Here is a 57,671-nt window from a genome sequence, read left to right as displayed (position 1 = left end):
TGGAGGCGGTCAACAGCGGCCGGCAAAAACGCGTGGTGGTATCGATGCAAAACCGCGACTCGCTCGATTTTCTGCACCCGGAAGACGTGATCGAAATCAGCTGCGAATTGAGCAGCGCCGGCATTCAGCCGGTAAAAATGCGCGATATTCCCGACACCCAGAAAAACCTGATTTCGCAGGTGAAAGAGTACGAACGGCTGGCGGTGGCGGCGATCCTGACCGGCAACCGCCAACTGGCCATCAAGGCGCTGATGGTGCACCCGCTGGTCAACTCCTACTCGCTGGCGAAAACGCTGGTGGAGGAGTACCTGCTGGCCCACCGTCAGTATGCCAGGCACTGGTGCTAAACGGTGCGATGCGGCCGTCAGCGGCCGCGTCGTTCAAACCAGGCGGTGATCACATTCTCGAATCCCAACAGACAGTGGCCGAAAAATGGGTTGGGATAGTAGATATCGTGATCGTATTTTTGCCGATCCTCAAACAGAAAGGTCATATCGGCCTGCTGCGCCAGCGGGCTGTCGCCGTCGCCGCAGAAGGCCGCCAGCAGAATGTGATTACGCTTCACCGCCTCGCTCCAGCTCAGCGCCGAGCCGCTGTTGCCCGACTTTGAAATCACGATCACCATGTCGAAGCGAAAGCGCGTCTCGCGGTCAAGAATGTCGAAATCCGGCCACAGCGACAGGTAACTGTCTACGCCCAGCGTCATAAACTTGTTGTACATATACTGCGCCACCAGCTGTGAAAAACCGCTGCCGTGGATCAGGATCTTGCCGCTGTCGAGCAGATCGAGAAACTGCGCCTGCTGGGCCGGCGGTGCCGCCGACGTAGGGCGTTCCACCTGGTAGGCCGGCGCCATCGTCAGGTTGAACTTGATGAAATAGACCAGTTCGAGATAGCCGCGAAAGCCCAGCTTTTTAGCCAGCCGCACCAGCGTCGAGGGGGAACTGTAGCAGCGTGCGGACACCGCGCGGATGCCGTCGTCGATGCAGGCGTCCGGGTTGTCGAGAATGCAGTGCAAAATCGTCAGATCCGTCTTGCTGAGCTCCGCCTGGCTGAAGACCTGTTTGAAATTCATCGCCGCCCTCGTTTATTCGCCAAAATTATTGTTTCGCACGCGCTTCACCGCCTGTCCAGCGCGAGACACACAAATTGTGATGCGCTTTAAGCCGCCGAACCCCTTGATTTGCCAACGGGATAACCGCCTTTACCCACCCCGCCCCGGCCCCTATAATGGCCCCTTTCTGGGGTATGGCGCGGCCGAAAACGGCAGCCCATACGGGTTCGGCTCACTACTGCTGAAGGATACGCTGCATGAAAAAGTGGTCACATCTGCTCGCAGCCGGGATGATGGCGCTGAGTTTCTGCTCTGCAAACGCCTCTGACGGCAAGACACTGTACTTCTATAACTGGACTGAATACGTCCCGCCGGGGCTGCTGGAGCAGTTCACCAAGGAAACCGGCATCAAGGTGATCTATTCCACCTATGAATCCAACGAAAGCATGTACGCCAAGCTGAAAACCTACAAAGACGGCGCGTACGATCTGGTGGTGCCTTCCACTTACTTCATCGCCAAGATGAGCAAGGAAGGCATGCTGCAAAAAATCGACAAGAGCAAGCTCAGCCACTTCAAGGATCTCGATCCCACCCTGCTGAACAAGCCGTTCGATCCCAACAACGACTATTCCATTCCTTACATCTGGGGCGCTACTGCCATCGGCGTTAACAGCGACGCGCAAGATCCCTCTACCGTTACCGCCTGGGCCGATCTGTGGCAACCGCAGTACAAGGGCCGCCTGCTGTTGACTGACGACGCACGCGAAGTGTTCCAAATGGCGCTGCTCAAGCTGGGCTATTCCGGTAACACCACCGATCCGAAGGAGATCGAAGCTGCCTACCACGAACTGCAAAAATTGATGCCAAACGTGCTGGCCTTCAACTCCGACAACCCGGGCAACCCGTTTATGGAAGGGGAAGTCAACGTCGGCATGGTGTGGAACGGTTCGGCCTTTGTGGCGCGCCAGGCCGGCACGCCGCTGGAGATCGTCTGGCCGAAGGAAGGCGGGATCTTCTGGATGGACAGCCTGGCCATTCCGGCCAACGCGCGCAACGTCGAAGGGGCGCTGAAGCTGATCGACTTCCTGCTGCGGCCGGAAATCGCGGTGCAGGTGGCGGAGACCATCGGTTACCCGACGCCGAACCTGGCGGCGAAGAAGCTGCTGTCGCCGGAGATCGCCAACGACCCGTCACTCTATCCGGATAAGGCGGTGATTGAGCACGGCGAGTGGCAAAACGACGTCGGCGACGCCAGCACGCTGTACGAAAGCTACTTCCAAAAGTTGAAAGCCGGGCGCTAATACGCCCCGCCATCCCATCAGGGCGCGCAGTGCGCCCTGATGCCTTTCTCAGGGCCTGTCGGCCCGCGCCACCTTGCCCACCAGAAACTTGTGCACAAAACGCGGCACCACTTCACTGGCCAGACCGTAGTGTTTCTCGTCAAACTGGCTTTCCACCTGACTCGGCTCCAGGTTCAGCTCCATCGCATAGGCGCCGCCCAGCCGCGCCTCATGCACGAACCCGGCCGCCGGATAGACGTGGCCGGAAGTGCCGATGGCGACGAAGAAATCGGCCTTGCTCAGCGCCTGGTAGATGTCGTCCATGCCCAGCGGCATCTCGCCGAACCACACCACGTGCGGCCGCAGCGGCGCCGGGAACTGGCAGCAATGGCAACGATCGTCGACGCTGAGATCGCCGGGCCATTCGAACACCTGCCCCGACTGGGTGCAGCGCACCTTCAGCAATTCGCCGTGCATATGCAACACCCGCTTGCTGCCGGCGCGCTCATGCAGGTTATCGATGTTTTGCGTGACCAGCAGGAAGTTGTCTCCCAGCCACTCTTCCAGATCCGCCAGCGCGCGGTGCGCGGCGTTCGGGACGATCTCCTCCGTCTGCAGCTGACGGCGGCGTTCGTTGTAAAACGCCTGCACCAGCGCCGGATCGCGCTGGAAACCTTCCGGCGTGGCGACGTCCTCCACCCGGTGCTCTTCCCACAGCCCATCCGCGGCGCGGAAGGTGCGAATGCCCGACTCGGCCGAAATGCCGGCCCCGGTCAACACCACCACAAACGGCTTTTTCAGCTCTGCCGCCGCCATGGTGTCACGGTGAAAAATACGTGAACGAAAGCGCTGATGCAGCACATGCTTACTCTTGCGAAACTGACACAGCCGATGGCGAGTGTGCATTAACTCTCTCCTTACTTTTCCCTGTTTACCCTTCTTACTGGACGTTGCGGCGTTGTTGGCTGCATATATTCACGCCTGGCCGCAACGCCCATTACGTTGGGCGAGCCAAATTGAGAAACGCTGCGCCGCGCACGCCGCCGGCGTCGCCATAGCGCGCTTTCTCGATGCGCGGTAGCCGGGCCACCCGCAGCAGGTGAGCCGGCAGCCGCTGCGGCAACGCCTGATAAATGGCGTCGAAGTTCGACAACCCGCCACCGATCACCACCAGATGCGGATCCAGCACCGTCAGCAGGTTGCCCAGGCAGATCGCCAGCACGTCCATAAAGCGGTCGACGTGGGCCATCGCCTGCGGCTCACCCGCCTGATAATGCGCAATGATCTCGGTGGCAGGCAAGCGCCGGCCATAGAAATGGGCGTACATCCATTCGAAACCGCGGCCCGATATGTAATTTTCGATGCAACCCTGATGGCCGCACCCGCAGGCAACGCGAGGCACATCACGCCCCAGCACCTCGAGCGCGTCCACCGGCAGGCGCAAATGGCCGAACTCGCCGGCGATATAGTTGCGCCCAGGCACCGTCTTGCCGTCGACGATCAGGCCGCCGCCTACGCCGGTGCCGAGGATGATGCCCAGCACCGTCGGGTAGCGGCGAAACTCGTCGTCCCAGGCTTCCGACAGCGTAAAGCAGTTGGCGTCGTTATCGACCCGCACCTCGCGCCCGATCAGCGCCGCCAGATCGCGCGGCAGCGGACGCCCCATCGCCGCCGGCACGTTGGCGGTAAACAGCGTGCCGTCATCGTCGTTGGGCAGGCCCGGAATACCGATGCCGACGCTGCCGCGCCGGCCGCAAAACGCATCCGCCTCCAGGGTCAGATCGCACAGCGTGGCCAGCAGTTGCCGATAATCGTCGCGCGGCGTCGGCACCCGCTTTTGCCAAATGCGCCGCAGGTTGTCGTCGAACACCCCCAGCTCAATCTTGGTGCCGCCCATATCGAAACCGTAGTACATAACCCATCCCCAGGCTAAAAAAACGGGGCGGCATCGCTGCCTCCCCGTGGGTTTTATTGTCCGCTCAGCACCCGCGCCGGATCGATGCGGCTGGCGCGCCTCGCCGGATACCAACTGGCCAGCAGGCTCAGCACGATGGCGGTCGCCAGCACGATCAGCACATCCAGCCAGTGCAGCTCGGAAGGCAGGAAGTCGATGAAGTAGATATCGCCCGACAGGAAGGAATGGCCGACCAGTTTCTCGATGCCCCGGATGATGTTGGTCAGCTGCAGCGAGGCGATCACCCCGATCACCACGCCGCTCAGGCTGCCCAGCAGCCCGGCCAGCAGCCCGTACCAGATGAAGATGGCGCGGATAAAACCGTCTTTGGCGCCCAGGGTGCGCAGCACCGCGATATCGGCGCTTTTGTCTTTCACCGCCATCACCAGCGTGGAGACAATGTTGAAGCAGGCTACGCCGATCACCAGCACCATCGCCAGGTACATGATGGCGCGGATCATCTGGATGTCGCGATACATATAGCCGTACTTGCCGATCCAGCTTTTGATGTAGATATAAGAATTGGTCACTTCGCCGGCGTCGCGCACCAATTTGTTGGCGGCGAACACGTCGTTCATCTTGAGCGCGATACCCGTGACGCTGTCACCCATGTCGAGATACTGCTGCGCATCGGCCAGCGGCACCAGCGCCAGGCTGTGATCGAGCTGGCCGCTGAGCTGCAAAATGCCGGTCACATGCAGGCGAATGCGCTTCGGCTGCAGCAGCTTCATTTCCGGGTCGCTGTTGGGGATCATCACCGTGACATAGGCGCCCTGCTTGACGCCCAGCGCGTCGGCCACGCCCTTGCCGAGGATCACCTGCTGCTCGCCGGGCTTGAAGTTGGCCCAGGCGTCGCCCTGCACATACTGCGGCAGCGCGCTCAGCCGGCTCTCCTGCTGCGGATCAACGCCTTTGACTTCCACCGCGCGCAGCTGCGCGCCGTTTTCCATCAGGCCGGTAAAGTTGATGTACGGTGCGGCGGCCACAATGCCCGGCACCTTTTCCACCCGTTGCAGAATCGACGGCCAGCCGCTGAACGGCTGATTGACCGGTTCGAGTTCGCCATGCGGCACCACCGCCAGAATGCGGTTCTTCAGCTCGCGCTCAAAGCCGTTCATCGCGCTCAGGCCGACGATCAGCACCGCCACCCCCAACGCAATGCCGATGGTGGAGATAACCGAGATCAGCGACACCATGCCGCCGCGTTTACGGCCGCGGCTGAAACGCAGGGCCGTCAGGAAGGACAGTGAGGCTCCCGCCATTACTCGGCCCCCATCAGGGTCAGCTGCGCCTGCAGGTGGCCGTCGGCCATTTCCAGCTGGCGGCTCAGACGCTTGGCCAGTTGCAGATCGTGCGTCACCACCAGGAACGCGGTGCCCTGACGCACATTCAGCTCGCCCAGCAGATCGAAGATGCTGTCCGCGGTGCGTTTATCCAGGTTACCGGTCGGTTCGTCCGCCAGCACCAGCGCCGGGTTGTTGACCAGCGCACGGGCGATCGCTACGCGCTGACGCTCGCCGCCGGAAAGCTCGGACGGACGGTGTTTGCTGCGCTTTTCCAGCCCGACCGCCGCCAGCATCTCCCGCGCTTTCTCCTGCGCCTGCGCCGGTTTGGCACCGCCGATCAGCAGCGGCATGGCGGCGTTTTCCAGCGCGGTGAAGTCCGGCAACAGGTGGTGGAACTGATAGATGAAGCCCAACTGGCGGTTGCGCAGCTCAGCCTTGGCCGCCGAAGACATGGCGTTCAGCGATTCGCCCTTGAAAATCACCTCGCCGGAGGTCGGTGAGTCCAACCCGCCCAGCAGGTGCAACAGGGTGCTCTTGCCGGAACCCGAGCTGCCGACGATCGCCATCATCTCGCCCTGCTGCATAGCAAAGCTGACGTTGCGCAGCACGTCGGTGTGCAGGTTGCCTTCCTGATAGGTCTTGCACAGGTTGTCACACTGCAACAAAAGATGGTTACTCATAACGTAAAGCCTCAGCGGGTTGTACGGCGGCAGCGCGCCATGAAGGATAAAGCGTGGACAACAGGGAAACCGCCATCGCCACCACGGCGATGATCGTCACCTGCAGCGGATCGACCGCCACCGGCAGCGAAGCGCCGTCGATCAAGGCGCCGAGGATCGGCATCAGGTTATTCAGGTTGGTGGCCAGCAGCACGCCGAGCAGCGTGCCGAGCAGCGAACCGATGATGCCGGCGCTGGCGCCCTGCACCATGAATACCGACATGATCTGGCGGCGGGTCAGCCCCTGGGTCTGCAGAATGGCAACCTCGCCCTGCTTCTCCATCACCAGCAGGCCGAGCGACGTAATGATGTTAAACGCCGCCACCGCCACGATCAGGCTGAGCAGCAGCCCCATCATGTTCTTCTCCATGCGCACCGCCTGGAACAGCTCGCCCTTGCGATCGCGCCAGTCTTTCCAGACGGTGCCCGCCGGCAGCGCCTGTTGGCTGAGGGTATCGACCGTCAGCGGCTGTTGCAGGAACAGGCGCCAGCCGGTGATGTTGCCGGCCGGGTAACGCATCAGGCGCGAGGCATCCTGTTGGTTGACCAACAGCTGATAGCCGTCCACCTCGCTATTGGCATGGAAGGTGCCGATGAGGGTGAACAGGCGCTGGCTGGGGATGCGGCCCATCGGTGTGAACTGGCTGGCGCTCGGCACCATCACGCGCAGCGAATCGCCGCGCTTGACGCCCAGTTGCCCCGCCAGCTGTTCGCCGATGATGATGTTGTATTGGCCCGGCTGCAGCTGTTGCTGCTTGACGTTGACCAGATAGGGGGTTAGCGGATCGGCCTCGTCGGGATTGACGCCAAGCATCACCCCAACCGCCACGCTGCGGGCGCTTTGCAGCACCACGTCACCGGTGGTCAGCGGCGCAACGCGCGTGACGCCCTGCAGCTTCTGCACCTCGGAGGCCGGCAGCTGCTGCGGGTTGACCGATCCCTGTGGACTGGTGACCAACGCCTGCGGCATCAGGCCGAGGATGTTGTTCTCCAGATCCTTTTCGAAACCGTTCATCACCGACAGCACGGTGACCAACGCCATCACCCCCAGCGTAATGCCGATGGTGGAAAGCCAGGAAACAAACCGCCCGAAGCGGTCTGAGGCTCGCCCGCGCATGTAGCGCAGGCCAATGAATAACGCGACAGGTTGATACATGAAATCCGTTTGATAGCCGTGGCTTAAGCAAAGTGATCATGGATAATAAAGGCTCTCCCTCGTTTAGGGAACACCCGACGGCCTTTTATTGCGTGGCGGCGAAGAGGGAGACGGCGGCAGCTTCGCGCGTTATTTATCCTCAGCCGCAAAAAACAGACGGCATTAACCGGTTAAATAACCGGCAGAAAATTGATGAGCAGCGCTTTTTGCTGTGTCAGTTTGCCGGCCGCTGGGCTACTATAAACAGCATAAAGGCGCTGGGTTATCCGTGCCGGGACGCCATCCAACACATTGATTAAAGATACCTGAATGAGCACTTCCGATAGCCGTAACCGTTCTTCATCCCCTCGTTATTCTCTGCCCGATCGCGCGGGCGATCTGCGCCAACTGGGGCAACTGACCGGCGCGGCCTGTGCCGTGGAATGCGCCGAGATCGTCGAACGCCACCCTGGCCCGGTGATGCTGATCGCGCCGGATATGCAAAACGCCCTGCGGCTGCGCGACGAGATCCAGCAGTTCACTGACCAGATGGTGACCACGCTGTCCGACTGGGAAACCCTGCCGTACGACAGCTTCTCGCCGCACCAGGAAATCATCTCAGATCGTTTGTCGAGCCTGTATCACCTGCCGACCATGGCGCGCGGCGTGATCATTCTGCCGGTCAACACCCTGATGCAGCGCGTCTGCCCGCACGAATTCCTGCACGGCCACGCGCTGGTGATGAAGAAAGGCCAGCGCCTGTCGCGCGACAAGCTGCGCGCGCAGTTGGAACAGGCCGGCTACCGCAGCGTCGATCAGGTGATGGAGCACGGCGAATTCGCCACCCGCGGCGCGCTGCTCGATCTTTACCCGATGGGCAGCGATGAGCCTTACCGCATCGACTTTTTCGATGACGAAATCGACAGTCTGCGTATCTTCGACGTCGATACCCAGCGCACGCTGAGCGAAGTCGAGGCCATCAATCTGTTGCCGGCCCACGAGTTCCCCACCGACAAGAACGCCATCGAGCTGTTCCGCAGCCAGTGGCGCGAGCAGTTTGAGGTGCGTCGCGACGCCGAACACATCTATCAGCAGGTCAGCAAAAGCGCCTGGCCCGCCGGTATCGAATACTGGCAGCCGCTGTTCTTCAGCCAGCCGCTGCCGTCGCTGTTCAGCTACCTGCCAGGCAATACGCTGATCGTCAACACCGGCGATCTGGAGGGCGCCGCCGAGCGCTTCTGGCAGGACGTCAACCAGCGTTACGAAAGCCGCCGCGTCGATCCGATGCGCCCGCTGCTGGCGCCGGATACGCTGTGGCTGCGCGTCGACGCACTGTTCGGCGAGCTGAAGGCCTGGCCGCGCATCGCGCTGAAAACCGATGAGCTGCCGGCCAAGGCCGGCAATACCAATCTGGACTACCATACCCTGCCCGATCTGGCGGTGCAGGCGCAGCATAAATCCCCGCTGGATAATCTGCGGCGCTTTACCGAAGGCTTCGACGGCAGCGTGATTTTCTCCGTCGAGAGCGAGGGGCGGCGTGAAACGCTGCAGGATCTGCTCGGCCGCATCAAGCTGGCGCCGGCGCTGATTCAGCGCCTCGATCAGGCGGAAACGGCGGGCCGTTACATGATGGTCGGCGCCGCCGAACACGGCTTCCTCGACGGCCTGCGCCGGCGGGCGCTGATCTGCGAAAGCGATCTGCTCGGTGAGCGCGTCAGCCGCCGCCGGCAGGACAACCGGCGCACCATCAACACCGATACCCTGATCCGCAACCTGGCGGAGCTGCATCCCGGCCAGCCGGTGGTGCACCTGGAACACGGCGTCGGCCGCTACGTCGGCCTGACCACGCTGGAGGCCGGCGGCATCAAGGCCGAGTACCTGATCCTCTCCTACGCCGGTGAGGACAAGCTGTACGTGCCGGTGTCATCGCTGCATCTGATCAGCCGCTACGCCGGCGGCGCGGACGAAAACGCCCCGCTGCACAAACTGGGCGGCGACGCCTGGACGCGCGCGCGGCAGAAAGCCGCCGAGCGGGTGCGCGACGTGGCGGCCGAGCTGCTGGATATTTACGCCCAGCGCGCCGCCAAGGCCGGTTTCGCCTTCAAACACAACCGCGAGCAGTACCAGCTGTTCTGCCAGAGCTTCCCGTTCGAAACCACGCCGGATCAGGAACAGGCGATCAACGCGGTGCTGAGCGACATGTGCCAGCCGCTGGCGATGGACCGCCTGGTGTGCGGCGACGTCGGCTTCGGCAAAACCGAAGTGGCGATGCGCGCCGCCTTCCTGGCGGTGGAAAACGGCAAGCAGGTGGCGGTGCTGGTGCCGACGACGCTGCTGGCGCAGCAGCACTTCGACAACTTCCGCGATCGCTTCGCCACCTGGCCGATCCGCATCGAGATGATGTCGCGCTTCCGCAGCGCCAAAGAGCAGCAACAGGTGCTGGACGACGCGGCCGAAGGCAAAGTGGACATCATCATCGGCACCCACAAACTGCTGCAGAGCGATCTGCGCTGGAAGGATTTGGGGCTGCTGATCGTCGATGAAGAGCACCGCTTTGGCGTGCGCCACAAGGAGCGCATCAAGGCGATGCGCGCCGATGTCGATATCCTGACGCTGACCGCCACGCCAATCCCGCGGACGCTGAACATGGCGATGAGCGGCATGCGCGATCTGTCGATCATCGCCACTCCGCCGGCGCGCCGCTTGGCGGTGAAGACCTTCGTGCGCGAATACGACAGCCTGGTGGTGCGCGAGGCGATCCTGCGCGAAGTGCTGCGCGGCGGCCAGGTTTACTACCTTTACAACGACGTGGAAAACATCGAGAAAGCGGCGCAGCGCCTGGCTGAGCTGGTGCCTGAAGCGCGCATCGCCATCGGCCACGGCCAGATGCGTGAACGCGATCTGGAGCGGGTGATGAACGATTTCCACCACCAGCGCTTCAACGTGCTGGTGTGCACCACCATCATCGAAACCGGCATCGATATCCCCAGCGCCAACACCATCATCATCGAGCGGGCCGATCGCTTCGGCCTGGCGCAGCTGCATCAATTGCGCGGCCGCGTCGGGCGTTCGCACCACCAGGCTTACGCCTATCTGCTGACGCCAAACCCGAAAGCCATGGGCACCGACGCCCATAAACGGCTCGAGGCCATCGCGTCTCTGGAAGATCTCGGCGCCGGGTTCGCGCTGGCAACCCACGATCTGGAGATCCGCGGCGCCGGTGAACTGCTGGGTGAAGACCAGAGCGGCCAGATGACCACCGTCGGTTTCTCGCTCTACATGGAGCTGCTGGAAAGCGCCGTCGACGCGTTGAAAAACGGCCGCGAGCCGTCGCTGGAAGATCTCACCAGCAGCCAGACCGAGGTAGAACTGCGCATGCCGACGCTGCTGCCGGAAGACTTCATTCCCGACGTCAATACCCGTCTGTCGCTGTATAAGCGTATCGCCAGCGCGAAGAACGACGGTGAGCTTGACGAGTTGAAGGTCGAACTGATCGACCGCTTCGGCCAGCTGCCGGATGCGGCGCGCAACCTGTTGCAATGCGCGGCGCTGCGCCTGCATGCGCAGAGGCTGGGGATCAAACGCATCGAGAGCAACGAGCGCGGCGGCTTTATCGAGTTCGGCGACAACAACCGCGTTGACCCGGGTTATCTGATCGGCCTGTTGCAGGGCAATCCGCAGGTTTACCGCCTGGACGGCCCGAGTAAGCTGAAGTTCACGCTCGATCTGGCCGATCGCCAGAAACGCCTGACGTTCACCGAAGAGCTGCTGAACGCCTTCCGCGAACACACGCTGGCGGCCTAAGGCAACGCCCCCGTCGCTACGACGGGGGCGGCTTATCCGCGCGGAAAACCGGCGCCCAGCGGCGCCAGCTGCATCACGCGGCTGGTCACCACCCGGTTTTTGCCGCTGCGCTTCGCCTCGTACAACGCTTCGTCGGTCATGGCGATCGCCTTGTCCAACGTCATGCCAGGCAGATACAGCGACACGCCGATGGACATCGTGATGTGCGCTTCGTCGTGTGCATTCAGCAAGAACGTCGAACTTTCCACCGCGCTGCGAATGCGCTCCGCCACCCCGCCGATGACCTGCGGATCGTAGCTGGCGGTGATCACCATAAACTCCTCGCCACCGTAGCGCCCGACGAAGTCCTCGTTACGCACGCTGTTTTGCAGCAGCCGGCCGACGCTGGCCAGCAGCACGTCACCGGCCGGATGACCGTAGGTATCGTTGATGCTTTTAAAGTTATCCAAATCGAGGATCATCAGCCCGCACGGGCGGCGCTCGGCACGCTGCAGCATCAGCTGATAATCGACGCTGGCGCGGTTGTTGATGTGGGTCACACTGTCGGTCGTGGCACGCGCACGCATCGCGAAATAGGCGTAGATGTGGCGCTCTTTGAAATTCAGCGCATGATAGCAAATCGCCAGACAGAGCGCGGAAACCGCCTGGTACAGCAACACATCCGGCCACAGCCCGCTCATGTCCACCAGCAGCCACACCACCGCGATGCGATACAGCGCGATAATGCCGATCGTCAGGTAAAACGTCCGGTGGGATTTTTTCAGCCACACCTGCGACAGCAGCAGCGGCGCGATGATCGAGGCGATGAACAGGTTATCGACGGTGAAACCGCCGGTAAGCGCCATGGCGAACAGAAAACTCACCAGTCCGCTGACGCCGCCGCCGAAGAACGTCACCAGTATCATCGGGATCATCGCAAAGCTGTAATGTACCTTATCGGTCAACACCAGCCGATCCTGACTCAAATACAGCACCGCCACCCCGGCCAGCAGGCCGAACACGACGCGCTTCCACAGTGCGGAACGGTAGGAAAACGGGGCATTCTTGCTGAGAACGAAATAGCTTACCGACAGCGTGGCATAGGTGATGCAAGCGTCGCTGTAAAGGGTGGAAATGGACGCAATGTAAGTCATAAATAGTCAGCGCGCTCCTCGGGATCGCCAGGGGTAATGTAAAGACGTTGAATAACGCATCCCTGTCGTCTCCGCTTCGGCGGCGGCCATTTTACACAGTCTATTAATAGAGTAGCAGTTCTATCTTATCGCCAAGCCGTCTATCTCACGACGCACGCTTCAGGCTACTCTGTCCTTTGTATATCGGGGGAGAAACGCATGAATATCGACGATGAACTGCAGGCGCTCAGCGAACAGGAAGCGACGCTGGCCTTTACCCATTTTGACGCCACCACCGCCTGGGAGCTGGGCGCGGCGCTGAAAACCGCCGCCGAGCGACGCGGCCTGAGCATCGCCATCGAAATCCAACTGGCCGGGCAGACGCTGTTTTATTACGCCATGCCGGGCGCCACGCCGGACATCGCCGACTGGGTGCGGCGCAAGCGCAATCTGGTGAACCATTTTCACAAAAGTTCTTACGCCATCGGCCTGCGCCTGCAGCAGCGGCAAACGTCGCTGGAGGAGCGTTACGGGCTGAGCGTGCGCGACTATTCGGTGCACGGCGGCGCCTTCCCGCTCACCCTGACCGGCCTCGGCTGCGTCGGCAGCATCAGCATTTCCGGCGCGCCGCAGAAGGAAGATCACCAGCTGTTGGTAAGCACTTTAGCCCACTTTCTCGGCTTATCCCTACCCGCTCTGCACTAACCGCCAAAACCTTGATTATTCCTTTCTTTTTAAGCCGCAGAATCTGCGGCTTACTTACCTGTTAACGGCATTTAGCGCCGGATAAAACGACGACTCTCTGATTTCCTGTGCCAAATTGACGCAGGTCTGGTAATCCGCTGAACAAAAGGCGTATGGTATCTGTCACGTGACAAGACGGACCTCATCGGGCCCGCCATTCCTTTCACTTTTGAAGATTTGGTACGCACCGTAGATGAAAACGCATGAAATAAACAAAATTCGCCCCTTCAGCGCGCTGATAGACGCCTGCTGGCGGGAACCTTATAGTCTGGCGCGGTTGCTGAAAGACGCTATCGCCGGGGTGACGGTCGGCATTATCGCCATTCCGCTGGCGATGGCGCTGGCGATCGCCAGCGGCGTGCCGCCGCAGTACGGCCTGTATACCGCCGCCATCGCCGGCATCGTCATCGCCGTCAGCGGCGGTTCGCGCTACAGCGTCTCCGGCCCCACCGCCGCCTTCGTGGTGATCCTCTATCCGGTCTCGCAGCAGTTCGGCCTGGCCGGCCTGCTGGTCGCCACGCTGATCTCCGGGGTATTTCTGCTGCTGATGGGGCTGGCGCGCTTTGGCCGGCTGATCGAATACATTCCGCTGCCGGTGACGCTGGGCTTTACCTCCGGCATTGCCATCACCATCGCCACCATGCAGATCAAGGACTTTTTCGGCCTGCAGCTGGCGCACACGCCGGAAAATTACGTTGGCAAGCTGTACGCCCTGCTGCAGGCGCTGCCAACGCTGGATCTCGGCGATACCCTGATCGGCGCCGTGACGCTGCTGATCCTGATCTTCTGGCCCAAGCTCGGCCTGCGGGTGCCCGGCCACCTGCCGGCGCTGCTGGCGGGCACCGCGCTGATGGGGCTGCTGACGCTGTTTGACCACCCGGTGGCGACCATCGGTTCCCGCTTCAGCTACCTGCTGGCCGATGGCAGCAGCGGCCAGGGCATTCCGCCGATCCTGCCGCAGCTGCTGCTGCCCTGGGATCTGCCGGGCGGCGGCGGGCAGCCGTTCACCCTGAGCTGGCAAACCGTTTCCGCCCTGTTGCCGGCGGCATTTTCGATGGCAATGCTCGGCGCGATCGAGTCGCTGCTGTGCGCAGTGGTGCTCGACGGCATGACCGGTAAGAAGCATAACTCGAACAGCGAATTGATCGGCCAAGGCGCGGGCAACATCATCGCGCCGTTCTTCGGCGGCATCACCGCGACCGCCGCAATTGCCCGTTCAGCGGCCAACGTGCGCGCCGGTGCCACCTCACCGGTATCCGCCATCATCCACGCGCTGCTGGTGCTGTTGGCGCTGCTGGTGCTGGCGCCGTGGCTCTCTTATCTGCCGCTGGCGGCGATGGCGGCGCTGCTGTTGATGGTCGCCTGGAACATGAGCGAGGCCCACAAGGTGGTTTACCTGCTGCGCCGGGCGCCGAAGGACGACATTCTGGTACTGCTGCTGTGCATGTCGCTGACGGTGCTGTTCGACATGGTGATCGCCATTACCGTGGGCATCGTGTTGGCGTCGCTGCTGTTTATGCGCCGCATCGCCCGCATGACGCGGCTCAGCGAACTGAGCGCCGATGACGGCCGCCTGGTGCTGCGAGTGAATGGCCCGCTGTTCTTCGCCGCCGCCGAGCGCATCTTTACCGAACTGCTGACGCGCAGCGAAAGTTATCGCACGATCGTGCTGCAATGGGATGCGGTGCCGGTACTCGACGCCGGCGGTCTGAGCGCCCTGCGACGCTTTATCGACGTGTTGCCGGCGGACAAGAAACTGGTGATCACCGACGTGCCGTTCCAGCCGCTGAAAACCCTGGCGCGTGCGCGGGTGCAGCCGATCGAGGGCCGCTTGCAGTTCTATCCGACCCTGCCGGAAGCGCTGGCGGCCACCGGCGCCTAAACGTAAAAAAGCCCGACGAGTCGGGCTTTTTTTATGGCGACGAGCGCTTAGTTGCTGGTATCCAGCTCCGGGAAGCTCTTCACCAGGTCGTCGATGGCTTTCATCTGCGCCAGGAACGGCTCCAGTTTGTCCAACGGCAGCGCGGAAGGACCGTCGCACTTGGCGTTGTTCGGATCCGGGTGCGCTTCGAGGAACAGGCCGGCCAGGCCAACCGCCATGCCGGCGCGCGCCAACTCGGCCACCTGAGCGCGGCGGCCGCCGGACGCGGCGCCGAACGGATCGCGGGTCTGCAGCGCGTGGGTCACGTCGAAGATCACCGGATGGCCGCCGGTCACGTTCTTCATCACGTTGATGCCCAGCATGTCGACCACCAGGTTGTCATAACCAAAGTTGCTGCCGCGATCGCACAGGATCACCTGGTCGTTGCCGCCTTCTTTGAATTTGTCGACGATGTTGCCCATCTGCCCCGGGCTGACGAACTGTGGCTTCTTGACGTTGATCACCGCGCCGGTTTTCGCCATCGCTTCCACCAGATCGGTCTGACGCGCCAGGAAGGCCGGCAGTTGGATCACGTCAACCACTTCAGAAACCGGCTGCGCCTGCGCCACTTCATGCACGTCGGTGATGATTTTCACGCCGAAGGTTTTCTTCAGCTCTTCGAAGATCTTCATCCCTTCTTCCAGGCCCGGACCGCGGTACGAGTGGATGGAAGAACGGTTGGCTTTGTCGAAAGAGGCTTTGAATACATAAGGAATGCCCAGTTTTTGCGTCACGGTGACGTAGTGCTCGCAGATGCTCATCGCCAGATCGCGCGATTCCAGCACATTCATACCGCCAAACAGCACAAACGGCAGGTCGTTTGCTACGTCGATGTCGCCAATGCTAACCACTTTCTGTTTCATGCTTTCGCCTTTGTTAAGGTTGTAACCGTCGCCTTGCAAACTGCACGGAGTCATTGAATTAATGCAGCGTCACCTGTTTCGGCTCAATCGAGTGGATCTGTACTTTGATCACTTCGCTGACCGGGTCTTCAGGACACTGCTCGACAAAATAGTTGAGATCGGAAATCGCGATGTGGTTGCACTCCAGCTGGGCATAAATCAGCCCGCGGTCGCGGATCTCGTAAGGATCTTCCGGATCGAAGCACAGCACCGTTTCGCTGGTGCGCAGCGCCATTTCCAGCTGCTTTTCTTCCATCAGGGCGGCCTTCAGCGTATCCAACATCTTGCGCACCACCATGATGTTCTCGGATTCGTCGAGATCGTCGTCTTCCAGCTCGGCGCCCAGCCCCAGGTTGCCCTTGATCCACACTTCCAGCTGGTGCTCGCTCAGGGTTTCGCCGTTCAGCGGGTTGATCAGCCACAGCTCTTCGTCCAGCCAATCGGCGCGCAGGATCAGCTGAGTGGGGAAAATCACCGGCAACAGAGGCAGATCCAGCGCGTTGGCGATGTGCAGGAAAATGGTGCCTAGCGAGACCGGCGTGCCCTGCCGCCCTTCCAGCACCTTGTCCAGCCAGATGGCGTCCGACAGGCGGTAAACGCCGCTGGCGCCGCCGAATCCCCAGGTTTTGTAGAACAGTTCGATGAGCGCATCCAGTTGCTGCTCCTGAGTGATATCGACCGGCACCGCCGCACGCGCTTCATCCACCAGCTGTTGCAGCTTGCGCTCCACGTCGGCAGCGGGAAAATCGCGCCGCACCGACTGCGACACCAGGATCACCCCTTCGCTCAGCGGCGAGGTGTTAAATTCAAAATCAGCAATGCTACTCATAGGTATCCCATCAGAAACGGTATTTTCGTCGTGGCAAGTTTAATTATCAGATACAGACAGCCCAACGCCAGCACGAACGCCACGGTTCGCAGCCGCTGACTTTTGGTCTTCTTGCCCAATGCGACGTAGCCAAGCAGGATATAGATAATAACGCCAAACAGCTTCTCGGTCAGCCATGAGTCCATACCCAGCAGCGGATAAAACCCGAACGTCACCACCAACGCGATGCCGCTGACGAACAGCAGCGTGTCATTCAGGTGCGGCGCTACCTTGACCCAGCGGCGGCCCATGATCGGCGAGCGGCGCCACTGCCAAAAGAAACGCAGCACAAACAAGGTAATACTGATGGCGACCGTCAGCAAATGGAAATGTTTCAACGCGGTGTATGCAGTCATGATGCTCCCTTAAATGGCCCGGGCGTCGTTATTATGAGTGGCGCTTATCCCGGCCATTGGCCGAGCGTCACGCGGTCGTTGTCGCCGTAATCACGGTGGGTGGCGACAGCGGAAAATCCGGCGGCCTGCAGCAGCGCGCGCACGCTCTCGCCCTGCTGCCAACCATGTTCCAACAGCAGCCAGCCCTGCGACTGCAAATAATGCGGCGCCTGGCGCACGATGGCGGCCAGATCCGCCAGCCCGTGCTCGGCGGCAACCAGCGCGCTACCGGGTTCAAAGCGCACGTCGCCCTGCGACAAATGCGGATCGGCGGCGTCGATATAGGGCGGATTGCTGGCGATCAGCGCGAAGCGTTGCCCCGCCACCGGCGCAAACCAGCTGCCCTGTAGAAATCGGACGTTGTCGATCTTCAGCTTGTGCGCATTGTGCTGCGCCAGCGCAACCGCCTCCGGCTGCACATCGATGCCGATAGCCGAACAATCCGGGCGCTCACTGGCCAGCGCCAGCGCGATGGCGCCGGTGCCGGTGCCAAGATCGAGGAAATGGCAGGGTTGCGGCGGCAGGCGCGCCAGCGCCAGTTCCACCAGGCATTCGGTATCAGGGCGTGGGATCAGCGTCGCCGGCGAGACCGACAGCGGCAGCGACCAAAACTCGCGCTCGCCCACCAGATAGGCCACCGGCTCACCGCGTTCGCGGCGCGCCAGCAGCGTCTCCAGCTGCTGTTGCTGCGGCGGCGTCAGCAGGGTTTCCCCGAACGCCATCAGGAAGGTTCTGGCCTTGCCGGTCACGAAACCCAACAGGATTTCCGCGTCGCGCCGGGCGCTGTCGCTGTGGGTCAAACGCGCGGCGGCGGCTTTCAGCCAGTATTGATAATCCATCACTCTTGCTCGGCGGACAGCGCAGCCAGCTGATCGGCCTGATACTCCTGCACGATCGGCTGGATCAGCATGTCCAGTTTGCCTTCCATCACTTCGTCCAGACGGTAGAGCGTCAGGTTGATGCGGTGGTCGGTTACCCGCCCCTGCGGGAAGTTGTAGGTGCGGTTGCGGTCGGAACGATCGCCGCTGCCCAGCAGGTTGCGGCGAGTGGACGCCTCGGCCTGCTGGCGCTTGGCCATCTCGGCGGCGCGAATGCGCGCGCCCAGCACCGACATCGCCTTGGCTTTATTTTTGTGCTGCGAACGTTCGTCCTGGCACTCCACCACGATGCCGGTCGGCAGGTGGGTGATGCGGATCGCCGAGTCGGTGGTGTTAACGTGCTGGCCGCCGGCGCCGGAGGAGCGGAAGGTGTCGATTTTCAGATCGCCCGGGTTGATGTCCGGCAGCTCGGCTTCCGGCACTTCCGGCATCACCGCCACGGTACAGGCGGAGGTGTGGATGCGCCCCTGGGATTCGGTTTCCGGCACGCGCTGCACGCGGTGCCCGCCGGATTCAAACTTCAGCTGACCGTACACGCCATCGCCGGAAACTTTGGCAATCACTTCTTTGAAACCGCCGTGTTCGCCTTCGTTGGCGCTCATCACCTCGACACGCCAGCGGCGGCTTTCCGCATAGCGGCTGTACATGCGGAACAGATCGCCGGCAAAGATCGCCGCCTCATCGCCGCCGGTGCCGGCGCGCACTTCGAGGAAGCAGCTGCGCTCATCGTCCGGATCTTTCGGCAGCAGCAACACCTGCAGCTGCTGCTCCAGCGCTTCGCTGGTCGCCCGCGCCTGTTTCAGCTCTTCCTGCGCCATCTCGCGCATTTCCGGATCGTCCAGCATCATTTCCGCCGTCTCCAGATCCTCCTGCACCTGACGCCATTCCAGGAAGCAGCGGCTGACGTCGGTCAGCTGCGCGTATTCTCGCGACAGCGCGCGGAACCGGTCTTGCTCGGCAATGACGCCGGCATCGCCGAGCAGCGCCTGCACTTCTTCATGGCGCTCTTGTAACGCTTCCAGTTTGGCAACAATAGAAGGCTTCATGCGTGGTAATAAACCCTGTTAATAGAGAAAACTAATGCTGATCCAGCCCGAGGCTGTCGCGTAATAACTGCAACCGCTCCACGTCGCCGTCGCCGGCGGCCTGCTGGAGGGATTTGGTAGGGGCATGAATAAGACGGTTGGTCAGCTTATGGGCCAGCTCGTGAATAACCTGCTCCACGTTGGCGCCCTGCGCGATGGCGGCCAGCGCTTTGGCCTCCATTTCCGCGCGAATTTGGTCAGCCTGCGAACGGTAGTCGCGGATGGTTTCCACCGCGCCCTGCGAACGCAGCCAGGCCATGAAGTTGATGCTTTCCTGCTGCACGATCGACTCCGCATGCACCGCCGCCGCTTTGCGCTGCGCCAGGTTGCTTTGAATGATGGCGTGCAGATCGTCCACGCTGTACAGATAGGCGTTGGCCAGTTTGCCGACTTCCGGCTCGATATCGCGCGGTACGGCGATATCCACCAGCAGCATCGGCTGGTTGCGGCGCGCCTTCAGCGCGCGCTCCACCATCCCCTTACCGATGATCGGCAGCGGGCTGGCGGTGGAGCTGATGATGATGTCGGCGTCCGCCAGGCGTTCGTCGATCTCCGGCAGGGTGATCACTTCTGCGCCCACCTCGTCCGCCAGCAGCTGCGCGCGCTCGCGGGTGCGGTTGGCGATGATCATGTGCCGCACTTTGTGTTCGCGCAGGTGGCGCGCCACCAGCTCGATGGTTTCACCGGCGCCCACCAGCAAGACGTTGAGATCGGCCAGCGATTCGAAGATCTGCCGTGCTAGGGTACAGGCAGCAAACGCTACGGAGACCGCGCTGGCGCCGATTTCGGTTTCGGTGCGCACGCGCTTGGCGACGGAGAAGGATTTCTGGAACAGACGCTCCAGCTCGCCGGACAGCGACTGGCCGCGTTGCGACTCGGCGAAGGCCTTTTTCACCTGGCCGAGGATCTGCGGTTCGCCCAATACCAGTGAGTCCAACCCGCTGGCCACCCGCATCAGATGGCTGACCGCGTCGTTGCCCTGATGCCAGTACAGGCTTTTCTTCACCTCTTCCGGGCGCAGGTTGTGGTACGCGCACAGCCAGGCGACCAGCTGCTCGTGCATGTGTTCCTGTTGCTCTACGCTGAGGTACAGCTCGGTGCGGTTGCAGGTGGACAACACGACGCCGCCCTGCACCAACGGTTGTTGGAGCAAGCTGGTTAGCGCCTCATCGATGGACTCTGGCGAGAAGGTCACCCTTTCACGCAGAGAAACCGGAGCGGTTTTGTGATTTATACCTAACGCCAGCAGGGTCATTGCTTCGAGTAATACTTATCTTGGTACGGGTTCTCGTTGAACGGCATTCTACTTGATGCGCGGGATCAATAAAAGTAACAACCGCATCTTCCGTTCAATCGCTGTCATAGACGACATCAATTAATGAATAAGCAATAAATACAGCGGGATAAATAGTCATAGGCTAGGTTGATTGCTTAAATTTTAGCGCAGTTTGCGATAACGCGCACGCTATTCGGCGTGCGCAACGGCGGCGTTTGCGCAACTCCGGCACCGCTTATCGGGCGCGCCTCCCCGCCTTTAGACGATTGTGTTACGCTTAATGGCGACCCCGACGCGCGTAACGGGTTGGCATTGCGCCGGCAAAAGCGGAAAGATTCAACGCGATGCAGCAAAAAATTGACGCGCCGCCGCCGCCCCGTTAGCGTGAGCGCTGAATCCGGGTTTCGTCGCGCATGCCCGCAAGGACAAAAGGACAAGAGAAAGTTATGCCAATACGCAAAGTTAGTTTGCTCCGTCTGATCCCGCTGGCCAGCCTGGTGCTGGCCGCCTGTACCACCACCAAGCCGACCGGCCCGGCCACCAGCCCGACTTCACCGCAGTGGCGCGCCCATGAGCAGGCAGTGCAACAGCTCAGCACCTATCAGACCCGCGGCTCCTTCGCCTACTTGTCTGATCAGAAAAAAGTCTACGCCCGCTTCTTCTGGCAGCAGTTCTCGCCGGAGCGCTACCGCCTGCTGCTGACCAACCCGCTGGGCAGTACGGAAATGGACCTCAACGTGCAGAAAAACGTGGTGCAGCTGACCGACAACCAGGGCAAACGCTACGTCAGCGACAACCCGGAAGAGATGATCCGCAAGCTGACCGGCATGGCGATCCCGCTGAACAACCTGCGTCAGTGGATGGTCGGCCTGCCGGGCGAAGCCAGCGATTTTGCGCTGGATGACCAATATCGCCTGAGCAAGCTGACCTACCAGCAAGGCGGCCAGACCTGGAAAGTGGATTACCAGGGCTACAGCAACGAGGTGCAGCCGACGCTGCCGAACCGCCTGGAGCTGCAGCAGGGCGACCAGCGCATCAAGCTGAAGATGGATAACTGGACGCTCAAATGATCCGCCAGTGGCCCTCCCCCGCGAAACTCAACCTGTTTTTGTACATCACCGGCCGTCGTGAAGACGGCTATCACCTGCTGCAGACGCTGTTCCAGTTTCTGGACTACGGCGATACCCTGACCATCGACCCTCGCCAGGACGACCGCATTCATCTGCTGACGCCGGTCGACGGCGTTCCAGACGAGCAGAACCTGATCGTGCGCGCCGCCCGCCTGCTGCAGCGCTATTGCGATGAACGCGGCCTGCAAACCGCGCCGCGCGGCGCCGACATCAGCATCGACAAGCGCCTGCCGATGGGCGGCGGTTTGGGCGGCGGTTCCTCCAACGCCGCCACCGTGCTGGTGGCGCTGAACGAACTGTGGCGCTGCGGTCTTGGCGACGACCAACTGGCAGCGCTGGGGCTCAGCCTCGGCGCCGACGTGCCGGTGTTCGTGCGCGGCCACGCCGCCTTCGCCGAAGGCATCGGCGAGCGCCTGCAGCCGGCCGAGCCGCAGGAAAAATGGTATCTGGTGGCGCATCCTGGCGTCGGCATCCCGACGCCGGTTATCTTCGGCGACCCCGAATTAAAAAGAAACACCCCGGTTCGCTCCTTAAGTGAGCTGTTGCAGGCGCCGTACGCAAATGATTGCGAACCGATCGCAAGAAAACGTTTTCGCGAGGTTGAACAGCTTCTTTCATGGCTGTTAGAATACGCCCCGTCACGCCTGACTGGCACAGGTGCTTGTGTGTTTGCTGAATTCGACACAGAAATCGCCGCCCGTCAGGTGTTAAATCAAGCCCCGGAGTGGTTGTGTGGTTTTGTAGCGCGCGGCGTTAACGTCTCCCCACTACATCGCATTCGTTCCGGGCGGTTTGAGTCGTAGCTCAACGTTTCGCTGCGCAGGGTCATGCACACCTGGCCCTGTTATCCCTGCGCTGCCTGCGGTCTCAATTTTAGTTTTACATACCCGTATGTATATTGCGCCGGCGTCGCCAACTGCCCCTTGGCGATGTCGTATGACAATATCTTCTCTGGACGCAAGCCTGAGGTTCTTCTCGTGCCTGATATGAAGCTTTTTGCTGGTAACGCCACCCCGGAACTAGCACAACGTATTGCCAACCGTTTGTACACCAGCCTTGGTGACGCCGCTGTAGGTCGTTTTAGCGACGGCGAAGTGAGCGTGCAAATCAACGAAAATGTACGCGGCGGTGATATTTTCATCATCCAGTCCACCTGTGCCCCGACCAACGACAACCTGATGGAACTGGTTGTGATGGTCGACGCCCTGCGTCGCGCCTCCGCAGGTCGTATTACCGCCGTTATCCCTTACTTCGGCTATGCCCGCCAGGATCGCCGCGTGCGTTCCGCGCGTGTACCCATCACCGCCAAGGTGGTTGCCGATTTCCTCTCCAGCGTAGGGGTTGACCGCGTTCTGACGGTGGATCTGCATGCTGAGCAGATTCAAGGCTTCTTCGACGTACCGGTAGACAACGTGTTCGGCAGCCCGATCCTGCTGGAAGACATGCTGCAGCAGAACTTGGAAAACCCGATCGTGGTTTCCCCGGACATCGGCGGCGTAGTGCGTGCTCGCGCCATCGCCAAACTGCTGAACGACACCGACATGGCCATCATCGACAAACGCCGCCCGCGCGCGAACGTTTCTCAGGTGATGCACATCATCGGTGACGTGGCAGGCCGCGACTGCGTGCTGGTCGACGACATGATCGACACCGGCGGTACCTTGTGTAAAGCGGCTGAAGCGTTGAAAGAACGCGGTGCCAAGCGCGTATTCGCCTACGCGACGCACCCGATCTTCTCCGGCAACGCCGTGGACAACATCAAGAACTCGGTGATTGATGAAGTGATCGTCTGCGATACCATTCCGCTGTCGCCGGAAATCAAGGCACTGAAAAACGTTCGCACTCTGACCCTGTCCGGCATGCTGGCTGAAGCCATCCGCCGCATCAGCAACGAAGAGTCGATCTCTGCGATGTTCGAGCATTGATTCGTCGTCTTTCCGGTGCGGCGCCCACCGTGCCGGAAAGATAGCGAGCCCGACAGCAGAAAAAGAAAAACCCGTTGGTGCGTGAGCAACAACGGGTTTTCTACTCGTAGTCCAACATGACCTCAGACCTTAATGCACGGCAGATATTCCCTTGCCCTGCTCTTGCTTCCCTTCTGATTTTTTAATCAATGCGACGAACGATGTTGGTCGTTACGGCACCGTTTATCAAAGTGTTTTACCCACCAGTAGCGATCCGCCACCTGCTCGCGGCCGCCTATACGCGCGCCCACCAGCCATAACAGCGCGCCGACGAAGATACTCATGATGGCGCCGTGGGCGAAAAATTGCGGTAAATTGAACTGGGAAACTTCAGCAATAATGGAGTATCCAACGCCGCCGATCATCACGACCAGCCCCAGCCCCATAAAAAAGTTGCCCATTCTGTCCGCGCTTCTACGTTTCATATGCCACCTCCATGATTGCCATGTGCCAACCGGGATAACGCTGCAACTTGTTAACCCACTTTGATAAGTTAAGTATAGTCCTTGTTATGGCAAGGGGATTGCGGAGGCGATCACAAATGGTAAAGAATTATTGACACTTCTTAACACGCCACTGAAAATTAGCAGACAAATTGAATGATTCAGCTAATGAATCATTCGTCTTTCTTACCAACGCCGAAGGCAGAGATCGGATTTTGTCATTCACCGCCCCGACAGGTAGACTAAGGCCCTTTCCATTACCCTGATCATAGTGAATCTCCCAGTGAGCAGTATTAAATTGATAGTCGGCCTGGCCAACCCGGGCGCGGAATACGCCCAGACACGCCACAACGCCGGCGCCTGGTACGTCGATCTGCTGGCACAGCGCCACAATCAGCAGTTGAAAGAAGAGAGCAAGTTCTTCGGCTACACCGCCCGTTTGAATCTGGCGGGCAACGACGTGCGCCTGCTGGTGCCGACCACCTTCATGAACCTGAGCGGCAAAGCGGTGCTGGCGATGGCCAATTTCTACCGCATCGAACCCAACGAGATCCTGGTGGCGCACGACGAGCTGGATCTGCCGCCCGGCGTGGCAAAAATCAAGCTCGGCGGCGGCAACGGCGGCCACAACGGCCTGAAAGACATCCAAAACAAGTTCGGCAATAACCCGAACTTCTACCGCCTGCGCATCGGCATCGGCCATCCGGGCGACAAGAACAAGGTGGTGGGCTTCGTGCTCGGCAAGCCGCCGGCCAGCGAGCAGAAGATGATTGACGAAGCGATCGACGAGTCGCTGCGCTGCACCGAGATGCTGATGAAGGACGGGCTGGAAAAAACCGTTCAGCGCCTGCACAGCTTCAAGGCACAGGCCTGAACCTTACCGCAGCGGGCGCCCTGCCCGCTGCCGGCTTTTAGCCGCGCGGGTTGAAGGTCTCCTCGCCCACGCGGCGATCATCGGCGGCGAACCCCTCTTCCGCCACGTAATACTGCGGATCGTCCAGTTCATGGCTGCAAAACGGCCCGGCGCGCTTGAGCAGGCGCACGCAGTCACCGCTCAGGTGGCGCAGACGAATGCTTTTCCCCGCCGCCAGATAACGCGCCGTCAGCTTATCGATCGCTTCTACGCCGCTGGAATCCATCACCCGGGTGCCGGCAAAGTCCAGCACCACGTTCTGCGGATCGCCTTGCGGCTCGAACAGCTCGGCAAAAGCCGCGGCCGAGCCGAAGAACAGCGGACCATCGAGCCGATACACCGCCACGTCGCCCGTCACCTGCCGCTGGCGCACGCGGATGCGTGCCTGCTGCCAGGCGAACACCAGCGCCGAGATAATCACCCCGCTGATCACCGCCACCGCCAGATCGGTAAAGATGGTGATCAACGTGACGGCGATCATCACCAGCGCGTCTGCCTTCGGCATACGACGCAAACGGCGCAGCGAACTCCACTCGAAAGTGTTGTAACACACCACCAGCATCACCCCGGCCAGCGCCGCCACTGGCAGCAGGCCGATATAGCGCGACAGGCTAACCACAAATAAAATCAGCAGGATAGCGCCCACCGTGCCGGAGATGCGCCCGCGCCCGCCCGAGGTGAAGTTGATGATCGACTGGCCGATCATCGCACAACCGGCGAAGCAGCCGAACAGGCCGCACACCGCGTTACCGGCGCCCTGCGCGATACTCTCGCGGTTGCCGTTCCCCTTCTTGCCGCCCATTTCATCCAGCACCGTCATGGTCAGCAGCGATTCAATCAAACCGACCAGGGCAATCACTACCGCATAGGGTAGCACCACCCGCACCATCTCCAGGGTAAACGGCACCGTCGGCAGGCTGAAGTGCGGCAGCGCGCCGGAAATGTCCGCCAGATCGCCCACCCGCAGCGTATGCAGATTGAGGCCGATCGCCAACGCCGAGACCACCAGCAGCGCCGCCAGCGAAGACGGAATGGCTTTGGTCAGGCGCGGGAACAGCACCACCACCGCAATCGCCAGCGCCACCAGGCCGTACATCAGCGGGCCCTGCCCGGCGATCATCTTCAACTGCGCCAGCATGATGACGATCGCCAGACCGTTGACGAAGCCGTGGATCGCCGGCAGCGGCACCAGACGAATGAACTTGCCCAGCCGAAAGGCGCCGATCAGGATTTGAATCCCCCCGGCAAACAGCGTGGCCCACAGTACGTAACCCATGCCGTACTGCGCCGCCAGGCTCATCAGCACCACCACAATGGAACCTGCGGCGCCGGAAACCATGCCCGGCTTGCCGCCGAACAGCGCCGTGACCAGGCCGATAATAAACGCGGTATGCAAACCGACGATCGGCGAAAGACCGGCGACCAGCGAAAAGCCGACCGCCTCGGGGATCATCGAAACCGCCACCACAAAGCCCGCCAGGACTTCATTTTTAACGTCCGCGATCCTGACGTTACTCAGGTTAAACATGCATTATTCACTTATGACAGATGACATCATCTCCCCGCGTAGCGGGTATGGGGTACCGCAAGGGGCGGCAGACTGCTGGCGGGCACAGCTCAGGGTGGCGTAGGCAAGAAATACATCCGGCGCGTTTCCTGTCGGTTAATCGGAACGGCCAGTATGGGTAAATGTGATCCAAATCTCAATCAAAAACCGGTCGCCCGCGCTGCACTCGCCCCAGCCAAGCAAGTCTGATCGAGATAAACGCCCATTACGTGTATAATGGCGGCATTATTTTGCCCTTTATGCAGTTGGTTAAATATAACCGACTGATAGTTAAGATATTTAAGGTGATTACAACATGGGATTCAAATGCGGTATCGTCGGCCTGCCTAACGTAGGCAAATCCACCCTGTTCAACGCGTTGACCAAAGCGGGCATTGAAGCAGCCAACTTCCCGTTCTGCACCATTGAACCGAACACCGGTGTGGTGCCGATGCCCGATCCGCGTCTGGATAAGCTGGCCGAGATCGTCAAGCCGCAGCGCATTCTGCCGACCACCATGGAATTCGTCGACATCGCCGGCCTGGTGAAAGGCGCATCCAAAGGTGAAGGCCTGGGCAACCAGTTCCTGACCAACATCCGCGAAACCGAAGCCATCGGCCACGTGGTGCGCTGCTTCGAGAACGACAACATCATTCACGTCAACAACAAGGTCGATCCGGCCGAAGACATCGACGTGATCAACACCGAGCTGGCGCTGTCTGACCTGGACACCTGCGAGCGCGCCATCCACCGCGTGCAGAAGAAAGCCAAAGGCGGCGACAAAGACGCCAAAGCCGAGCTGGCGGCGCTGGAGAAATGTCTGCCGCACCTGGAAAACGCCGGCATGCTGCGCGCACTGGATCTGACCGATGAAGACAAGGCGGCGATCAAATACCTGAGCTTCCTGACCCTGAAGCCGACCATGTACATCGCCAACGTCAACGAAGACGGCTTTGAGAACAACCCGTACCTGGACACCGTGCGTAAAATCGCCGACGCCGAAGGCTCCGTGGTGGTTGCCGTGTGCGCCGCCGTGGAATCCGACATCGCCGAGCTGGAAGACGAAGAGCGCGACGAGTTCATGGCCGAACTGGGCCTGGAAGAGCCGGGTCTGAACCGCGTGATCCGCGCCGGTTATGAGCTGCTGAACCTGCAAACCTACTTCACCGCCGGCGTGAAAGAAGTGCGCGCCTGGACCATCCCGGTCGGCGCCACCGCCCCGCAGGCGGCCGGCAAGATCCACACCGACTTCGAGAAAGGCTTTATCCGCGCGCAAACCATCGCCTTTGACGACTTCATCACCTACAAGGGTGAGCAAGGCGCCAAAGAAGCCGGCAAAATGCGCTCAGAAGGTAAAGACTACATCGTCAAAGACGGCGACGTGATGAACTTCCTGTTCAACGTCTAACCCTACCCCGCAGCGTATCTCTCGGCTGCTGGAAACGGAAAAATCCACGCTTCGGCGTGGATTTTTTTTGTCTCCAGGACCTGCGTTTTGGCAACCGGGACGCCGTCACACCCTCCCGGTTCTTTCCCACTGAACGATCTTCGCCGTACGTTTTATTACGCCCTTCATGACGGCATTATCCGCATCGCTGCACGAAAAAAGCTCTCGTGTTGATCCCTTGTCCTACAGGAAAAGGCTTGTCATATTCCATTGCACCTCTATAATGAGTGTTTACTCACTTATTAAAGGAACCTCAAAGTGGCCCGTCCTCGCAGTGAAGAAAAGCAGCAGGCGCTATTGCGTGCCGCCACCGACATTTTTGCCGAACAAGGATTAGCGGCGCCCACATCGGCCATCGCCAGGAAGGCTGGCGTCTCGGAGGGTACGCTGTTCCGCTACTTTGAAAATAAGGACGTACTGCTGAGCGCAGTCTGCGACTACCTGCTTGATGAAATGGAGTGCCTGCTGACGCAAAGCTTACAGGGCGTTTTGCCGGGTAAAGATCACATGCAGGCCGCCTGGGATGCCTACATTGACTGGGCGCTCGCCAATCCCGCCGCGTATGCGACAGGAAACAAATTGATGGTCTCCGGCAAGTTATCCAGCGCGCAGAGGGAAAGAAGCGTACGGTTCGGTGATATTTCCCAACTGGGTATTCCGTTGGTCCAGGGGCTGGATTTACCGCAGTCGAGCGAGTTTCAGGGCATGATCTGCACGGTAATGGCCAATGGCGTTATCGATATGGCCGTTCAAAAACCTCACCTGCTGGATATTTACAAACGCGCAGGTTATGAAGCCATGATGCGAGCCATTGAGCTTCCTGACGTTCATACAGCCATCTAGCTTCTTTTTTTTAATTATATAATGAGTGCGTACTCACGCATTAAAAAGACACGACAATCATGCCACCCGTTTCAAAACTAAAAATGCTGCGAACACGGGCCTATCCAAGGCTCCGCCGACTCATATTCGTTTCTCTTATTCTCAGCGTGTCTTTGATCCTCTGCGCTTGCGCAACCGCACCTGCATCAGACCGTTTGTCAGGAACCCAGCATGTTCCAACAACATGGCGGGCCTCCCTGCCTGGCTCAGCGCACGTGTCTGTGTGGAATGCATGGCCCCCCGCCCGAAATGAATCCGGCGCCCGGCGCTTGCGCGCTCCGGCCGGCAAGCCCAGTCACGTAGAGAATGAGCGCGCAGCAAAAACGCCAGTTGCGCGCGCAAATTTGGAGTGCGTTCAAGCGTTATGGAATGACGCCCGCAAACTGGTTGCGACAGAGGCTGCGGCCCTCTATTACGCCTCGCGTACCTGCCGGCGACAACACGCGTTCTCTACCCAAAGCGCGCCATTGCCTGAATCCTTCGAATGGGCGATACAAACGCCCCCTCGCCGGGCGTCTCAATCTGCTCAGAAGGAAGTCGCCGGTCGTGGCAAGACCGCTGCCGATGGAAGCGGGATCAATCGCCACACAACCAAGCATTCGGTTCCCTGGACGTTGGATCTATCGCGCGTGGATACCGATCCCGGTGAAAGTGTGGCGGGTTGGCAGACTGAACCGCATGAGCATCATAGCCGCGTGCGATCGACAGTGCGGAAGTGGATACGGCGTCTGTTCACTTCGTCAGAGCGAGCAATGCTTCAACGCCAGGCTGAACCGCTGCAGGACAGCGCCGTATTCGTTTGAAATTCAATACAGAGCAATACATCGCCGCGCCGCTGGCGACAGGTTCGACAAATCATTCACCTTATGGGTTCTCCCGATGACACAACTGATAGCTAAAAACACGCGTCCCCGCTTTTGGTCTTTGCGGACCCTGCATGCAGCCGTGCTGGCGATGCCGATTGCCGCCGCCTTATCGGCCTGCGATACGCCGGCGGACAAGGTTGCCCCACCGGCAGATAAACCGACGCTGACAGTGACCCTGACAACGCCGGCAAGACAGTCCCTTTCCCGCACCGTCACGGCCAATGGCTCTGTTGCGGCCTGGCAAGAGGCGATCATCAGCCCGGAAGCCAATGGGCTGCGCGTGCAAAAACTGTTGGTGCAGGAAGGGGATGTGGTGCGCCAGGGCCAACCGCTGGCGGAATTTACACGCGACTCCGTGATGAATGACTGGCTGCTGGCGAAAGCCGATCTCAACGAAGCGAAAGCAGTCGCGTTGAATGCGCAAGCGGATGGAAAACGCGCGCGATTGCTGCGCGGTGTCGGCAGCCTGAGTGAACAGGATATCCAAAAACTGTTAACCCAGGAAAAGACGGCGCAGGCGCGTCTGGAGTCGGCGAAAGCACGCATGGCGGCCCAGCAGTTGCGACTGGACCAGACGATATTGCGCGCCCCCGACGACGGCATCATCTCCGCGCGATCGGCCACGATCGGTTCAGTTCCTATGCAAAGCACTGAAATGTTCCGCCTGATCCGCCAGGGAAAATTTGAATGGCGAGCGGAATTGTCGGCGCAGCAGCTGGAACAAATCCAACCGGGGCAAAAAGCGCAGATCGCTTCACCTGGCGGTAACACCTGGGAAGGCGTCGTACGCCTGGCCGCCCCCACCGTCAATTCAACCTCGCGCCGTGGGATTGCCTATGTGGACATCCTTCCATCGACAGCGAAGAACGCCTCGCCGATTCGGCCCGGCACGTATGCCAGCGGTCTGATTACGGTCGGCGATCGGCAAGGGCTGACCGTGCCGCAATCCGCCGTCGTGGCGCGCGACGGTTTTCACCTGGTGTTCACCGTAGATGACGAGATGCGTGCACATCCGCTTAAAGTCGCGGTAGGCCGTCTGGTGAATGACCAGCAGGAGATCCTGTCCGGTCTTCAAGGCGCGGAACGCATCGTCGCCAGCGGCGGCGTATTCCTCAATGAGGGCGATAAAGTCCAATTGGCCAACACGACCGATGCTTCCCATTCATCGGAACCACGCTAAGAGGCCCATCATGAATATCTCTACCTGGTCCATTCGCAACCCCATTCCGTCTATCTTGCTCTTTGTCATCTTGAGCGTTGCCGGCTTTTATTCTTTCAAATTGATGAAGATCCAGAGCTTCCCGGACATGGATGTGCCTACGGTGACCGTGTCCGCCTCGCTTCCGGGCGCTGCGCCGCCCCAGCTCGAAACGGAGGTGGCGCGCAAGCTGGAGGACACCGTCTCTTCGGTGCAGGGATTGAAGAACTTGCGTACCACGATCCAGGACGGGCTGGTCGATATCTCAGCGGAGTTTCGTCTGGAAAAACCCGTTCAGGAAGCGGTGGATGAAGTCCGGTCAGCCGTGCAAAGCATTCGCACCGAGTTGCCGACGGATTTACGTGATCCTATCGTTCGCAAGCTCAACATCACGGGCAAACCTATCCTGGCCTTTTCCATCAGCGCCAGCAAGATGGATGAGAATGAGCTGTCCTGGTTCGTGGACAATACCCTGTCGCGGCGTCTGAGAGGCGTCGCCGGCGTAGGGTCGGTCACCCGTGTGGGCGGCGTGAACCGCGAGGTTCAAGTCGAACTCGATCCGGTCAAACTGGAGGCGATTGGCGCCACCGCTGCCGAGGTTTCCCGCCAGTTACGCGATGTACAGATGGACGCGACGGGCGGGCGAGTCGATCTGGGGCGGGGAAAACAACCGCTGCGTTTGGTCGCCCGCGTCAAGAACGTGGATGAACTAGCCGCGGTGGAACTGTCGATGCCCGGCGGACAACGTTTTCGCCTGGACGACGTGTCGACGCTGAAAGACACCATTGCGGAACGCAGTTCACTTGCGCTCCTCAACGGCAAGAAGGTGGTGGGCTTTGAGATCACGCGCGCCAAAGGCGCCGGTGAAGTCGAGGTCGGCGACAAGGTGGAGAAAGTTCTGGCGCAGTTGCGCACGGAGCGGCCTGATTTGCACATCACGCAGGTCTTCGACTTTGTCCGGCCTGTGCAGGAGGAGTTCGACGCCTCCATGCACATGATCTATGAAGGCGCCATTCTCGCCATCCTGGTGGTCTTCATGTTTCTGCGCGATATCCGGGCGACGCTGATCTCGGCGGCGGCGTTGCCCCTGTCGATTTTACCGGCCTTCATCGGTATGGACATGATGGGCTTTTCGCTCAGTATCGTCACGCTGCTGGCGCTGTCGCTGGTGATTGGCCTGTTGGTGGATGATGCCATCGTCGAAGTGGAGAACATCGAACGCCACATCGGCATGGGTAAACCGCCGTACCAGGCCGCGATGGATGCCGCATCGGAAATCGGCCTGGCCGTCGTCGCCACGACATTTGCCTTGATCGCCGTTTTCCTGCCGACGGCCTTCATGTCCGGCGTTGCCGGAAGATTCTTCACGCAGTTTGGATGGACGGCGGCGCTGGCGGTGTTTGCCTCGCTGGTTGTGGCGCGCTTGCTGACGCCAATGATGGCTGCCTACCTGATGAAACCGCATGTGCGCCCTCAGCGCGATCCTGTCTGGATGGCGCTCTACCTGCGCGCCTGCCGGTGGACGCTGCGGCACCGCGGGCTCACCCTGGCGCTGGCCGGCGGGTTCTTTATTGGCTCTCTGATGCTTATCCCTCTGCTGCCCCAGGGCTTCTTCCCTGCAGATGACAACTCCCAGACGCAGGTGACGTTGGAGCTGCCGCCAGGGAGCACGCTGGAACAAACCCAGGCCATGGCAGAACTCGCTCGGCATCGCCTGGCGCCCATCCCGCATATCCGCAACATCTATACCACCATCGGTGGCGGCGCAACGGGCGGCGATGTCATGGCTTCCGACGGAAAAACCGATGTTCGCATGGCAACGCTGACGGTGTTGTTGGATGCGCGTCAAGCGCGTCCGAAGAAGCAGGTCATCGAAGGCGAGATACGCACGGCAATGGCAGCACTTCCGGGGGTGCGCAGCAAAGTGGGGTTTGGCGGCTCAGGTGAAAAATACCAGTTAGTGTTGGCCGGCGATGATCCCCAGGTGCTGGCTAAGGCGGCCGATGCCGTATTAAGCGATCTGCGGCAGCTCCCCGGCCTCGGTAACATTACCTCCAGTGCCGGGCTGGCGCGCAGCGAAATCCTCCTGCAACCCAATTTCGCCAAAGCGGCCGATCTTGGGGTATCGGGCGTCGCGATTGCCGATACTTTGCGTATTGCGACCGTAGGCGACTACGATCAGTTCCTGTCAAAATTCAACGTGGAGCAGCGCCAGATCCCGATCGTCGTCAAGCTGTCAAAAGACATCCGTGAGGATATGGGATTACTTGAACGTTTGACCGTACCCGGTGCCAGAGGCCCGGTGCTACTCAATCAGATCGTCAACATTGAGCAAGGCAGTGGACCGGCGCAGATCAGTCGCATCAATCGCACGCGCAGCGTGACCCTTGACGTAGAACTGTCGGGCACCCAACTCGGGGATCTGGCCGCTCAGGTGGCGAAGCTGCCGTCAATCCAGAATCTGCCGGTCGGCGTGCACCAGGTTGTGCAGGGTGATGACGAAATGATGAAGGAACTGTTTGCCGGTTTCGGCACGGCTATGGTCGCCGGGATCCTGGCCATCTATATCGTGCTGGTTCTGCTGTTCAAAGACTTCTTCCAACCGATCACCATTCTGGCTGCGCTCCCGCTGTCATTGGGCGGTGCATTCGTCGGGTTACTGCTGGCGGGCCAGTCGTTCACGATGTCATCCCTGATCGGGTTAATCATGTTGATGGGGATTGCGACCAAAAACTCGATACTGCTGGTCGATTATGCGATCGAGTCACGTCGCGGCCACATCGGTCCGAATGGCGAAGTGCTCAATAAACCCATGAGCCGAACGGAAGCGCTGATTGATGCCTGCCACAAACGTTCCCGCCCCGTCATCATGACCACGTTAGCGATGGGGGCAGGTATGTTGCCTGTGGCTCTGGGTTTCGGCAGTGCCGACCCCAGCTTCCGCAGCCCGATGGCGGTGGCCGTCATCGGAGGATTGATTACATCCACCGTGCTGAGCCTGCTGGTTATCCCTGTCGTTTATACCCTGATTGACGATCTTGAAAACTGGCTGCGCAAGTTGCCTAGCCTGCTGGCACGCAGCAAGAATCTGAGTGGTAGGAAAAAAGCCGGGTTTTCCATGCTTTTCGTGGTTCTGCTGTATTGGCTTGCCTTCCCTGTCATTCCGTTCCTCGACATCCCCTACAAGATTGTCGTTGTCTCTACGCTTGTCGTGGTCGGTGAAACCTTGTTTGTCATTGCCATCGCCCTGCTGGGCAAAGAGTATTGGGGACAGATCAAACACTGGCTGCGGCAAAAGGTCTTTAAGCGAAAAGGCTAAGCTCTGATAACGGTTCGCGGTGGCGAAAAGCGTTTTGCCGCCGCCGCTCCCCCATCAACTTCCCTCCCACGCCGAAGGCCGATTCTCGCTGCGCCACTTCTCGCCTGCCGCCGTCCCCGGCGCCGGCGGTTTTAATCCGTCAATCGTCCACAGCGAGAACGGCGTTTCGTCGACGTGCAGTTCCCAGCGCAACCCGCGGGCGGCGATGTAGGGTTGCAGGATGCAGGTGCAGGCCGCCAGGAATTGCTGCTGCTCTGCGTCGTTGTCCATGGCGCGCGCGATGTGGTCGATGGTCACCCGCACGAAATCATCGGCCGGTTCGCCGCCGAGATAGGCCGAACCTGGCGGCAGCGCGTGGAAGAACACGTTGACGTAAAAGCGCGGCAAAAAATCCTGGTACAGGGCGGTGACCTTCTGCGCAATCGCGCGTTTATCGGCGGCGCTGAAGGCCGGCTCAGGGTGGTAAATCTGCCACAGTGGCATAACGTTTTCTCCTCGGTGAAGGCGCGGGTTTCCGGCCGGCGTTCAGGCCATCAGCCGCTGTTAATGATAAACTCCAATAATAAGAGTAATAACTCCAATTATTGAAGTTATCAAGCCGAGGCGATAACATTCACGGCAATCAGGCGGCAAGCGGAGGTTAATCAACGTGAAAGCAAAAGGGTTTGAAGGCATGACGTGCTCGGTGGCGCACGTGCTGTCGGCATTGGGCGATCGCTGGGGCGCTATTCTCATGCGCGATCTGCTGCTGGGGCTCTCGCGCTATGACGATCTGCGCCACTCGACCGGCATCACCAACAATACGCTGGCCGACCGGCTCAAGACCCTGGAAAGCCACGGCCTTATCGAAAAGCGGCAATACCAAACGCGCCCCGCTCGTTATGAGTATCTGCCGACGGAGAAGGGAAAAGATCTCGGGCTGCTGGTGATGGCGATGATTCAGATTGGCGACAAATGGAATCTGTCCGAGCTGGCCGGGCCGCCGCTGCGCGTGATTGACCGCGTAACCGGCCACCCCGCCACCCTGCGCGCGGTAGATGCCGTGACCGGCGAATCGCTGCCGGCGCAAAACCTGGCGCTGGCGGCCGGGCCGGGCGCCGACGAAATGACGCAATGGCGGCTGGCCGTCGGCCAAGCCCCTTCGTTGTGATCTACAGCAGCGCAATCATTTTCAGCAATTCCACCCGATTGCGGATGCCGAACTTCTTGCCGGCATTGTTGAGGTGCGAATAAACGGTTTTCGGGTGCAAATTCAGTCGCCGCGCGGTCAGGCGGATATCTTCCGTACGGGCGGTTTCACACAGCACCGCCGCCTCGCCGGGCGTGATCGCCGCCGCCTGATGCCTGTTCAGCGCGCGCCGTTCGCCCGCCTTTTCCCGGCGGCTCAGCGCCGCGCAGGTCTCCCGCACCACCTGCAACGCTTCCCGTTTGTGCAAAATCGCATCCGGCTGCGCCGCCGCGATAAATGCCAGGATCAGCGGCGAAGTCTTATCGACGAAGAACAATATCCGGACATTTTTATATTCAGCGCGGCAAAGGTGAATAAACGTCAAATAGGCTTCGAACCGATAAATTTCATGGGGAAAATCCATGATAATTAAATCAGGCGCCGGGCTTATATTTTTAATAATATTAATATTGGGAGAGGATAAGGTTATCACCCCACCGCCCAATAAAGTTTTCATACCTAACCGGCACAACGACGAACCGTCGATATAAATCACTCTCACTTTAATTCTCCTTATCAGCATGAAAACATGCTTCCACACCTCAGGCGGCTTGTCGCTGCTCTTTTTTGGGGTAATTCGCCTGCAAAGCACACCGATATAAAACATCTTGATAACATGTTTTTCAAATAATCACGCAACAGCCAGTGCATTGATTAATACGCAAAAAAGGCATGAATGTTTCAAATTATTTCATTCACAAAAACTGACAACTCAATAAAAACGCAACGTAATGATATAGATCTATTTTCTATTTCTCAGGACATAAGCATAAATGAAAGAAAATGTAACAATCAACACCCTCGCCTTATTGTCTTATTCAAAACATCTATAGGGAAAATTCTTAGTTTGCTAGGATGAAAATCCATGTTTGCCGACGCGTTTAAAAAACAATTGCGCAACATGATTAACCAACAACCGTACGACAGTAATTTATTACTGCCAGGAAAGCTTTTCTCCAAAGTAAATTAAAGGGCATTTCACATGAATGTTAAATTAGTCGCATTATCCATGCTGGCTCTCTCCGGCGCCTGTGCGGCCGCTTCGTCCAATACGGTGCAATTTAAAGGCGAAGTCAGCACGCAAACCTGCTCGGTGAATATTAACGGCAATCAATCCAACCCGGTTGTTCTGCTGCCGACCGTCGCCGCCAGCCAGCTCGCCACCAAAGGCGCCACCGCCGGCGACACCACCTTTACCGTTAACGTCACGGGCTGTGCGGCGGCAACCAGCGATACGGCGATCAAAACCGTGCTGGCGGGCAACAACCCGACAGTTAACGGCAACCTGGGCAACGCGGGCGATGCGGCCAAAGTGTCCATTCAACTGCTGGACAGCGACGCCACCACGCCGCTGTCGTTCGCCAGCGGTTCGACCGTCACTACCTCTGCGATGACGCTGGCGAAAGACGCCACCTCCACCTCGCAGAACCTGGTGGCCCGCTACTACGCGGAAGACACCGGCGTGGCGGCCGGTTCGGTGATCGCCACCGCACAGTTCGCCATTAGCTACAAATAAGCCGGCGTCAGGCGCCATACCTGTTGATGCCAGCGCCGCCCTTAGCCGGGCGGCGCTGAATGACTCGCTCCCTTTATCGGTTCACGTTTATGCCGCAGATAACCCGCTCCGCCCGCCGATGGGCCGCCCTGTCGCTTTGCCTGATAAGTTTTGCCGCTACCCACGCGTCGGCCAGCGTGACGCTGCTCGGCAACCGCGTGATCTACCCCGCCGAGGCACGGGAAAAAACGCTGCAGTTCACCAACGACGACGGCACCCCGGCGCTGATGCAAATCTGGCTCGACATCAATAACCCCAAATCCACGCCGGAAAACGCCGATGCGCCCTTTGTCGCCTCGCCGCAAATCTTCCGCATGAATCCGCACAGCGGGCAGATGGTGCGGCTGTCGTTCGTCGGCCAGCCGCTGCCGCGCGATCGCGAATCGCTGTTCTACCTCAACTTCCTGCAGGTGCCCGCGGTGCGCCAGACGGACAGCGACAAGAACAAACTGCTGCTGGTGGTCACCAATCGGCTGAAGGTGTTCTATCGCCCCGCCGGGCTGGCCGGTGACGCCAACCACGTTATCGATCGGCTCAGCCTGCGCCAGGCCGGCAACGCGCTGCACGTCGACAACCCGACCGGCTACTACGCCAACGTCAGCCAGGCCGCGATCCTCAGCGGCGCGAAACGCACCGTGATCCCGCAGGCGGATCTGATCCCGCCGTTTTCGCAGGCCAGCTGGCCGGTGAACGGGGAGGTGCGGCAGGTCGCACTGCGCGTCATCAATGACTATGGGGTGGAAATCACACGCACCCTGAACGTCGCGCGCTGAAACCAGACAGGGAGGTTTTCATGTTCGATGCTCGCAAGGCGACGCCGCTGCCCGCACGCTGGTATTGCGCGCTGCTGGCGCTGCCGCTGGGCTGCGCCGCCGCCGATGGCTACACCTTCGATCCCGCGCTGCTACGCGGCAGCGTGCTGAGCAACAGCGCCCTGAGTCAATTCAACCAACAGGACGCCGTCGCCCCCGGCAGCTATCAGATCGATCTGTACCTCAACGGCCAGTTTCTCGAGCGCGATCAAATTCGCTTCGTGCGTGAAGGCAAGCAGGTACTGCCCTGTTTCGATCGGCCGCAGCTGACGCGCTTCGGGCTGAAAAATCCGCCGATGCCCCAAACAGCATGCCTGCTACCCGGCCGGGATTTGAAGGACATTACGGTGAACGCCGATATCTCGCGGCTGCGGCTGGATCTGAGCATTCCGCAGGCGCTGTTGAACGGCCAGCCGCGCGGCAGCGTCAATCCCGCCAGCCTGGACAGCGGCGAATCGATGGCCTTCGTCAATTACAACCTCAACCAGTACCACGTCAGCTACCGACAGGGGCAAACCCGCGATCTCGACTCGACCTACGCCAACCTGAACGGCGGGTTCAACCTCGGGCTATGGCGCTACCGCCAGCAGTCCAGCTACCGCTACGATCGGGAGTTCGGCGGCCACCTGGACACCAGCCGCCGCTACGTGCAGCGCGCGATCTTGCCCTGGCGCAGCGAAATGCTGTTGGGCGAAGGCTTTACCGACGGGCACTTCTTCTCCGGCCTGGGCTTTCGCGGCATTCAGCTCAGTTCAGACGACCGCATGCTGCCGGATTCACAGCGCGGCTATGCGCCGGTGGTGCGCGGCGTGGCAAAAAGTAATGCGCGAGTGACGGTGCTGCAGGGCAAAAGCACGCTGTATGAAACCACCGTCGCGCCGGGGCCGTTCGCCATCAACGATCTGTACGCCACCAACTACGCCGGCGATCTCACCGTGGTGGTGACGGAAGCCGACGGCAGCGTCAGCACCTTCACCGTGCCGTTCGCCGCGGTGCCGGAATCCATCCGCCCCGGCCAGTCGCGCTACTCCGCGATCGTCGGCCGTTCCCGCTACGTCGGCGACAACGATCTGTTCAGCGAAGTGACCTGGCAGCACGGCCTGACCAACGCCCTGACCTTCAACCTCGGCAACCAGCTGGCGGACGGCTACCAGGCGATGATGCTGGGCGGCGTGTACAGCAGCTGGCTGGGCGCCTTCGGCATGGATACCACCTATTCCCACGCCAGCCTGCCGGACGGCGGCGCCTCCGGCTGGATGCTGCACCTCTCTTACAGCCGAACCTTCAGCCCGACGGACACCACCTTATCCATCGCCGGCTACCGCTACTCTACTGAAGGCTTTCGCGATCTCAGCGACGTGCTCGGCGTACGGCGCGCCGCCACTACCGGCCAAAACTGGCAGTCCGACTCCTACCGCCAGCGTTCGCGTTTCGAGGTGGCCGTCAATCAGGGAATGGGGGCATTCGGCAGCCTGACGATGTCCGGCTCGACCCAGGACTACCGCGATCAGCGCGGCCGCGACAATCAGCTCCAACTGGGCTGGGGAAAAACCTTCGGCAACGGCGTGGCGCTTAACCTCTCCGTCACGCGCACCCGCAGCCTGGGCGACAGCAGCGGCGACTACCGCGGCTACGGGCCACTGGATAACGTCTACAGCGCGCCGCTGACACAGAACACGCAAACCGTCACCGCCCTGTCGCTGAGCTTCCCGCTCGGGCGTTCGTCATCCGCCCCCAGCGTCTCGCTGTTGGCCAACCACAGCCAGGGTCAGGGCGGCAACTATCAGGCTGCGCTGTCGGGAAGCGTCGGCGACGAGCAGCCGGTCAGCTACGGCCTGAACTTCACCACCGACGACGATCGTCAACAAAGCATCTGGGGCGGCAACCTGCAAACCCGCCTGCCTTACGCCAACGTCACCGGCTCGTTCTCCACCGCGCGCCAGTACCGACAAGGCTCACTGTCACTGCAGGGCGCCGTGGTAGCGCACCGCGGCGGCGTGACATTAGGGCCGTATGTCGGCGATACCTTCGCCCTGATCGATGCGCCCGGCGCCAGCGGCGCACGGGTGATGGACGGCCAAGGGGCGCGTGTCGATCGCTTCGGCTACGCCCTGGCGCCGTCGCTAGTGCCCTATCACTACAACACCGTCGCGCTGAACCCCGAAGGCATGAACGACAAAGCGGAACTGGAAGACGGCCAGCGCCGCGTCGCCCCGTACGCCGGCGCCACGGTGCGCCTGCACTTCAACACCGTGCGCGGCCAGGCGCTGCTGATCACCGCGCAGCGGCCCGATAACGCACCGATCCCGATGGGCGCCAACGTCCTTGACGCGGCAGGCAACAGCGTGGGCATGGTCGGCCAGGCCAATCAGGTGTATCTGCGCAGCGACCGGAATGCCGGTGTGCTGACGCTGAACTGGGGCGACGCGCCCAGCCAACAGTGCATGCTGCATTACCGCTTGCCCGCCGGGGAAGACGGACCGATTCAGCGGCTCAGCGCCCCATGTCGCTAGCCCATTAAACTTATTCTCAGGAGAGACGATGAAACGTATTGCTTACCCGATCGCCGCCCTGGCGCTGCTTGCTCTGTCGCTGTTCGGCGCGCCCGCCGCGCTGGCCCAATGCACCCGAGTCGCCCCCTGGATCGATTCCGGTTGCGATCCCTGCGGGGTGGGCACGGCGCTGGGCCGGGTCAATCTGACCAGCACTTACCTGCAGCCCGTCGGTACGCCGCTCGGCACCAGCGTGTTCGATCTTACGTCCGGCACGCGCTATCCCGATCCCAACAAGGTGTTGTATGAATGCGACGCTAGCGATGCGGGGCAGATCTATGAAGTCTTCGCTACCAACGGCGACGATCGCGTCGGCGGCTATTACGATCTTGGGGCCCAGGACGGCAACCCCAACTACTACGCCACCTATTTCCCCTACGTCGGCATCCGCCTGACCCACCTGGATTCCGGCAAGGTTTTTACCCGCTACTGGCAGTCGGCGCCGATTACCCGCTACGCCACCGTCGGCAGCAAAATTCAGATCCGGGTGAAAGACTTCAGCGCCATCCGTGCCGACCTGATCCGCATCAGTTCGCTGCCGGGTGCGGGCGCCAGCAACTACTGTGGCTACAGCGCCGGCAACCCGCTAGTGGGCATGGCCTCGACCACCGGCAATTCGAACTATACCTGCACGCAGCCGAACGGCTATGTCATCTTTCAGGGGCCCGGCATCGCCTCGGATCCTATCGGCAGCGACTCCGCCACCAACTACGCCACCTGGGGCACCGGGCGGTGGAACGCGATGGGCATGGGCACCGCACCGATCTCCTCATTGACCTATACCGCCACCTGCGTGGCGCGCAACGTCACGCCGCTGGTGATCCTGCCGACCCTCTCCGTCAGCCAGCTGACCGCCGGGCAAACCTCACAGGCGCAGTTCACCCTCAATATCGAATGTGACAACGCCGCCGTGTCCGGCGTCAGCAGCAACAATACCGCCCTCGGCCTGCAGGTGCCGTATGAAAGCTATGTCGCGGCGCAGCGGCTCGGGTTAGTCAGCGCCAACGGCGGCGTGAGCTACCTGCTCTCCAGCGGCTACGGCACCGACAGCAGCGTCGCCACCGGCGTGGGTATCGCGCTCGCCAACGCCGGCAACGGCGCGCCGATGAACTTCGTCGGCTGGGCGCGCTGCAGCGCCGGGCAATGCCCGCAAGGTAATGACGCCGGCTGGTACCCAGTGCTTAACGGCGCCAGCGGCGGGGGCAGCACCGCGGCGGGGTTTACCCACTACACCACCCAACTCACTGCCACGCTCGCCCGGCTGCCCGGGCAGACCGTCACCGCGGGCAAAGTGGACGCCAGGGCCTACGTCTGGGTTAAGGTGCAATGATGAGAAAGAAATATCTGACGATGGGATGCGCCCTGTTGCTGACGCTGGCGACCATGGGCGCGCAGGCGGGCATCATCGCCTCCGCCACGCGGGTGATCTTTCACGAGGGCGAGACGGAAAAAACCCTGATGCTGCTCAACACCAACGGCTATCCGATCGTAGCGCAAACCTGGGTCGATAACGGCGACGTCAACGCCGCCCCCGAACTGTCCCGTGCGCCGTTTGTCACCCTGCCCAGCGTATTCGCCCTGCCGCCTTCCGCGCTGAAAGGGCTGCGGATCCTGTTTGCCGGCACGAGCCTGCCCACCGACAGGGAGTCGGTGTTCTGGCTTAACCTGTATGAGATCCCGCCCAGCCGGCCGATCACGCCGCCGCAGGCGTCGCGCGTGACGATGGCGATGAACACGCAGATGAAAATCTTCTACCGCCCCAAAGCGCTGAAGGGTAACGCCGACAACGCGGCCGAGGCCGTTTCGTTCACGCTGCAAAAATCACCGCGTGGCTATCTGCTGCGCTGTCACAACCGCTCGGCGTTTTATCTCTCCTTCGCTCGCATCGCCGTGCACGCCGACAGGCGCGATGCCCCGGTGCGGCAAGAAAGCGACATGATGACCGCGCCATTCAGCACGCGGGATTATCACCTCGACGGCGTTGCGGCGTCGGGGCTCCCCTCTCAGATCACCGTTCAGGCCACCCTCATCAACGACCAAGGCCAACAGATCGTCAAGTCATACACAGCAAACCCATAACGATAAAAAGCAGCACATTTTTTTTAAGTACAGGAAATAGGGAAAATGAGTCTAAGCAGATTCCAGCTACAGTTTCACCTGGAGAAACAGGCCAACATCATCAGGCAGTCACCGGCGTTTCACGCCGCCATCGTCAAACACGGGGAGTTATTAAAAGAGACCTACAAGAAACATCCGCTGTTTTATAAAATCATCTTCAGGAACAGCCGGTTCATCATTTGCTCCACTATCCTGTCCATTTATTACCACCAGCCCGCCGCCGGGCTGAAAGACATCAAAGCCTTTTTTAAAGGGAAAAATTTGATCAGCGAGAACTCCCTGGACTCCTTTCTGTTTTTTTTGCGGGTCGGCCGTAGACTGGAGGTCAAACCCTGCGAACATGACAAACGCCAGCTGCGCTATAAACCTACGCCGCACGCGCTGGCGGAAACCCAGGCGCTGATCGCCTCAATGGCGTTGCCCTATCAGGCGCTGGCGCCACAGATGCCCATCGCGACGCTGCTGGCGGCGCCCGACTTTCTGCCCACCTTTTTCGCCGCCTACGGGCAGCTGATGCTCAAGGAGATCTACCTGATCGATCTGGTGCCGCAATCCGGACTGTTTATCAGCAAGGACGCCGGCCACATGGTGCTGCTGATGCTGCATATCGAAAGCATCCGGCAGGACTCCCCCTTTCTGCTGCTCTCCTCGGCGAAAATCGCCAAGTCGTGCTCCGTCTCACGCGCGCACGTGAATCGCATTCTGCAGGCGGCGGAAAAATCCGGCCTGCTGACCACCACCAATAACGTGGTGATCGAACTCAACAGCTCGTTCTTTATCATGGCGGAGCGCTACTTCAGCCTCTATTTCGCGATGGTCGAATGCGGGCTTGAATGGGTTTGGCAAACGCAACGAGCGACCGAGCATAGTTGAGCCGTTCACCGCGCTCGTGGCACCTTATCGATCAAGCCCCAGGCCGCCGCTTCGTCGGCGGTCATGAAGCGTCCCGTAGGTGGCGGCCAAGGCGACACTCCCGGCGGATAACACTGCCGCAATGCCGGCCAACGCAATAGACAACGTGTAACTCTGATACAGGTCATACAGCCAACCGGCGGCGCTGCCCCCGCCAACGGCGGCGATCCCCACGGCGAGATACAACGCCCCCAGAATGGCGCCCAGATTAGCAGTGCCGAACCATGTACTGGCCACTGCCGGATACAGCGCAATACAGCCGCCGTTGGCCGCGCCGAATAACAGCGCGAAAATCGCCAGCGCGGTAAAGCTGTGCGCCACACTCCAAAAGCCGCATAACAGGGCCAAACTCAACGTGACGATAACCAAAAAACGCCGCGCGCCCATACGGTCGCCTATCCGCCCCAAAACTAGGCGGCCGCCGATATTGCCCATGCCGATCAAACCGATGAGCAGATTGGCCTGCGTTGCATTTAGCCCCTGTTGTTGTGCATAAGGATTAATATGAACCAACGCCAGGAACAGTCCGATAGAGCCGAAAAATATCGCGATAAAGAACCACCAAAACTGAGCCTGTCTCGCCGCTTCTCGCAACGTAACGCTCCCGTTAAACGCGGAACCCGGTATTGATGTCACCTCAGCGGGACCAAGCCCATCGGGATATTCTCCCACGTCCTCTGGCCTGCCTCGCAAGACGAAGGCGGCAGATAACCCCAGCACAGCGATAGCGACGGCGTAAACTTGTAGGGTACTTTGCCAGGACAAATGCTGCATCAACCCACCAGCCACCATCGGCCCCACCAGCGTTCCCAAACCGGTGCCGGCCAGCGCTAAGCCGGAAGCCGAACTTCGATGAACGACGAACCAGCGTTGAATGGTTGAAACAGCCGGCACGTAAACCAACCCGACGCCGCCCCCAACCAACAGGCAAAACGTGAACAAAAACGCCGTCAGTGTCGACGCCAGCAGGCTACTGCCCAAAAAGCCCAGAGAAAGCAGTAAAATACCGATGCCGGTTACCGTCCTTACTGAAGTACGATCGCTCCAGGCACCGGAAAATACGCCTACGATGTAGTAAATTAACGCCGTCAACGAGAATATTGAGGCGGTAGAAAAACTCCCCGCGCCAAAATTCGCCTGTAATGCAGTAAAAAATGCCCCGAATGAGTAAGCAGCGCCAAAAATAACCGCCAGCAAAAGATGAACGGCACCGACCATGTACCAACCGCGAAACTGCCTTGTCTTTTTCATTATGAATTCCCATCACAATTAACACATTGTTCGCCAAGGCTCGAGTTTAGAAAAATCGGGCTCCGCACAGCCTTCTTTAAAATGTGTGTCATAACATGCCGCACCCAGACTAGTTTCAAGCCATTTCCAATTACATTATTCCGAAAACGACGCCGTATGAGAATGACCTGAAAATGTCTGAACGGCTGATAACCGCCGCCAGACGTCACTGATATCAGAACGATGACATAATGGCGGAAAGTCTAGCTTTGTCATTTCTCAGCCATAGATATAGTTGTATAGACAAGCCAATGGCAAGATTATTTTCCAAAATTTGTGGTCGGAACTGATGCTGAAAAATAAAAATACATACACCGACGTTATAAATACAAAGAAAAACATAGGTAAAAATATACAAAGAAGAAACCTGCCACGCTGTTCATCAGTCACGATAAAGATGAATAGCGTGGCTTGGCAGAGGGGTAACTAATCAAATAGATAGTTAGCAAGCAAGCAAGTTAAATATTAAATAACGCCAAATAAGATATGCTCATTTTTATTATTTATTTCATTAACACGACTGCGGATATCCTGAGGAAAGGCCGACAGGAATCAATAATCGGCCACCAATGTTTACCTTTCCCGCAATACCCGATCGATCAATCCCCAGGCCGCCGCTTCGTCGGCGGTCATAAAGCGATCGCGATCCAACACCCGCTCCACCTCCTCTTCGCTCAGGCCGCAATGTTGGGCATACAACCGGATCACCCGGTCTTTGGTGCGTTTCATTTCCTCTGCCTGGATCAGAATGTCGGACGCCTGCCCCTGAAAGCCGCCCAGCGGCTGGTGCACGTGCAGGCTGGCGTTGGGCAGCGCCATGCGGTGCCCCGGTTCGCCGGCCATCAGCAGGAATGAGCCCATCGAACGCGCGGTGCCCATGCACAGCGTATGCACCGGCGCGCGGATATACTGCATGGTGTCGTAAATCGCCAGCCCGCTGGTGATCGCCCCACCCGGCGAGTTGATGTACAGGTGGATCGGTTTTTCCGGGTTTTCCGCCTCCAGAAACAGCAACTGGGCACACAGCATTTCGGCCACGTCGTCATTGACCTCACCGTTAAGGAACACGATCCGGTCGCGCAGCAGGCGCGAATAAATATCAAAGGAACGTTCTCCCCGGCTGGTCTGCTCCACCACCATCGGGACGAGCATCATCTTCTCACGCATCGGTGAACTCCTGGGTTGGCAACAAAGAGAAATGTGTTTAACGCGTCAGGCGGCGCGCATCATCATCGTCGGGCCGTCGTTGACGGCGTCGAGCCGGTGGATCACCCGCAACAGGCTGCCGCCGCCGGCATCCGGCACGATCTGCAGGGTGACGACGCTTTCGAGAAACGGCGGCTGGTCGTCGCGCAGGCGATAGCTCACTGCTTCGCCCGGCGTGGTGGCCAACGGCTCGGCCTGCGCCAGATCCCCCGGCGGCAGCCACTGCTCGCGCAGTTCGGGAATACTGAGCGCCCGCCACACTTTTTCCGGCGGCGCCTCGAGCGCATACTCCAATACCAGCCGATCGCGCGGCGGCGGCTCAACCCGTTTATTCATTGATCCATATCCTTCAGCAAGATTTGCAGCGCGTCGATGCGCGCCGGCCAATAGGCGCGGTACTTCGCCAGCCACTGGGCGATCTGCGCCAGCCCGTCCGGGTCGACCTGGTAATTAACGCAGCGCCCCTGCTTCGCCTCACGTATCAGCCCGGCATTGCGCAGCACCGCCAGGTGTTGCGACATCGCCGACTGGCTGATGGTCAGCCCTTCGCGCAGCGCGCTGGCGTTCATGCTGCCGGCGGCAAGTTTGTCGAAGATGCCGCGGCGGGTCGGATCGGCCAACGCCTTGAAGATGTCATTTTCGTTCATACAAACACATTAGTATTCACTTATGTATTATGCAAACGCCGGGGCAGGAATTTTTTCCGTGAAACGAGACTCCGCGCCGGAGCGCGGAGCCGATAGAGGAGAGATTACAGCGGCTTATTGCAAGCGGGCGGGGTCAACGTGGGTTGCCCGGCCGGCGCCCCTTCCTGCGCTTCCAGCGCGAGGCGCGCCAGCGGCATGTCTTCGTGGTAGCGCGCCTCGGCGTTCAGGGTCTTCGAGTAGCGATTGTACTTCCACCAGGCGTAGCCCAGAAACACCACCAACCCGCCGACGTTATAGAACACGATGGTCATGATGCTGGCGCCGGTCGGGAACGTCGAGGCGAAGAAACCGACGGTGAAGATGGCGATCAGCACGCTGACGATGGCGATGCCCTGCAGCCGCGAGCCCATTTTGAAATCGCGTGCCACCCGGTCGTACTTCAGCCGCAGATTCAGGTAGGCCAGCATGATGAACAGCGGCGGCAACATCGAGGCGGCAGCGGTCATGTTGATCAGCGTGTTCATCAAATCCTGCACGCTGCTGGAACCCAACGTCGGGATCAGCATCAGCGGGATAACGATGAAGAACTGGATCCAGGCCGCGCGCGTCGGCACGCCGTGCCGGTTCAGGCGAATGGTTTTCTCGCCGAAAATGCCCTTCGGGATTTCGGTGAAGAAAATCTTCACCGGCGCCGCCGTCCACATCAACAGCGAACCGAACATGGCGGTGAAGGAAACAATGCCGACAAAGCGGTTCATCAGCACCGTCGGCAGGCCGAAGTGCGCCGACAGGCCTTCGAACACCTGTACCGTACCGCCGGTAAAGTGCAGGTCGGTGCGGTGCACGAACACGTTGATCAGCAGCGAAGACACCGAGTACAGCACGCCGATGAACAGCCCGGAAACGATGATCACCTTAACAAAAGCGCGGCTGCCGCCTTTCACATCGTTCACGTACACCGCCACGGATTCCGCCCCGCCCGCCGCCTGGAAGATCCAGGCGGTAATGCCGAGGAACGCCCAGTTGAAGTTCGGGGTCATCGCCTGCACGTTGATCGGGTCGGCCGGCTCGATGCCGCCCAACACCGCCGCGCCCGCCAAGATGATGTAGGAAAACGTCAGCAGCAGCATCAGCGACGAGGTCACCGAGGTCATCGGCCCCAGCAGTTTTGCGCCGCTGTTAGAGATGTAGGTCGAGAAGGCGAACAGGAAGATGCTGATGATCGCCGTGGTCAGCGGCGTAAATACGTAGTCATAGCCTAAAAACGCGTAAGAGGCGTAGGCGATGACGCGCGGCAGCAGCGCGGTGAAAAAGAACAGGTTCACGAACCAATAGGTGTAGGCGGTGATAAACGCCCAGCGCCCGCCGAGCGCACTTTTCACCCAGGCATAGACGCCGGCCTCGGAATTGCGGTTGAGCGAGACGAATTCGGCGATGATCAGGCAAAAGGGAATGAAGTAAATGATCGTCGCCACCAGGAACACCGGCGACGAGGCGACCCCGAGCTGAATATTGTTGTTAATCACGTTGTTGAAACTGAACACTGCCGCAAACGTCATCGACAGCAAGCCAAACTTGCCGATGGTGTTTCTGTTCGACGCAGCCATAGAGATTCTCCGAATGGTGTAGGGGACTTCGGTTTGTTGTTATTGTTCGGCGGGCGCGCTATTTATTGACGAAATAGCTGTCTTCCACCGTCACTTTTAAAATGACTTTTTTTATCTTGCCGCTTTCTGTGAAGCGGTGAGCCTGGTGGTTTTCGAAAATCACCACGTTGCCTTTACCGACCCGGCGCCTCTCGCCTTCGCCGCTGAAAAACTCGCGGTCGGTTTCGTCCTGATAGGGCGCCACCGTCGTCAGCTCCCGCTTGTCGGCGACCTCGACGGTCTCTTCCCCGTCGAGGTAATAGTGCACGTCGAAGTAACGGCGGTTGCCCTCCAGCCAGCCGTGCTGCCGGCCGGCGCCGACGCTCAGCCGATACGTCAGCGAGTCGCCGATCGAATGGCATACGTTCGGACTGATGCGATCGACATTGGCGATCGCCTCCATGCAGCGCAGCCACTTCTTGCCGCTGTGATAAATGCGCTGAAATTCCGCCAGGGATTCGAGAATGATCATGCGTTTTCCTCCGCAGACTGCGGGTGGTGATGAGCGGGCGTGAAGTCATAACCAGCGAGCGTGGCGCCCTGCGTTTGCCGACCGTCGAACGGCACCAGCGTGAAGCCGTAGCTGAACGGCGCCAGATAAACCCGGTGGGTATCCAGCACTTCGGAGCCCCAGGAGTTGGAGCCAAGGCCGAGGATCTGGTCGTCCAGGTTCAGCGTCAGGCAGTCGCTCGGTTCCAGCTCGTTGATGTGTTGGGCCTGGTGCAGCCTCTCGGCGCTGTAAGGCCACAGGCTGAAATTGATCGGCCGCCGCGGCTGGATGAAGATCCCCTTACCCGCCGCGTCCTGCAGGCTCAGCCAGCGCACGTCCTGCCGATTGCCGTTGTCCTGCGGGAACGGATAGTGTTCGAACAGCGCGTCGGCGCGCTGCCGGTAGTGGCCGATAAGGTTGGCCCGGCAGCTGTCGCGGTAGTTCTCGCCCGGTCCACGGCCGTAGTATTCCACCTGCTCGAAGCGGCGGCTGATGCCGAAATCGAGACCGATTTTCGGGATAATCTGCCGGAAATCGCCGTAAGGCTCACCGGCCAGATCCAGGCTGACGTAGCCCTGCGGGGAGATGCGCCAACGGTAGGTGCAGCGCATGCCGAAGTCGAATACCGGCGGCGCAATCAGGCTGTGCACCTCGAGCAGCAGATCTTCGCCCTGCCATTGCCGGCTAAGGCGGCGGAAGTGCTGCTGCATGATGGGGAAATGATGCGGTAGCCAAATTCCCTCATATTCCTGTTTATGGTTATCGATCACCGGTTTGAAGAAGGTGATGCGCGGCGCGCGCCCCACCACCTCTTCACCGTCTACCCGCCACGAAAGCAGTTCGCCGCTCAGCAGCGAGAACGCCAGCTGGAACCGGCTGCCGCTGACGATCAGCTGATGATTCTCCTCGCGGCATTGCAGCGCCGGCGCATCGGCCAACGGTGGAGCCGGCAGCCGCGTCGCCGTCTGGCGCAGATGCTGATAATGCCCCAGCCGTTGGCCGCTCTCGCTGTAACGGGTGGCGCTGTCCTTATACACCGCCACGTCGATCAGCGTTTCCCCTTGCCCCAGCGCCAACACCGGCAGGTGCATGTCTTCGCTCTCGCCCGGCTGCAGATGCGGCAGCTTGAATTCGTAACTTGCCACCTGGCGGCCGTCGGTCTTGACGCTGACCTTCAGCGTGATGTCCGCCAGCGAGCTGAACCAATAGCGGTTTCTCACCCGCAGCACGTCACCTGCCCCCTCTTCCGCCGTCACCTCCACCGGGCACAGCACCTGCTGGTATTCACGCAGGCCGGGGCCGGGGCGCTGATCCGGGTAGATCAAGCCGTCCATGCAGAAGTTGTAGTTGTTCGGGTAGTCGCCGTAATCGCCGCCGTACTGGTAGCGCTCGCGTCCCTGCTCGTCGTGGCTCAGCAGGCCATGATCGCACCATTCCCAGATGTAGTGCCCCTGCAAACTGGCGTGGCGGTTGAACACCGACTGGTATTCGAACAGCCCGCCGGGGCCATTGCCCATAGCATGGGCGTATTCGCACAGGATGCGCGGTTTGGGGTGCGGGTATTCGCCGAAGGCGTTCATCATCGCCACACGGGAATACATGGTGCTGATCACGTCGGTCACTTCGGCGTCGCGATCTTCTTCATAGTGGACCAGACGGGTCGGATCGAGCGCCTTGCAGCGCCGGGCCATGGCGCGAATGTTGCAGCCATAGCCCGACTCGTTACCCAGCGACCAGATGATGATCGACGGGTGGTTTTTCTGTGCCGCCACGTGGCGCTCGATGCGCTCGACGTAGGCATGCTCCCAGCGCGGATCGTCAGTGATGCGGCTGAGATCGCCGACGTTAGCGAAGCCGTGGCTCTCCAGATCGGTCTCCGCCATCACGAACAGGCCATAGAGATCGCACAGCTCGTAAAAGCGCGGATCGTTGGGGTAATGGGCGGTGCGCACCGAGTTGATGTTGTGCTGCTTCATCAGCACGATATCGCGCTCCACCCGCGCCATATCGACGGCGCGCCCTTTAAGGTGATCGTGATCGTGGCGGTTGACGCCGTGCAGTTTGAAGTAGCGCCCGTTGACGTACATCAGCCCGTCGCGCACCGCGATCTCGCGGAAGCCCACCCGCTGAGGCACCACGCCCAACAGGTTGCCGGCGCCGTCATACAGGCTGAGCAGCAGTTGATACAGGTAGGGATTTTCCGCATTCCACTGCTGCGGGCGGCTGACCGGCAGTTCGAAACGGCAGCTTAGCGCTTGCTCGATGCGCAAATCGTCGCGCCACTGCTCCGCCACGCAGCGATCGCCGTCGAACAGCTGTGCCTGCAGGCGGCAGCCCTCGGCGGCCTGCGATCCGAGATGATGCAGTTCGGCATCGATCGCCAACTGCGCGTCGCAATAGCGCTCATCAAAGGTGGTGACCAACGTCAGGTCGTGAATGTGGGTGGCGCTCTGGCCAATCAGATAGACGTCGCGGAAGATGCCGGCCATCCACCACATGTCCTGATCTTCGATGTAGGTGGAATCGGCCCACTGCATCACCCGCACCGACAGCAAGTTCTCGCCCTGCCGTACATAGGGGCTGATATCGAACTCGGCGCACAGCCGGCTGCCCTTGCTGAAGCCGACATAATGGCCGTTGACGTACACCTCGAAGTAGGTTTCCACGCCGTCGAATTTGATCAGCACTTGCTGATCTTGCCAGCCGGCATCGAGCGTAAAGTGGCGCTGATAGGCGCCGGTCGGGTTATTGGTCGGCACGTAAGGCACGTCGATCGGGAACGGGAAGCCCTCGTCGGTGTACTGCAGGTGGCCATGCCCTTCCAGTTGCCACATGCCCGGCACCGCCATATCGCCCCAGTCACTCATCGGCTCGCGGTAAAACGCCCCCGGCACCTGCGCCGGATGCTCGAAGAAGCGAAAGCGCCAGCGGCCGCTCAGCAGCTGGAAGCGTCGGCTGGCGTTGCGATCAAAGCTCAGCGCCTGCCCGGCATCCGCATAGCTGAAGAAGCTCGCGCGCGGCGGCAACCGGTGCTCCGACTGTTTTCCAATGTTTTCCCAATTATTCACGTCACGTCTCCCGACACTTGTGCAATGCGGAAACGATAGTAAATATTTAGTAAAAACTACAGTTGATATTTACCAAATGACGACAGGATCACAATAAATCTCAAATATCTTTTTTTATCATGACGTTAATTTTGGGCGCCAACGCCCCCCGCCGAGGCGGGGACCGGTCAGGCGAGGGTGGTGTCGCGCAGCTGCAACGAGCTGGGAACGAAGATCGACAGCGGGACGGCGCGCTCATCGCGCAGCCGCTCCGCCAGCAGGTTGACGGCCTGTGCGCCCATGGTTTCCGAAGGGATGCGCACCGTGGACAAGGCGGGGAAAATAAAGCGGGCAGTGGGAATGTCGTTGACGCTGATGAGCGCGATCTGCCCCGGCACCTGAATGCCGTGTTCGTGCAACGCGCGCAGCACGCCGATCGCGATCGAATCGGTCGCCACCAGCAGCGCCGGCGGATAGCCATTCTTGCTCTGCAACATCGCTTTCGCGCACTGATAGCCCGACTGGCTGCTGAAATCGCCGTGGTAGATATCCTGCGCCCGTACCACATTTTGCTGCCGGCCATACTCGACGAACGCCTGCTCGCGCTGGTCGATGCCGGCCGGAGCGTCGCGCCCGCCGATAAAGCCGATGCGCTGATAGCCGCGGCCGATGAAGTAGTCGATCACCTTGCGGCTGATCTTGTACAGGTCGACATTGACGCAGTCGAAACGCTCGTCGTCCACCACGCCGTCGATGAACACCACCGGCGTTTCCTGCTGCCTGAGCTGCTCATACAGCGCGGGCTGCGGCCGGCCGATCACCAGCAGGCCGTCGGCCGCCGGCAGCGCCTTGTCGCCGTTGAAGTCGTAACCGGCGCTCAGCGCCACGCCCAGCTTTTCGCACTGCGTTTCGATGCCGTAACGCATCGCCAGGTAATAGGGATCGTTGATCTCCACGCCCTGCGTATAGGTGAACAGCGCGGCGAATTGCAGGCGTTGCCCGCTCTGCCGTTTGGAAGGCGCAATCTTGTATTCGAGGCGCTCCGCCGCTTCCAGGATCTTCTGGCGGGTTTGCGCCTTCACGCTCAGGGTGGGGTCGTCATTCAACACGCGCGAAACGGTGGCGACGGACACATTAGCAGCTTCAGCAATTTCCTTCAGTGTGGCCATAGAGTCCCAATGCACAGACGAAAAACGGTAGCTTAATCGGATAGCGCCGCGGCGTACAGCGCCGCCCGCGCCCTCTCCTTCCCAAATCGGGCCAGAGCACGCTCATGCCAGCCGTTGCCGGGCGCCTGCAGCGAAAGATACCCATTTCGTCCGCTGTGATCAAGTTAACGCTTTACTGATTAAAGCGTATTTTTTACTAAATATTTTACTAATATACCTGCCGTTTACCGCTCTCTACGATCGGACTTTTTCTCTTCTCCCAGGGATCCGGGAGCGACCTCGCGTGAGCCGCCGCTCGGCTGACGTTCCGTTCCATCCAACACCAGGCCTATGCCCCATGAAATCACTAAATCATCACGCCCTGTTGCCCTGGTTGCTGCTCGTTAGCGCGCCCGTCTGGGCGCAGCAGGAACCGGTCACCCCGGCGGAGCGCAATCAGCTGCTGCCGCCGCCGTTGCCCGAAACCGCCGCGACCGCCCTGCGCTTTTACGGCGAGCTCGGCATCGGCGGCAGCGTCTATTTGAACGGCGAACATCAGCATCAATACAGCGACGGCACCTATATCGAAGGCGGCCTGGAGATCAAACAGGGCCACTGGTTCGGCCTGATTTACGGCGAAGGCTGGACCGTGCAGGCGGACAGCCAGGGCCATGCCTGGACGCCGGGCCACGGCTGGGGCGGCTTTGAGGGTGGGTTAAACCGCTTTTACGGCGGTTACCGCACCGACGACGGCACCGAGATGATGCTTAGCGTACGCAACGACTCGTCGCTCGACGATCTGCAATGGTGGGGGGACTTCACACCGGAGTACGGCTACGTGATCCCCAACACCCGCGATCTCAGCTACGCCGCCAAGCTGCAAAATCTGACCGGACGCTTCCGCTACAGTGTGACGGCGGCGCCGGAAAGTCGTATCGACGAGAGCAAGGCACTGTTGCACTTCGGCAAATACGATCGCTATTCCGACAAGTACACCTACCGGGCGATGATCAACGGTTACACCCAATACGATCTGCAGGACAGTCTGACGTTGCTGAACGGCCTGGAAGTGACGGACGGCCTGGGGCAGCTGTTTTTGCTGGGGCTGCGCGGCAAACACCTGGCCGGCCGCGTCTGGCACCACACCGGCAAAGGCGACAGCGGTGGCCACCCCGGCAGCGAGTCGGGCCTGATGCTCAGCGCGATGACGGAAACCGCCAAAGGGCTGTATCTCTCCACCGCCTACAGCTACGCCCGCCACCGGTTTGATAACGCAGCGGATACCGCCACCTCATACGCCCAGTTTGGCGTCTGGTACGAATACGCCGGCGGCAAACTGGCCACCGCGCTGGACAGCAAGTTCTTTATGCGCAATGACAGCACCGGCGCCAGCAACTCGGTGTTTCTGATGCAATATTTCTATTGGTAACCGTTGAGGCTCCTACGATGAACATGACTCCCCTGACCCCGCTGGCCACTGCCCTCGTGCTGATGCTGACGGGCTGCGCGCCGAAAATGCCCGACGCCCCGCTGGCCGAGCGCTACCCAAACGTGATCGATCGCCACGGTGCGCCGCATTCTATGCTCGACTACGACTTCGACGATCACCAGCGCTTCAACCCATTCTTCGATCTCGGCGCCTGGCACGGCCACCTGTTGCCGAGCGGCCCTGAAGGCATGGGTGGCTTCCCCGGCCCGGCGCTGCTGACCGAAGAGTACATCAACTTTATGGCCAACAATTTCGATCGGCTCAGCGTCTATCGAGACGGTAAACCGGTGCATTTCACCATGACGGCCTACAGCCTGCCCGGCGCCCTGGTGCAGCGGCTCAGCGCGCCGGGCGTGACCGTCAACCTGACGCTGCGCTTCGCCGCCGCGCGCACCTCGTTGCTGGAAACCCAGATCCTGACCGACGCGCCGCTGGAGCTGGTGTGGGACGGCGAATTGCTGGAGCGCTACGCGGCCAAAGAGCAAAAACCGCAGCCGCCGGCCACCGTCGAGCAGGCGTTCCCGAACTACACGCGCCGCATTGTGCCGACGGCGGACGGCCTGCGCGTCACCTTCGGCAAGGTGCGTGCACCGTCGCAGCTGATGACCTCCGGGCAGTCCGAGTATCAGATCCATAAATCGCTGCCGCAGCGCACCACGGTCGGCGGCCACCGCTTCCGCGCCACGGCGCGCATCGCCGGCTCCACCACGCTGTATACCACCTACTCGCACCTGCTCACCGCCGCAGAGGCGCAGCGCGAACAACGCACTATCGCCGACATCCTCGCTCATCCGCAGCGCTATATGGCCGCGTCGGCCCAGCGTTGGGAACGCTATCTCGCCGACGGGCTCAGCAACCCGCACGCCACGGCGGAACAAACGCGCGTGGCGGTCAAAGCGATAGAAACGCTGAACGGCAACTGGCGCGGCGCAGCCGGGGCGATGAAATTCGACTCGGTCACCCCGTCGGTCACCGGGCGCTGGTTCTCCGGCAATCAGACCTGGCCGTGGGACACCTGGAAACAGGCCTACGCCATGGTGCACTTCAACCCGGACGTGGCCAAGGACAACATTCGCGCGGTATTCGCCTACCAGATCCGGCCGGGCGATGCCCTGCGCCCGTGGGATGCCGGTTTTCTGCCCGACCTTATCGCCTACAACCCCAGCCCGGAGCGCGGCGGCGACGGCGGCAACTGGAACGAACGCAACACCAAGCCGAGCCTGGCGGCCTGGGCGGTGATGGAGGTCTATCGCGTCACCGGCGATAAGGGCTGGCTGGCGGAGATGTACCCGAAGCTGGTGGCCTACCATGACTGGTGGCTGCGCAACCGTGACCACAACGGCAACGGCGTGCCGGAGTATGGCGCCACCCGCGACAAAGCGCACAATACCCCCGACGGGCGCATGTTGTTCACCGTCAAGCGCGGGCAGCGCGAGCAAACGTTGGCCGGCCTCGACAATTACGATCGCATCGTGCGCGAGGGGCGGTACGACAGCATCGAGATCCCGGCGCAGACCGCCGCCTCCTGGGAATCGGGCCGCGACGACGCGGCGGTATTCGGCTTTATCGATCCGGATCAATTGGCGCGCTATGTAGCGCAGGGCGGCAAACGCGAAGACTGGCAGGTGAAATTCGCCGAAAACCGCGCGCCGGACGGCACGCTGCTTGGTTACTCACTGCTGCAGGAATCGGTGGATCAGGCCAGCTACATGTACAGCGACAACCGCTACCTGGCGGAGATGGCCGATATTCTGGGCCGAGGCGCCGAAGCCGCCGCCTTCCGCGCCAAAGCCGACCGGCTGGCGGCCTACATCAACACCTGCATGTTCGACAAGCAAAGCGGTTTCTTCTATGACATCCGCATCGAAGGCCGGGCGTTGGCCAATGGCTGCGCCGGCAAACCGATCGTCGAGCGCGGCAAAGGGCCGGAGGGCTGGTCGCCGCTGTTCAACGGCGCCGCCAGCCAGACGCACGCCGATGCGGTGGTCAGGGTGATGAAGGATCCGCGCGAGTTCAATACCTACGTGCCGCTCGGCACCGCGGCGCTGACCAACCCGGCGTTCGGCGCGGATATCTACTGGCGCGGCCGCGTGTGGGTCGATCAGCTGTATTTCGGTCTCAAGGGCATGGAACGCTACGGCTATCGCGATGACGCGGTGGCGATGGCGCAGGCCTTCTTTCGCCACGCCGACGGTCTGATCGCCGACGGGCCGATCCGCGAGAACTACAACCCGCTCACCGGCAAGCAGCAAGGCGCGCCGAACTTTTCCTGGAGCGCGGCGCACCTGTACATGCTGTATAACGACTTCTTCACGCAATAAGCCGCAGCGGCCACCGCCATCGTTGCCCGGCGGTGGCCCGCGTTTATGAGCGGATCGGGATCACCAGCACGTCGATATTCAACTGGTTGATGGCATTGCGGGTGGAAGAGAACAGGTTGCTCCACAGATCGTGGTGATGGCCGAACACCAGCAGATCGATGTTCTTGTCCACGACTGCCGTGCGCAGTTCGTCAACGAAGCCGCCGCGCCCAATAATCACTTCCGCGATCGGGTAGTTAACGTTTTGCGTGGTGGGCTCCAGCTCTTTGCGGATCTTCTCTTCGAACGGCACGCCGTTATCGCTGCGCTCCGAAAAACCGATCGCCGCGTGGTAGGTGTCGTAGTGAACGTCGACATAGATCAGCGAGAGTTTGGCCTGCAGCGCCTCCGCCAGCAGCGCCCCCTTTTCGACCAACCGTTTGCCGTCATCGCTCAGATCGGTGGCGATGACAATATGGTGGTAACACATAGCGCCTCCTGTCATGGACTCGGTAGAGCCGAGGCTCCGATATCACGTCAGGGTCATATCGTTATGGTTAATTTTAGTTCAGAAATGGCGCGTACGACAGGTGGCGATGCGGTGGGAAAGCCCCGTTGCCGGGGCTGAAGGCAAAAATTACTTCTCGCGCTGCGCCTCAAACCAGACGTTGCACAACGACAGGATCAGCGTGTTGGCGTCTTTCACCAGCACGTTATCGCCGGGCACCCCATCGGTGCCCTGATCGGTGATGCCTTTGATGGTAGTATCCGCATGCTGAATGACCACGCGTTCGACCGACGGCGTGCTGATGCCCAGCATCGGGAAATCGATGTAGGAGCTGCTGCCGGAATTGTCCTCGACAAACTCCTGCGCTTCTACGGTGCTGACGGTGGCCCCTTCGCTTTTCAGCGCCGTGCCGTTCCAGCTGAATGCATCCGCCTTATAGCTGATTTTGCCGCCGATCAGGCTCTGCGCCTGCTGTTGATCCCAGCAGCCGGTGGTCTGGGTCGGCACGATCTTGCTGACGCGCCAGTTGCCCAGCAGCTGTTTAGGGATCGGTCCGGTATCGCTCTCCGCCGCCCGAACCTGAGTCGCCGAGACGCAGGCCA

Annotated in this window: 50 protein-coding genes (2 of these 50 only partly in view); 23 read left to right on the top strand and 27 right to left on the bottom strand. The window is 60.3% G+C overall.

Annotated features, from left to right (window positions below):
- Window positions 1–347: the final stretch of a glycoside hydrolase gene (locus tag GUC32_RS09930; RefSeq protein WP_369435707.1), read on the top strand. The gene continues 1,039 nt to the left of window position 1, outside the view; 347 of the gene's 1,386 nt are visible here — the last part of the coding sequence; its start codon lies off the left edge, out of view; its stop codon occupies window positions 345–347.
- Between the two features lie 17 nt (window positions 348–364).
- Here the strand turns inward: GUC32_RS09930 and GUC32_RS09925 are convergent, their stop codons facing one another.
- Window positions 365–1,075: a MurR/RpiR family transcriptional regulator gene (locus tag GUC32_RS09925; RefSeq protein ID WP_025302506.1), complete on the bottom strand. Its 711-nt coding sequence runs from the start codon at window positions 1,073–1,075 to the stop codon at window positions 365–367.
- Between the two features lie 236 nt (window positions 1,076–1,311).
- On the opposite strand from GUC32_RS09925, the gene potD reads away from it, so the two are divergent.
- Window positions 1,312–2,355 carry a spermidine/putrescine ABC transporter substrate-binding protein PotD gene (gene potD / locus GUC32_RS09920; RefSeq protein ID WP_025302505.1) on the top strand — a complete coding sequence of 348 codons (1,044 nt, stop codon included), beginning with the start codon at window positions 1,312–1,314 and terminating at the stop codon, window positions 2,353–2,355.
- A 48-nt stretch (window positions 2,356–2,403) separates the two neighbouring features.
- Here the strand turns inward: potD and cobB are convergent, their stop codons facing one another.
- From cobB to lolC, 5 genes are all read right to left on the bottom strand, one after another.
- Entirely contained in the window at window positions 2,404–3,240 is an 837-nt protein-coding gene (gene cobB, locus GUC32_RS09915) for a Sir2 family NAD+-dependent deacetylase (protein WP_016928086.1), read from the bottom strand.
- A gap of 91 nt (window positions 3,241–3,331) precedes the next feature.
- The gene (gene nagK, locus GUC32_RS09910; protein ID WP_197832163.1) at window positions 3,332–4,249 is read right to left on the bottom strand and encodes an N-acetylglucosamine kinase; all 918 of its coding nucleotides are present in this window, start codon (window positions 4,247–4,249) and stop codon (window positions 3,332–3,334) included.
- A 53-nt stretch (window positions 4,250–4,302) separates the two neighbouring features.
- A complete protein-coding gene (lolE, locus tag GUC32_RS09905; protein ID WP_025302503.1) occupies window positions 4,303–5,550 on the bottom strand; it encodes a lipoprotein-releasing ABC transporter permease subunit LolE in 1,248 nt (415 codons plus the stop codon).
- The gene (lolD, locus tag GUC32_RS09900; protein WP_004941120.1) at window positions 5,550–6,254 is read right to left on the bottom strand and encodes a lipoprotein-releasing ABC transporter ATP-binding protein LolD; all 705 of its coding nucleotides are present in this window, start codon (window positions 6,252–6,254) and stop codon (window positions 5,550–5,552) included. The genes lolE and lolD overlap by 1 nt, the downstream gene beginning before the upstream one ends.
- The gene (gene lolC / locus GUC32_RS09895; RefSeq protein ID WP_004941116.1) at window positions 6,247–7,449 is read right to left on the bottom strand and encodes a lipoprotein-releasing ABC transporter permease subunit LolC; all 1,203 of its coding nucleotides are present in this window, start codon (window positions 7,447–7,449) and stop codon (window positions 6,247–6,249) included. Before lolC ends, lolD begins: the two co-directional genes overlap by 8 nt.
- A gap of 38 nt (window positions 7,450–7,487) precedes the next feature.
- Here lolC and GUC32_RS09890 point away from each other — a divergent pair, with 38 nt between their 5' ends.
- Both GUC32_RS09890 and mfd read left to right on the top strand, forming a co-directional pair.
- On the top strand, window positions 7,488–7,748 hold the full coding sequence (locus tag GUC32_RS09890; protein ID WP_016928090.1) for a hypothetical protein: 261 nt from the start codon (window positions 7,488–7,490) through the stop codon (window positions 7,746–7,748).
- A 10-nt stretch (window positions 7,749–7,758) separates the two neighbouring features.
- Window positions 7,759–11,232, top strand: a complete 3,474-nt coding sequence (mfd, locus tag GUC32_RS09885) for a transcription-repair coupling factor (protein ID WP_197812712.1) — start codon at window positions 7,759–7,761, stop codon at window positions 11,230–11,232.
- 32 nt (window positions 11,233–11,264) lie between these two features.
- On the opposite strand, the gene GUC32_RS09880 is transcribed toward mfd, so the two are convergent.
- Entirely contained in the window at window positions 11,265–12,365 is a 1,101-nt protein-coding gene (locus GUC32_RS09880) for a GGDEF domain-containing protein (protein ID WP_043141520.1), read from the bottom strand.
- A 198-nt stretch (window positions 12,366–12,563) separates the two neighbouring features.
- On the opposite strand from GUC32_RS09880, the gene GUC32_RS09875 reads away from it, so the two are divergent.
- Entirely contained in the window at window positions 12,564–13,049 is a 486-nt protein-coding gene (locus GUC32_RS09875; RefSeq protein WP_025302499.1) for a heme-degrading domain-containing protein, read from the top strand.
- 232 nt (window positions 13,050–13,281) lie between these two features.
- Window positions 13,282–14,970 (top strand): C4-dicarboxylic acid transporter DauA, encoded by a 1,689-nt coding sequence (dauA, locus tag GUC32_RS09870; protein WP_043141525.1) that lies wholly within the window; start codon window positions 13,282–13,284, stop codon window positions 14,968–14,970.
- 47 nt (window positions 14,971–15,017) lie between these two features.
- On the opposite strand, the gene kdsA is transcribed toward dauA, so the two are convergent.
- Genes kdsA through hemA form a run of 6 tightly spaced genes read right to left on the bottom strand, consistent with a single transcriptional unit; the run spans window position 15,018 to window position 20,392 of the window.
- A complete protein-coding gene (gene kdsA / locus GUC32_RS09865) occupies window positions 15,018–15,872 on the bottom strand; it encodes a 3-deoxy-8-phosphooctulonate synthase (RefSeq protein WP_025302497.1) in 855 nt (284 codons plus the stop codon).
- A 58-nt stretch (window positions 15,873–15,930) separates the two neighbouring features.
- On the bottom strand, window positions 15,931–16,740 hold the full coding sequence (sirB1, locus tag GUC32_RS09860; protein ID WP_016928096.1) for an invasion regulator SirB1: 810 nt from the start codon (window positions 16,738–16,740) through the stop codon (window positions 15,931–15,933).
- Entirely contained in the window at window positions 16,737–17,138 is a 402-nt protein-coding gene (locus GUC32_RS09855; RefSeq protein ID WP_170310367.1) for a SirB2 family protein, read from the bottom strand. The genes sirB1 and GUC32_RS09855 overlap by 4 nt, the downstream gene beginning before the upstream one ends.
- 41 nt (window positions 17,139–17,179) lie before the next feature.
- Window positions 17,180–18,013, bottom strand: coding sequence for a peptide chain release factor N(5)-glutamine methyltransferase (prmC, locus tag GUC32_RS09850; RefSeq protein WP_127146177.1), 834 nt, complete (start codon window positions 18,011–18,013; stop codon window positions 17,180–17,182).
- A complete protein-coding gene (gene prfA, locus GUC32_RS09845) occupies window positions 18,013–19,098 on the bottom strand; it encodes a peptide chain release factor 1 (RefSeq protein WP_016928099.1) in 1,086 nt (361 codons plus the stop codon). The genes prmC and prfA overlap by 1 nt, the downstream gene beginning before the upstream one ends.
- Before the next feature lie 31 nt (window positions 19,099–19,129).
- The gene (gene hemA, locus GUC32_RS09840) at window positions 19,130–20,392 is read right to left on the bottom strand and encodes a glutamyl-tRNA reductase (RefSeq protein ID WP_369435706.1); all 1,263 of its coding nucleotides are present in this window, start codon (window positions 20,390–20,392) and stop codon (window positions 19,130–19,132) included.
- A 467-nt stretch (window positions 20,393–20,859) separates the two neighbouring features.
- On the opposite strand from hemA, the gene lolB reads away from it, so the two are divergent.
- The 3 genes from lolB to prs all read left to right on the top strand — a co-directional run bounded on the left by lolB (window position 20,860) and on the right by prs (window position 23,468).
- Window positions 20,860–21,483, top strand: coding sequence for a lipoprotein insertase outer membrane protein LolB (lolB, locus tag GUC32_RS09835; RefSeq protein ID WP_049207163.1), 624 nt, complete (start codon window positions 20,860–20,862; stop codon window positions 21,481–21,483).
- Entirely contained in the window at window positions 21,480–22,346 is an 867-nt protein-coding gene (ispE, locus tag GUC32_RS09830; protein WP_049207164.1) for a 4-(cytidine 5'-diphospho)-2-C-methyl-D-erythritol kinase, read from the top strand. The genes lolB and ispE overlap by 4 nt, the downstream gene beginning before the upstream one ends.
- A 174-nt stretch (window positions 22,347–22,520) precedes the next feature.
- Window positions 22,521–23,468, top strand: a complete 948-nt coding sequence (prs, locus tag GUC32_RS09825; protein ID WP_004941061.1) for a ribose-phosphate diphosphokinase — start codon at window positions 22,521–22,523, stop codon at window positions 23,466–23,468.
- Between the two features lie 185 nt (window positions 23,469–23,653).
- Here prs and ychH read toward each other — a convergent pair whose 3' ends face one another.
- Window positions 23,654–23,932: a stress-induced protein YchH gene (gene ychH, locus GUC32_RS09820; protein ID WP_025302491.1), complete on the bottom strand. Its 279-nt coding sequence runs from the start codon at window positions 23,930–23,932 to the stop codon at window positions 23,654–23,656.
- 301 nt (window positions 23,933–24,233) lie between these two features.
- Between ychH and pth the strand changes: the two genes are divergently transcribed.
- Window positions 24,234–24,824: an aminoacyl-tRNA hydrolase gene (gene pth / locus GUC32_RS09815; RefSeq protein ID WP_004941053.1), complete on the top strand. Its 591-nt coding sequence runs from the start codon at window positions 24,234–24,236 to the stop codon at window positions 24,822–24,824.
- Between the two features lie 37 nt (window positions 24,825–24,861).
- Here pth and GUC32_RS09810 read toward each other — a convergent pair whose 3' ends face one another.
- Window positions 24,862–26,391 carry a SulP family inorganic anion transporter gene (locus GUC32_RS09810; protein WP_060432898.1) on the bottom strand — a complete coding sequence of 510 codons (1,530 nt, stop codon included), beginning with the start codon at window positions 26,389–26,391 and terminating at the stop codon, window positions 24,862–24,864.
- Window positions 26,392–26,725: 334 nt separating this feature from the next.
- On the opposite strand from GUC32_RS09810, the gene ychF reads away from it, so the two are divergent.
- The 4 genes from ychF to GUC32_RS09790 all read left to right on the top strand — a co-directional run bounded on the left by ychF (window position 26,726) and on the right by GUC32_RS09790 (window position 34,121).
- Window positions 26,726–27,817 (top strand): redox-regulated ATPase YchF, encoded by a 1,092-nt coding sequence (gene ychF, locus GUC32_RS09805; RefSeq protein WP_060447286.1) that lies wholly within the window; start codon window positions 26,726–26,728, stop codon window positions 27,815–27,817.
- 297 nt (window positions 27,818–28,114) lie between these two features.
- On the top strand, window positions 28,115–28,699 hold the full coding sequence (locus GUC32_RS09800) for a TetR/AcrR family transcriptional regulator (RefSeq protein WP_197828347.1): 585 nt from the start codon (window positions 28,115–28,117) through the stop codon (window positions 28,697–28,699).
- A 918-nt stretch (window positions 28,700–29,617) separates the two neighbouring features.
- Complete coding sequence (locus GUC32_RS09795; RefSeq protein ID WP_233494390.1) at window positions 29,618–30,784, top strand: efflux RND transporter periplasmic adaptor subunit; 1,167 nt, start codon at window positions 29,618–29,620, stop codon at window positions 30,782–30,784.
- Window positions 30,785–30,794: 10 nt separating this feature from the next.
- Window positions 30,795–34,121 (top strand): efflux RND transporter permease subunit, encoded by a 3,327-nt coding sequence (locus tag GUC32_RS09790; RefSeq protein ID WP_325976016.1) that lies wholly within the window; start codon window positions 30,795–30,797, stop codon window positions 34,119–34,121.
- A gap of 54 nt (window positions 34,122–34,175) precedes the next feature.
- Here GUC32_RS09790 and GUC32_RS09785 read toward each other — a convergent pair whose 3' ends face one another.
- Window positions 34,176–34,604: a tautomerase family protein gene (locus GUC32_RS09785; RefSeq protein ID WP_089195785.1), complete on the bottom strand. Its 429-nt coding sequence runs from the start codon at window positions 34,602–34,604 to the stop codon at window positions 34,176–34,178.
- A gap of 166 nt (window positions 34,605–34,770) precedes the next feature.
- On the opposite strand from GUC32_RS09785, the gene GUC32_RS09780 reads away from it, so the two are divergent.
- Window positions 34,771–35,271, top strand: a complete 501-nt coding sequence (locus tag GUC32_RS09780; protein WP_369435705.1) for a winged helix-turn-helix transcriptional regulator — start codon at window positions 34,771–34,773, stop codon at window positions 35,269–35,271.
- A 1-nt stretch (window position 35,272) separates the two neighbouring features.
- Here GUC32_RS09780 and GUC32_RS09775 read toward each other — a convergent pair whose 3' ends face one another.
- Window positions 35,273–35,956, bottom strand: coding sequence for a LuxR C-terminal-related transcriptional regulator (locus GUC32_RS09775; protein ID WP_230203365.1), 684 nt, complete (start codon window positions 35,954–35,956; stop codon window positions 35,273–35,275).
- Window positions 35,957–36,331: 375 nt separating this feature from the next.
- Here GUC32_RS09775 and GUC32_RS09770 point away from each other — a divergent pair, with 375 nt between their 5' ends.
- Genes GUC32_RS09770 through GUC32_RS09745 form a run of 6 tightly spaced genes read left to right on the top strand, consistent with a single transcriptional unit; the run spans window position 36,332 to window position 43,259 of the window.
- Window positions 36,332–36,865: a fimbrial protein gene (locus GUC32_RS09770; protein ID WP_043141548.1), complete on the top strand. Its 534-nt coding sequence runs from the start codon at window positions 36,332–36,334 to the stop codon at window positions 36,863–36,865.
- 59 nt (window positions 36,866–36,924) lie between these two features.
- Window positions 36,925–37,677, top strand: a complete 753-nt coding sequence (locus tag GUC32_RS09765) for a molecular chaperone (protein WP_225735568.1) — start codon at window positions 36,925–36,927, stop codon at window positions 37,675–37,677.
- Window positions 37,678–37,697: 20 nt separating this feature from the next.
- Entirely contained in the window at window positions 37,698–40,229 is a 2,532-nt protein-coding gene (locus tag GUC32_RS09760) for a fimbria/pilus outer membrane usher protein (RefSeq protein ID WP_089195782.1), read from the top strand.
- A gap of 28 nt (window positions 40,230–40,257) precedes the next feature.
- Window positions 40,258–41,598 (top strand): fimbrial protein, encoded by a 1,341-nt coding sequence (locus tag GUC32_RS09755; RefSeq protein ID WP_369435704.1) that lies wholly within the window; start codon window positions 40,258–40,260, stop codon window positions 41,596–41,598.
- Window positions 41,598–42,347: a molecular chaperone gene (locus GUC32_RS09750; RefSeq protein WP_369435703.1), complete on the top strand. Its 750-nt coding sequence runs from the start codon at window positions 41,598–41,600 to the stop codon at window positions 42,345–42,347. Before GUC32_RS09755 ends, GUC32_RS09750 begins: the two co-directional genes overlap by 1 nt.
- Window positions 42,348–42,392: 45 nt before the next feature.
- On the top strand, window positions 42,393–43,259 hold the full coding sequence (locus GUC32_RS09745) for a hypothetical protein (RefSeq protein WP_025302477.1): 867 nt from the start codon (window positions 42,393–42,395) through the stop codon (window positions 43,257–43,259).
- 24 nt (window positions 43,260–43,283) lie between these two features.
- On the opposite strand, the gene GUC32_RS09740 is transcribed toward GUC32_RS09745, so the two are convergent.
- The 8 genes from GUC32_RS09740 to ebgR all read right to left on the bottom strand — a co-directional run bounded on the left by GUC32_RS09740 (window position 43,284) and on the right by ebgR (window position 52,793).
- On the bottom strand, window positions 43,284–44,549 hold the full coding sequence (locus tag GUC32_RS09740) for an MFS transporter (RefSeq protein WP_089180792.1): 1,266 nt from the start codon (window positions 44,547–44,549) through the stop codon (window positions 43,284–43,286).
- Between the two features lie 612 nt (window positions 44,550–45,161).
- Complete coding sequence (locus GUC32_RS09735; RefSeq protein ID WP_342117474.1) at window positions 45,162–45,755, bottom strand: ATP-dependent Clp protease proteolytic subunit; 594 nt, start codon at window positions 45,753–45,755, stop codon at window positions 45,162–45,164.
- 45 nt (window positions 45,756–45,800) lie between these two features.
- Window positions 45,801–46,130 carry an SRPBCC domain-containing protein gene (locus GUC32_RS09730; RefSeq protein ID WP_025302474.1) on the bottom strand — a complete coding sequence of 110 codons (330 nt, stop codon included), beginning with the start codon at window positions 46,128–46,130 and terminating at the stop codon, window positions 45,801–45,803.
- The gene (locus GUC32_RS09725; RefSeq protein WP_049295409.1) at window positions 46,127–46,441 is read right to left on the bottom strand and encodes a helix-turn-helix transcriptional regulator; all 315 of its coding nucleotides are present in this window, start codon (window positions 46,439–46,441) and stop codon (window positions 46,127–46,129) included. Before GUC32_RS09725 ends, GUC32_RS09730 begins: the two co-directional genes overlap by 4 nt.
- A 104-nt stretch (window positions 46,442–46,545) precedes the next feature.
- A complete protein-coding gene (locus GUC32_RS09720; protein ID WP_089180790.1) occupies window positions 46,546–48,048 on the bottom strand; it encodes an amino acid permease in 1,503 nt (500 codons plus the stop codon).
- A gap of 58 nt (window positions 48,049–48,106) precedes the next feature.
- Window positions 48,107–48,559 carry a beta-galactosidase subunit beta gene (locus GUC32_RS09715; protein ID WP_164062609.1) on the bottom strand — a complete coding sequence of 151 codons (453 nt, stop codon included), beginning with the start codon at window positions 48,557–48,559 and terminating at the stop codon, window positions 48,107–48,109.
- Window positions 48,556–51,645 (bottom strand): beta-galactosidase subunit alpha, encoded by a 3,090-nt coding sequence (gene ebgA / locus GUC32_RS09710; RefSeq protein WP_369435702.1) that lies wholly within the window; start codon window positions 51,643–51,645, stop codon window positions 48,556–48,558. Before ebgA ends, GUC32_RS09715 begins: the two co-directional genes overlap by 4 nt.
- A gap of 167 nt (window positions 51,646–51,812) precedes the next feature.
- Window positions 51,813–52,793, bottom strand: a complete 981-nt coding sequence (ebgR, locus tag GUC32_RS09705; RefSeq protein ID WP_369435701.1) for a transcriptional regulator EbgR — start codon at window positions 52,791–52,793, stop codon at window positions 51,813–51,815.
- A gap of 337 nt (window positions 52,794–53,130) precedes the next feature.
- Here ebgR and ygjJ point away from each other — a divergent pair, with 337 nt between their 5' ends.
- Window positions 53,131–54,201 (top strand): protein YgjJ, encoded by a 1,071-nt coding sequence (gene ygjJ / locus GUC32_RS09700; RefSeq protein ID WP_262237231.1) that lies wholly within the window; start codon window positions 53,131–53,133, stop codon window positions 54,199–54,201.
- A 17-nt stretch (window positions 54,202–54,218) separates the two neighbouring features.
- Window positions 54,219–56,582 (top strand): alpha-glucosidase, encoded by a 2,364-nt coding sequence (ygjK, locus tag GUC32_RS09695; RefSeq protein ID WP_369435700.1) that lies wholly within the window; start codon window positions 54,219–54,221, stop codon window positions 56,580–56,582.
- A gap of 43 nt (window positions 56,583–56,625) precedes the next feature.
- Here the strand turns inward: ygjK and GUC32_RS09690 are convergent, their stop codons facing one another.
- Both GUC32_RS09690 and GUC32_RS09685 read right to left on the bottom strand, forming a co-directional pair.
- Complete coding sequence (locus GUC32_RS09690) at window positions 56,626–57,051, bottom strand: universal stress protein (RefSeq protein WP_049204172.1); 426 nt, start codon at window positions 57,049–57,051, stop codon at window positions 56,626–56,628.
- 147 nt (window positions 57,052–57,198) lie between these two features.
- Window positions 57,199–57,671, bottom strand: the 3' portion of a protein-coding gene (locus GUC32_RS09685; RefSeq protein WP_025302471.1) for a hypothetical protein. The gene runs 46 nt beyond the window's last position; 473 of the gene's 519 nt are visible here — the last part of the coding sequence; its start codon lies off the right edge, out of view; the stop codon is at window positions 57,199–57,201.

The organism is Serratia sp. NGAS9, assembly GCF_009905295.1.
GTDB classification, from domain to species: domain Bacteria; phylum Pseudomonadota; class Gammaproteobacteria; order Enterobacterales; family Enterobacteriaceae; genus Serratia; species Serratia bockelmannii.
The sequence above is the reverse complement of the archived record's forward strand: the minus strand, read 5'-3'. Positions and strand labels throughout refer to the sequence as shown.

Excerpts from the sequence above, each read along its gene's own strand:
- GUC32_RS09925 (WP_025302506.1), bottom strand. The coding sequence starts at position 1,075 with ATGAATTTCAAACAGGTCTTCAGCCAGGCGGAGCTCAGCAAGACGGAT.
- potD (WP_025302505.1), top strand. The coding sequence starts at position 1,312 with ATGAAAAAGTGGTCACATCTGCTCGCAGCCGGGATGATGGCGCTGAGT.
- cobB (WP_016928086.1), bottom strand. The coding sequence starts at position 3,240 with ATGCACACTCGCCATCGGCTGTGTCAGTTTCGCAAGAGTAAGCATGTG.
- nagK (WP_197832163.1), bottom strand. The coding sequence starts at position 4,249 with ATGTACTACGGTTTCGATATGGGCGGCACCAAGATTGAGCTGGGGGTG.
- lolE (WP_025302503.1), bottom strand. The coding sequence starts at position 5,550 with ATGGCGGGAGCCTCACTGTCCTTCCTGACGGCCCTGCGTTTCAGCCGC.
- lolD (WP_004941120.1), bottom strand. The coding sequence starts at position 6,254 with ATGAGTAACCATCTTTTGTTGCAGTGTGACAACCTGTGCAAGACCTAT.
- lolC (WP_004941116.1), bottom strand. The coding sequence starts at position 7,449 with ATGTATCAACCTGTCGCGTTATTCATTGGCCTGCGCTACATGCGCGGG.
- GUC32_RS09890 (WP_016928090.1), top strand. The coding sequence starts at position 7,488 with ATGGATAATAAAGGCTCTCCCTCGTTTAGGGAACACCCGACGGCCTTT.
- mfd (WP_197812712.1), top strand. The coding sequence starts at position 7,759 with ATGAGCACTTCCGATAGCCGTAACCGTTCTTCATCCCCTCGTTATTCT.
- GUC32_RS09880 (WP_043141520.1), bottom strand. The coding sequence starts at position 12,365 with ATGACTTACATTGCGTCCATTTCCACCCTTTACAGCGACGCTTGCATC.
- GUC32_RS09875 (WP_025302499.1), top strand. The coding sequence starts at position 12,564 with ATGAATATCGACGATGAACTGCAGGCGCTCAGCGAACAGGAAGCGACG.
- dauA (WP_043141525.1), top strand. The coding sequence starts at position 13,282 with ATGAAAACGCATGAAATAAACAAAATTCGCCCCTTCAGCGCGCTGATA.
- kdsA (WP_025302497.1), bottom strand. The coding sequence starts at position 15,872 with ATGAAACAGAAAGTGGTTAGCATTGGCGACATCGACGTAGCAAACGAC.
- sirB1 (WP_016928096.1), bottom strand. The coding sequence starts at position 16,740 with ATGAGTAGCATTGCTGATTTTGAATTTAACACCTCGCCGCTGAGCGAA.
- prmC (WP_127146177.1), bottom strand. The coding sequence starts at position 18,013 with ATGGATTATCAATACTGGCTGAAAGCCGCCGCCGCGCGTTTGACCCAC.
- prfA (WP_016928099.1), bottom strand. The coding sequence starts at position 19,098 with ATGAAGCCTTCTATTGTTGCCAAACTGGAAGCGTTACAAGAGCGCCAT.
- hemA (WP_369435706.1), bottom strand. The coding sequence starts at position 20,392 with ATGACCCTGCTGGCGTTAGGTATAAATCACAAAACCGCTCCGGTTTCT.
- lolB (WP_049207163.1), top strand. The coding sequence starts at position 20,860 with ATGCCAATACGCAAAGTTAGTTTGCTCCGTCTGATCCCGCTGGCCAGC.
- ispE (WP_049207164.1), top strand. The coding sequence starts at position 21,480 with ATGATCCGCCAGTGGCCCTCCCCCGCGAAACTCAACCTGTTTTTGTAC.
- ychH (WP_025302491.1), bottom strand. The coding sequence starts at position 23,932 with ATGAAACGTAGAAGCGCGGACAGAATGGGCAACTTTTTTATGGGGCTG.
- GUC32_RS09810 (WP_060432898.1), bottom strand. The coding sequence starts at position 26,391 with ATGTTTAACCTGAGTAACGTCAGGATCGCGGACGTTAAAAATGAAGTC.
- ychF (WP_060447286.1), top strand. The coding sequence starts at position 26,726 with ATGGGATTCAAATGCGGTATCGTCGGCCTGCCTAACGTAGGCAAATCC.
- GUC32_RS09795 (WP_233494390.1), top strand. The coding sequence starts at position 29,618 with ATGACACAACTGATAGCTAAAAACACGCGTCCCCGCTTTTGGTCTTTG.
- GUC32_RS09790 (WP_325976016.1), top strand. The coding sequence starts at position 30,795 with ATGAATATCTCTACCTGGTCCATTCGCAACCCCATTCCGTCTATCTTG.
- GUC32_RS09785 (WP_089195785.1), bottom strand. The coding sequence starts at position 34,604 with ATGCCACTGTGGCAGATTTACCACCCTGAGCCGGCCTTCAGCGCCGCC.
- GUC32_RS09775 (WP_230203365.1), bottom strand. The coding sequence starts at position 35,956 with ATGTTTTATATCGGTGTGCTTTGCAGGCGAATTACCCCAAAAAAGAGC.
- GUC32_RS09770 (WP_043141548.1), top strand. The coding sequence starts at position 36,332 with ATGAATGTTAAATTAGTCGCATTATCCATGCTGGCTCTCTCCGGCGCC.
- GUC32_RS09765 (WP_225735568.1), top strand. The coding sequence starts at position 36,925 with ATGACTCGCTCCCTTTATCGGTTCACGTTTATGCCGCAGATAACCCGC.
- GUC32_RS09760 (WP_089195782.1), top strand. The coding sequence starts at position 37,698 with ATGTTCGATGCTCGCAAGGCGACGCCGCTGCCCGCACGCTGGTATTGC.
- GUC32_RS09755 (WP_369435704.1), top strand. The coding sequence starts at position 40,258 with ATGAAACGTATTGCTTACCCGATCGCCGCCCTGGCGCTGCTTGCTCTG.
- GUC32_RS09750 (WP_369435703.1), top strand. The coding sequence starts at position 41,598 with ATGAGAAAGAAATATCTGACGATGGGATGCGCCCTGTTGCTGACGCTG.
- GUC32_RS09745 (WP_025302477.1), top strand. The coding sequence starts at position 42,393 with ATGAGTCTAAGCAGATTCCAGCTACAGTTTCACCTGGAGAAACAGGCC.
- GUC32_RS09740 (WP_089180792.1), bottom strand. The coding sequence starts at position 44,549 with ATGAAAAAGACAAGGCAGTTTCGCGGTTGGTACATGGTCGGTGCCGTT.
- GUC32_RS09735 (WP_342117474.1), bottom strand. The coding sequence starts at position 45,755 with ATGCGTGAGAAGATGATGCTCGTCCCGATGGTGGTGGAGCAGACCAGC.
- GUC32_RS09730 (WP_025302474.1), bottom strand. The coding sequence starts at position 46,130 with ATGAATAAACGGGTTGAGCCGCCGCCGCGCGATCGGCTGGTATTGGAG.
- GUC32_RS09725 (WP_049295409.1), bottom strand. The coding sequence starts at position 46,441 with ATGAACGAAAATGACATCTTCAAGGCGTTGGCCGATCCGACCCGCCGC.
- GUC32_RS09720 (WP_089180790.1), bottom strand. The coding sequence starts at position 48,048 with ATGGCTGCGTCGAACAGAAACACCATCGGCAAGTTTGGCTTGCTGTCG.
- GUC32_RS09715 (WP_164062609.1), bottom strand. The coding sequence starts at position 48,559 with ATGATCATTCTCGAATCCCTGGCGGAATTTCAGCGCATTTATCACAGC.
- ebgR (WP_369435701.1), bottom strand. The coding sequence starts at position 52,793 with ATGGCCACACTGAAGGAAATTGCTGAAGCTGCTAATGTGTCCGTCGCC.
- ygjJ (WP_262237231.1), top strand. The coding sequence starts at position 53,131 with ATGAAATCACTAAATCATCACGCCCTGTTGCCCTGGTTGCTGCTCGTT.
- ygjK (WP_369435700.1), top strand. The coding sequence starts at position 54,219 with ATGAACATGACTCCCCTGACCCCGCTGGCCACTGCCCTCGTGCTGATG.
- GUC32_RS09690 (WP_049204172.1), bottom strand. The coding sequence starts at position 57,051 with ATGTGTTACCACCATATTGTCATCGCCACCGATCTGAGCGATGACGGC.